This is a genomic window from Halalkalicoccus subterraneus (assembly GCF_003697815.1).
Taxonomy (GTDB): Archaea; Halobacteriota; Halobacteria; order Halobacteriales; family Halalkalicoccaceae; genus Halalkalicoccus; species Halalkalicoccus subterraneus.
In genome coordinates this window covers 1-46,360 of sequence record NZ_RDQG01000038.1, presented here as the reverse complement: position 1 = coordinate 46,360, position 46,360 = coordinate 1, and the positions used below count along the sequence as shown (strand labels likewise).

At 66.5% G+C, this 46,360-nt stretch carries 47 protein-coding genes and 2 pseudogenes; 30 read left to right on the top strand and 19 right to left on the bottom strand.

Features of this window, described 5'->3' with window-relative positions; translation table 11 throughout:
• From EAO80_RS10625 to EAO80_RS10615, 3 genes and pseudogenes are all read left to right on the top strand, one after another.
• A pseudogene (locus EAO80_RS10625) lies at window positions 1-187 on the top strand (hypothetical protein); the annotation flags it as partial.
• Complete coding sequence (locus tag EAO80_RS10620; protein ID WP_122089871.1) at window positions 188-1,132, top strand: ArsA family ATPase; 945 nt, start codon at window positions 188-190, stop codon at window positions 1,130-1,132.
• A gap of 138 nt (window positions 1,133-1,270) precedes the next feature.
• Window positions 1,271-3,100 carry a carbon starvation CstA family protein gene (locus tag EAO80_RS10615; protein WP_122089870.1) on the top strand — a complete coding sequence of 610 codons (1,830 nt, stop codon included), beginning with the start codon at window positions 1,271-1,273 and terminating at the stop codon, window positions 3,098-3,100.
• A 68-nt stretch (window positions 3,101-3,168) separates the two neighbouring features.
• Here EAO80_RS10615 and EAO80_RS20635 read toward each other — a convergent pair whose 3' ends face one another.
• The 3 genes from EAO80_RS20635 to EAO80_RS10605 form a co-directional block, all read right to left on the bottom strand.
• The gene (locus EAO80_RS20635; protein ID WP_281273034.1) at window positions 3,169-3,294 is read right to left on the bottom strand and encodes a hypothetical protein; all 126 of its coding nucleotides are present in this window, start codon (window positions 3,292-3,294) and stop codon (window positions 3,169-3,171) included.
• A gap of 88 nt (window positions 3,295-3,382) precedes the next feature.
• Window positions 3,383-3,961: a hypothetical protein gene (locus tag EAO80_RS10610; RefSeq protein WP_122089869.1), complete on the bottom strand. Its 579-nt coding sequence runs from the start codon at window positions 3,959-3,961 to the stop codon at window positions 3,383-3,385.
• Complete coding sequence (locus EAO80_RS10605; RefSeq protein WP_122089868.1) at window positions 3,958-4,335, bottom strand: cupin domain-containing protein; 378 nt, start codon at window positions 4,333-4,335, stop codon at window positions 3,958-3,960. Before EAO80_RS10605 ends, EAO80_RS10610 begins: the two co-directional genes overlap by 4 nt.
• 74 nt (window positions 4,336-4,409) lie before the next feature.
• Here EAO80_RS10605 and EAO80_RS10600 point away from each other — a divergent pair, with 74 nt between their 5' ends.
• The 3 genes and pseudogenes from EAO80_RS10600 to EAO80_RS10590 all read left to right on the top strand — a co-directional run bounded on the left by EAO80_RS10600 (window position 4,410) and on the right by EAO80_RS10590 (window position 6,695).
• The gene (locus EAO80_RS10600) at window positions 4,410-4,613 is read left to right on the top strand and encodes a hypothetical protein (protein WP_122089867.1); all 204 of its coding nucleotides are present in this window, start codon (window positions 4,410-4,412) and stop codon (window positions 4,611-4,613) included.
• 47 nt (window positions 4,614-4,660) lie between these two features.
• A pseudogene (locus tag EAO80_RS10595) lies at window positions 4,661-5,317 on the top strand (DUF5828 family protein); the annotation flags it as partial.
• A 184-nt stretch (window positions 5,318-5,501) separates the two neighbouring features.
• Window positions 5,502-6,695 (top strand): inorganic phosphate transporter, encoded by a 1,194-nt coding sequence (locus tag EAO80_RS10590; RefSeq protein WP_122089865.1) that lies wholly within the window; start codon window positions 5,502-5,504, stop codon window positions 6,693-6,695.
• Window positions 6,696-6,702: 7 nt separating this feature from the next.
• On the opposite strand, the gene EAO80_RS10585 is transcribed toward EAO80_RS10590, so the two are convergent.
• Window positions 6,703-8,055 (bottom strand): hemolysin family protein, encoded by a 1,353-nt coding sequence (locus EAO80_RS10585; protein ID WP_122089864.1) that lies wholly within the window; start codon window positions 8,053-8,055, stop codon window positions 6,703-6,705.
• Window positions 8,056-8,141: 86 nt separating this feature from the next.
• Between EAO80_RS10585 and EAO80_RS10580 the strand changes: the two genes are divergently transcribed.
• From EAO80_RS10580 to EAO80_RS10570, 3 genes are read left to right on the top strand one after another with little or no spacing between them, the layout of a single operon-like run.
• Entirely contained in the window at window positions 8,142-8,414 is a 273-nt protein-coding gene (locus EAO80_RS10580; RefSeq protein WP_122089863.1) for a glutaredoxin family protein, read from the top strand.
• Window positions 8,414-8,920, top strand: coding sequence for a redoxin domain-containing protein (locus tag EAO80_RS10575; protein ID WP_122089862.1), 507 nt, complete (start codon window positions 8,414-8,416; stop codon window positions 8,918-8,920). The genes EAO80_RS10580 and EAO80_RS10575 overlap by 1 nt, the downstream gene beginning before the upstream one ends.
• A 23-nt stretch (window positions 8,921-8,943) precedes the next feature.
• A complete protein-coding gene (locus EAO80_RS10570; RefSeq protein WP_122089861.1) occupies window positions 8,944-9,522 on the top strand; it encodes an L-threonylcarbamoyladenylate synthase in 579 nt (192 codons plus the stop codon).
• Here EAO80_RS10570 and EAO80_RS10565 read toward each other — a convergent pair.
• Both EAO80_RS10565 and EAO80_RS10560 read right to left on the bottom strand, forming a co-directional pair.
• A complete protein-coding gene (locus EAO80_RS10565) occupies window positions 9,508-10,161 on the bottom strand; it encodes a CRISPR-associated protein Cas4 (protein ID WP_122089860.1) in 654 nt (217 codons plus the stop codon). The two genes, EAO80_RS10570 and EAO80_RS10565, sit on opposite strands and share 15 nt — an antisense overlap.
• Window positions 10,162-10,194: 33 nt before the next feature.
• Window positions 10,195-10,788 carry a hypothetical protein gene (locus EAO80_RS10560; protein ID WP_122089859.1) on the bottom strand — a complete coding sequence of 198 codons (594 nt, stop codon included), beginning with the start codon at window positions 10,786-10,788 and terminating at the stop codon, window positions 10,195-10,197.
• Between the two features lie 110 nt (window positions 10,789-10,898).
• On the opposite strand from EAO80_RS10560, the gene EAO80_RS10555 reads away from it, so the two are divergent.
• From EAO80_RS10555 to EAO80_RS10545, 3 genes are read left to right on the top strand one after another with little or no spacing between them, the layout of a single operon-like run.
• On the top strand, window positions 10,899-11,477 hold the full coding sequence (locus tag EAO80_RS10555; protein ID WP_122089858.1) for a biotin transporter BioY: 579 nt from the start codon (window positions 10,899-10,901) through the stop codon (window positions 11,475-11,477).
• The gene (locus EAO80_RS10550; protein WP_122089857.1) at window positions 11,474-12,169 is read left to right on the top strand and encodes an energy-coupling factor ABC transporter ATP-binding protein; all 696 of its coding nucleotides are present in this window, start codon (window positions 11,474-11,476) and stop codon (window positions 12,167-12,169) included. The genes EAO80_RS10555 and EAO80_RS10550 overlap by 4 nt, the downstream gene beginning before the upstream one ends.
• Complete coding sequence (locus tag EAO80_RS10545; protein WP_122089856.1) at window positions 12,163-12,861, top strand: energy-coupling factor transporter transmembrane component T family protein; 699 nt, start codon at window positions 12,163-12,165, stop codon at window positions 12,859-12,861. Before EAO80_RS10550 ends, EAO80_RS10545 begins: the two co-directional genes overlap by 7 nt.
• On the opposite strand, the gene EAO80_RS10540 is transcribed toward EAO80_RS10545, so the two are convergent.
• From EAO80_RS10540 to EAO80_RS10530, 3 genes are read right to left on the bottom strand one after another with little or no spacing between them, the layout of a single operon-like run.
• Window positions 12,858-13,067 carry a PRC-barrel domain-containing protein gene (locus tag EAO80_RS10540; protein WP_122089855.1) on the bottom strand — a complete coding sequence of 70 codons (210 nt, stop codon included), beginning with the start codon at window positions 13,065-13,067 and terminating at the stop codon, window positions 12,858-12,860. The two genes, EAO80_RS10545 and EAO80_RS10540, sit on opposite strands and share 4 nt — an antisense overlap.
• 55 nt (window positions 13,068-13,122) lie before the next feature.
• Window positions 13,123-16,389: a formate dehydrogenase subunit alpha gene (gene fdhF, locus EAO80_RS10535; RefSeq protein ID WP_122089854.1), complete on the bottom strand. Its 3,267-nt coding sequence runs from the start codon at window positions 16,387-16,389 to the stop codon at window positions 13,123-13,125.
• Window positions 16,386-17,948: an NADH-ubiquinone oxidoreductase-F iron-sulfur binding region domain-containing protein gene (locus EAO80_RS10530; protein ID WP_122089853.1), complete on the bottom strand. Its 1,563-nt coding sequence runs from the start codon at window positions 17,946-17,948 to the stop codon at window positions 16,386-16,388. Before EAO80_RS10530 ends, fdhF begins: the two co-directional genes overlap by 4 nt.
• A gap of 326 nt (window positions 17,949-18,274) precedes the next feature.
• On the opposite strand from EAO80_RS10530, the gene EAO80_RS10525 reads away from it, so the two are divergent.
• Window positions 18,275-20,416 (top strand): heterodisulfide reductase-related iron-sulfur binding cluster, encoded by a 2,142-nt coding sequence (locus EAO80_RS10525; RefSeq protein WP_122089852.1) that lies wholly within the window; start codon window positions 18,275-18,277, stop codon window positions 20,414-20,416.
• Here EAO80_RS10525 and EAO80_RS10520 read toward each other — a convergent pair.
• Window positions 20,413-20,850, bottom strand: coding sequence for a TIGR00725 family protein (locus EAO80_RS10520; protein WP_122089851.1), 438 nt, complete (start codon window positions 20,848-20,850; stop codon window positions 20,413-20,415). The two genes, EAO80_RS10525 and EAO80_RS10520, sit on opposite strands and share 4 nt — an antisense overlap.
• 70 nt (window positions 20,851-20,920) lie before the next feature.
• Between EAO80_RS10520 and hemB the strand changes: the two genes are divergently transcribed.
• From hemB to EAO80_RS20350, 9 genes are all read left to right on the top strand, one after another.
• Window positions 20,921-21,907, top strand: coding sequence for a porphobilinogen synthase (gene hemB / locus EAO80_RS10515; protein WP_122089850.1), 987 nt, complete (start codon window positions 20,921-20,923; stop codon window positions 21,905-21,907).
• A 334-nt stretch (window positions 21,908-22,241) separates the two neighbouring features.
• The gene (locus EAO80_RS10510) at window positions 22,242-23,894 is read left to right on the top strand and encodes an ammonium transporter (protein ID WP_122089849.1); all 1,653 of its coding nucleotides are present in this window, start codon (window positions 22,242-22,244) and stop codon (window positions 23,892-23,894) included.
• Window positions 23,895-24,015: 121 nt separating this feature from the next.
• Window positions 24,016-25,005 (top strand): substrate-binding domain-containing protein, encoded by a 990-nt coding sequence (locus EAO80_RS10505; protein WP_122089848.1) that lies wholly within the window; start codon window positions 24,016-24,018, stop codon window positions 25,003-25,005.
• On the top strand, window positions 25,005-25,712 hold the full coding sequence (locus EAO80_RS10500) for an ABC transporter permease (RefSeq protein WP_122089847.1): 708 nt from the start codon (window positions 25,005-25,007) through the stop codon (window positions 25,710-25,712). The genes EAO80_RS10505 and EAO80_RS10500 overlap by 1 nt, the downstream gene beginning before the upstream one ends.
• Window positions 25,709-26,482, top strand: a complete 774-nt coding sequence (locus EAO80_RS10495) for an amino acid ABC transporter ATP-binding protein (RefSeq protein ID WP_122089846.1) — start codon at window positions 25,709-25,711, stop codon at window positions 26,480-26,482. Before EAO80_RS10500 ends, EAO80_RS10495 begins: the two co-directional genes overlap by 4 nt.
• A gap of 98 nt (window positions 26,483-26,580) precedes the next feature.
• Window positions 26,581-29,100, top strand: a complete 2,520-nt coding sequence (locus tag EAO80_RS10490) for a glycoside hydrolase family 3 N-terminal domain-containing protein (protein WP_122089845.1) — start codon at window positions 26,581-26,583, stop codon at window positions 29,098-29,100.
• 53 nt (window positions 29,101-29,153) lie between these two features.
• The gene (locus EAO80_RS10485; protein WP_122089844.1) at window positions 29,154-29,861 is read left to right on the top strand and encodes a TOBE domain-containing protein; all 708 of its coding nucleotides are present in this window, start codon (window positions 29,154-29,156) and stop codon (window positions 29,859-29,861) included.
• A 25-nt stretch (window positions 29,862-29,886) separates the two neighbouring features.
• The gene (gene hemL, locus EAO80_RS10480) at window positions 29,887-31,227 is read left to right on the top strand and encodes a glutamate-1-semialdehyde 2,1-aminomutase (protein ID WP_122089843.1); all 1,341 of its coding nucleotides are present in this window, start codon (window positions 29,887-29,889) and stop codon (window positions 31,225-31,227) included.
• The gene (locus EAO80_RS20350) at window positions 31,228-32,334 is read left to right on the top strand and encodes a hypothetical protein (RefSeq protein WP_245998575.1); all 1,107 of its coding nucleotides are present in this window, start codon (window positions 31,228-31,230) and stop codon (window positions 32,332-32,334) included. It abuts the gene before it with no gap.
• Between the two features lie 39 nt (window positions 32,335-32,373).
• Here the strand turns inward: EAO80_RS20350 and EAO80_RS10465 are convergent, their stop codons facing one another.
• Complete coding sequence (locus tag EAO80_RS10465; RefSeq protein ID WP_122089842.1) at window positions 32,374-33,060, bottom strand: helix-turn-helix domain-containing protein; 687 nt, start codon at window positions 33,058-33,060, stop codon at window positions 32,374-32,376.
• Between the two features lie 135 nt (window positions 33,061-33,195).
• On the opposite strand from EAO80_RS10465, the gene hemC reads away from it, so the two are divergent.
• The 3 genes from hemC to EAO80_RS10450 are packed head-to-tail and all read left to right on the top strand — an operon-like array spanning window position 33,196 to window position 35,845.
• The gene (gene hemC / locus EAO80_RS10460; RefSeq protein WP_122089873.1) at window positions 33,196-34,338 is read left to right on the top strand and encodes a hydroxymethylbilane synthase; all 1,143 of its coding nucleotides are present in this window, start codon (window positions 33,196-33,198) and stop codon (window positions 34,336-34,338) included.
• A complete protein-coding gene (gene cobA, locus EAO80_RS10455) occupies window positions 34,335-35,099 on the top strand; it encodes a uroporphyrinogen-III C-methyltransferase (RefSeq protein WP_122089841.1) in 765 nt (254 codons plus the stop codon). The genes hemC and cobA overlap by 4 nt, the downstream gene beginning before the upstream one ends.
• Window positions 35,096-35,845 (top strand): uroporphyrinogen-III synthase, encoded by a 750-nt coding sequence (locus EAO80_RS10450; RefSeq protein ID WP_122089840.1) that lies wholly within the window; start codon window positions 35,096-35,098, stop codon window positions 35,843-35,845. The genes cobA and EAO80_RS10450 overlap by 4 nt, the downstream gene beginning before the upstream one ends.
• Here EAO80_RS10450 and EAO80_RS10445 read toward each other — a convergent pair.
• Window positions 35,833-36,849, bottom strand: a complete 1,017-nt coding sequence (locus EAO80_RS10445) for a S66 family peptidase (RefSeq protein WP_122089839.1) — start codon at window positions 36,847-36,849, stop codon at window positions 35,833-35,835. The two genes, EAO80_RS10450 and EAO80_RS10445, sit on opposite strands and share 13 nt — an antisense overlap.
• Window positions 36,850-36,888: 39 nt before the next feature.
• The gene (locus tag EAO80_RS10440) at window positions 36,889-37,215 is read right to left on the bottom strand and encodes a hypothetical protein (RefSeq protein WP_122089838.1); all 327 of its coding nucleotides are present in this window, start codon (window positions 37,213-37,215) and stop codon (window positions 36,889-36,891) included.
• Between the two features lie 82 nt (window positions 37,216-37,297).
• Here EAO80_RS10440 and EAO80_RS10435 point away from each other — a divergent pair, with 82 nt between their 5' ends.
• Window positions 37,298-38,707 carry a DHHA1 domain-containing protein gene (locus tag EAO80_RS10435; protein ID WP_122089837.1) on the top strand — a complete coding sequence of 470 codons (1,410 nt, stop codon included), beginning with the start codon at window positions 37,298-37,300 and terminating at the stop codon, window positions 38,705-38,707.
• 31 nt (window positions 38,708-38,738) lie between these two features.
• Complete coding sequence (locus EAO80_RS10430; protein ID WP_122089872.1) at window positions 38,739-39,095, top strand: DUF7475 family protein; 357 nt, start codon at window positions 38,739-38,741, stop codon at window positions 39,093-39,095.
• Between the two features lies 1 nt (window position 39,096).
• Here EAO80_RS10430 and EAO80_RS10425 read toward each other — a convergent pair whose 3' ends face one another.
• Complete coding sequence (locus EAO80_RS10425) at window positions 39,097-39,756, bottom strand: helix-turn-helix domain-containing protein (RefSeq protein ID WP_122089836.1); 660 nt, start codon at window positions 39,754-39,756, stop codon at window positions 39,097-39,099.
• Window positions 39,757-40,188: 432 nt separating this feature from the next.
• Between EAO80_RS10425 and EAO80_RS10420 the strand changes: the two genes are divergently transcribed.
• Together EAO80_RS10420 and EAO80_RS10415 are read left to right on the top strand one after the other, a co-directional pair.
• Window positions 40,189-40,512, top strand: coding sequence for a DUF5783 family protein (locus EAO80_RS10420; RefSeq protein WP_122089835.1), 324 nt, complete (start codon window positions 40,189-40,191; stop codon window positions 40,510-40,512).
• Window positions 40,513-40,555: 43 nt separating this feature from the next.
• Window positions 40,556-40,918, top strand: a complete 363-nt coding sequence (locus EAO80_RS10415; protein WP_122089834.1) for a NifU family protein — start codon at window positions 40,556-40,558, stop codon at window positions 40,916-40,918.
• Here the strand turns inward: EAO80_RS10415 and EAO80_RS10410 are convergent.
• The 4 genes from EAO80_RS10410 to EAO80_RS10395 form a co-directional block, all read right to left on the bottom strand.
• Window positions 40,915-41,805 carry a ketopantoate reductase family protein gene (locus EAO80_RS10410; RefSeq protein ID WP_122089833.1) on the bottom strand — a complete coding sequence of 297 codons (891 nt, stop codon included), beginning with the start codon at window positions 41,803-41,805 and terminating at the stop codon, window positions 40,915-40,917. The two genes, EAO80_RS10415 and EAO80_RS10410, sit on opposite strands and share 4 nt — an antisense overlap.
• Window positions 41,806-41,808: 3 nt before the next feature.
• Window positions 41,809-42,138 (bottom strand): DUF7130 family rubredoxin-like protein, encoded by a 330-nt coding sequence (locus EAO80_RS10405; protein ID WP_122089832.1) that lies wholly within the window; start codon window positions 42,136-42,138, stop codon window positions 41,809-41,811.
• Between the two features lie 79 nt (window positions 42,139-42,217).
• Window positions 42,218-42,541, bottom strand: coding sequence for a DUF7130 family rubredoxin-like protein (locus EAO80_RS10400; RefSeq protein ID WP_122089831.1), 324 nt, complete (start codon window positions 42,539-42,541; stop codon window positions 42,218-42,220).
• Between the two features lie 38 nt (window positions 42,542-42,579).
• Window positions 42,580-43,803, bottom strand: a complete 1,224-nt coding sequence (locus tag EAO80_RS10395) for a cytochrome P450 (RefSeq protein WP_122089830.1) — start codon at window positions 43,801-43,803, stop codon at window positions 42,580-42,582.
• A gap of 91 nt (window positions 43,804-43,894) precedes the next feature.
• Here EAO80_RS10395 and EAO80_RS10390 point away from each other — a divergent pair, with 91 nt between their 5' ends.
• The gene (locus EAO80_RS10390) at window positions 43,895-44,110 is read left to right on the top strand and encodes a hypothetical protein (protein ID WP_122089829.1); all 216 of its coding nucleotides are present in this window, start codon (window positions 43,895-43,897) and stop codon (window positions 44,108-44,110) included.
• Window positions 44,111-44,123: 13 nt separating this feature from the next.
• On the opposite strand, the gene polC is transcribed toward EAO80_RS10390, so the two are convergent.
• On the bottom strand, window positions 44,124-46,360 hold a 2,237-nt coding region (polC, locus tag EAO80_RS10385; RefSeq protein WP_122089828.1), incomplete at its 5' end, for a DNA polymerase II large subunit.

Sequence of the window (46,360 nt, the reverse complement as noted above, 5' to 3'; positions counted from 1 at the left end):
GGCCGAGGACTTGGAGGACGAGTTCATGCTCGCGTGTTTCCCCGACGCCTTCGGCATCCCCTCGCCGGTCTCGTACTACACCGCCGAGTTGCTGCCCCACCTCACCGACGAGTACGAGGCCTGGCAGCGGCGGATGTGGGATCGCGACTCGCTCATCGAGCGTAAGGGCCAGCAGTACCACTTCTAGATGGCCGAGTACGTCTTCTTCGGCGGAAAAGGGGGCGTCGGAAAGACCACCGTCGCCAGCGCCTACGCGCTCAAATGCGCACGGGCGGGCCTCGAAACGCTCGTCGTCTCGACGGACCCGGCCCACAGCACGGGGGATGTCTTCGATCAGGAGTTCGGGGACGACCCCCGCCCCGTGGAGGGGATCGAGAACCTGCAGGCGCTAGAGATCGACCCCGAGAGCGAAGTGCAAGAACACCTCCAGGAGACCAAACGCGCGCTGGGCGAGCAGCTCAGCCCCTCGATGGCCGGGGAGATCGACCTCCAGATCGAGATGGCCCATCGAACCCCCGGAGCGTACGAGGCGGCACTTCTGGACCGGTTCATCGACGTGATGCGCGAGGCCGACTGTGATCGCGTGGTCTTCGACACCTCGCCGACGGGCTCGACGCTGCGATTGCTCTCGCTTCCGGATCTCTTGGAGAAGTGGATCGACCGGCTCGCCCACAAGCGCGAGAAGAGCATTGACTACTTCGAGATGGCGGCCATCGGCGAGCAGGAGCCCCGCCGAGTCCGCGAGGGCGATCCGATCCTCGCGCGACTGCAGGGACGAAAGGAGCGCTTCGCGTTCGCGGGCGAGGCGCTTCGCGAGAGCGCGTTCTACCTGGTCTGTACGCCCGACGAGCTCTCGGTGCGCGAGACCGAGCGCTCGCTTTCGACCCACCGCGAGTACGGCCTCTCGGTCGCAGGGGTCGTGATCAACAAGCGAACGCCCGAACCGGAGGCCCACGAGGAGGGCCGCGGCGCGCGCTTCCTCCGCGAGAAGGTCGCGACCGAGCGCGAGCGGGTCGACGAGATGCACGACTCCTTCGACGCGCCGATCGTCGGCGAGATCGAGACGCGGGTGCGGGAGGTCAAGGGCGACCTACTGGAGGAGGTCGCCGCGGAACTCGCCGTCGAGATCTGAGACGGGTGAATTGATCATCGTAACAGGACGCGCACGTACTCTATTTCGAACAATCGACATGGAGACGCGAACGATTGATCGCTGAAAGAATGGGGTATGCTTATATCAATCCTGAACGATTCGGCGATAGAGCTACGCATGGCAGGAGTTATCTGGATCGTCGCGATCGTACTGGTGACGTTCACGGTCGCGTATATCGGTTATGGGCGATATCTCTCGCAATTCATCGGCCTTGACGACACCCGCGAGACGCCCGCACACAAGTATCAAGACGGCCAAGAGTACGTCCCGGCGACGAAACCCGTCCTGCTGGGACATCACTATTCGAGTATCGCGGGCGGGGCGCCGATCGTCGGCCCGATCACGGCGGCGCTGACGTGGGGCTGGTTGCCCGCGGTGTTGTGGGTCGCCATCGGCAACCCGCTGATGGGTGCGGTCCACGACTTCACCTCGCTGTCGGCGAGCCTGCGCCACGACGGCAAGTCCATCGGCTACATCATCGGCGAGTACGTCGGCGAACGGGGCAAGGACATGCTGCTGTGGTTTGCCTTTCTGCTCATCATCCTCGTGGTCGCGGTGTTCGCGCTGGTCATCGGCGTCGTCTTCGACGCCTACCCGCAGGCCGCGACCGCGAGCGTCATCTACGTCGGGCTGGCGGTGCTGTTCGGGATCTGGCTCTACCAACTGGGGCTCCCCTTCTCCGTCGGGACGCTGATCTTCGTCGCGGGCGTCTTCGCCTCGGTCTGGGTGGGCATCCAGTACCCCGTCGCACTCGTGCCGGGCGACTACCCCGCGGGAACGACCGTCCTCTTCGGTGGGTTCCCGATCGCCCTGCTCGAAAGCCAGAACATCGCCGCGTGGGTCGTCACGATGCTCGTGTATGGCGGCGCGGCGAGCGTCCTCCCGGTATGGATGCTGCTGCAGCCCCGTGATTACCTCTCGTCGTTCCTGCTGTATACGGGCGTGGGCGGCTCGGTGCTCGCGGTGATCGCCGGGACGTTCGTGACGTCGACCGCGGAGCCCCTAGAGATCCAGATCGGCGCATGGTACGGCTTCTTCGCACAGGGCAGCCCGCTCGCGGAGTTCCTCCCGGCGATGATGCCGCTGTTTCCCCTGTTGTTCATCACCATCGCCTGCGGGACGATCAGCGGCTTTCACTCGCTCGTCTCCTCGGGGACGACGGCGAAACAGCTCAACAAGGAAAGCGACGCCAAACTGATCGGCTATGGTGGAATGCTCGCCGAGGGGCTGCTGGCGGCGGTCGCACTGTGTGCGGTCTCGCTGATCGCCATTCCGGCCAGCTCCGGCGGAATCGGGCTGGCACTGCCGAACTTCGCGGAGGGTGGCGGGATCATCCTGACCGGCCTCGGCGTCCCGCTTTTGACCGGCGAGGTGTTCATGGCACTCGTGCTCGCGAGCTTCCTGCTGACGAGCATGGACACCGCCGTGCGCCTGGGGCGATACATGATGGAGGAGATTGTCGGCACTCCCGAGACGACCGTCGAGAGCGTCGCCGCGAACAAGTACGTCAACACGAGCGTGATCGCGATCGTCGCCTTCTTCCTGCTCGGCTCCGGCCGATGGGAGGACCTCTGGACGCTCTTCGGCGGCGCGAACCAGCTGCTGGCTGCGCTGGCGCTCCTGACGGGGACGATCTGGCTCGCGAATTGGGACCAGTCCAAACAGCTGCTCAGCACCGGCGTCCCGACGGCAGTGATGGCGGTCATCACCTTCGCCGGCCTCGTGTGGGTCGGCGGCTACCAGATCATCGGCGGGCGACTGTTGGGCATCACCGCCGAGGCCGAGACCACGCTGTTGGGACAGGTCTCGGCGGTCGCGCAGGTGCTCATCATCATCACCCTGCTCGGGCTCGCGCTGTCGCTGTTCAGGATCGGCTACGGGAACGTCCAGTCGGCCCGACGGGGCGGCGAAACCGTCGCGGCCGACGGCGGGACCGAAGACGACTGACCGGACTCACGGAGTACAGTCACTTCGAGAGAAGGGTGTGAGACGAACGTTCCGAGCCGACTCAAACCCTATTCACGATCGATACGCAACCCACCCACGAACTGCTGGACCGTGTACGCGAGAGCGAACAGCACGAACGCGAACAGCGCGATCACTCCGAGCTCCTGTCCACCGGGGAGTTGTAGCAGCCACATAAGAGGTAGTATATATGATATATAATAGCCGTTCCGGCCGGTCGGGTCGATCCCCGGGCGGCCACCGGGGGTCGAACGCAGTCGAGCGCTATCGCAACCGGCTCGCGAGTCGTCCCAGCAGTCCCGATCGCTCGCGTTCGACCGGCTCCCACAGCGAGAACGCCGCCGCCACGTCGGCGTTCTCGCTCGCGACGAGGTCCTCCTCATCGGGGCACGCGACGACGAGGTTGATCTCGTAGTGGCCGTGGTAGCCGAGCTTCAACAGGGTGCGATCCGAGAACCCGGCGACGTACTCGCGGGCCGCTTCGTCGAGATCGGCGGCCACGAGCGCGAAGGTGAAGTCGGTGCTGAAGTGCTCGTCGGAGGGGGTGATCCACTCGTCGGCCAGTTCGTGACCCAGCCCGACGAGGCGTTCGAGGTCCTCCTCCCGGACCGTTTCGGCCCGACGGGCCAATAGGTGCTCGGTCGAGTCGTGACGCGCAAACGAGATCGAGGGGTGAAGGAACTGCTTCTGGTTGCGCACCGAGAGCTCTCCGTGGAGGTCGAAGCGCTCGCCCCGGACCCGGAAGTCCTTTTCGAGGTCGTAGTTGGTCGCGATCCGGTCCGCGACCCGGTCGAGGTACGGGTCCTCCCAGTCGGGGACTTCGCGGTCGGGTTCGGCGCTCATCGCTCGGGTTCGTAGGGGTGGGCGTCGTCCTCGACCGGCGGCGCGCCGATTGCGAGGACGCGAACGGTCGCCGTCGCGTCGTCGGGGTTGTGCGCCCGGTGGGGGCTGTCGGGGTCGGCGACGAAGACCTCCCCGGCGTCGACCGAGTACTCGCGCTCGGGGGTCTCGACGACCAACTTGCCCTCGAGGACGTAGAACGCCTCCTCCTGTTCGTCGTGGTAGTGATAAACGAGCGGCAACTGTTCGCCGGGGTCGGCCTCGTAGACGTTGATCGCGAGTTCCGAGAGTCCGACGGCGTCGCCGACCGCCCGGTGGACACACGGCCTGTCCGGCGTCGGGTCGATCGCATCGGGATCGAGAACCTGATAGCCCATACCGGGCGCAGGACCGCGACCGGTAAAAACCATGAGGAAAGTATAACCGGCATGAGCCACTACGGGGAGCCGAGATGAGCGGAAAGAACACCGAAGCGTGTGGCCGGTGTAGCGTCACCAGTGTCGTCGATCTGACCGACGGGCGCGATCCCTACGGGGGAGACCGGATCGAGGTCGAGGAAACCGAGGTCCGCCGCCTCTCGATGCACCACGTCGCCGCGAGCCGCGCGAAAGCGTGGTTCGATTCGGTCGGCGAACGACTGGTCTACGGCCGATAGCCGCGCAAGGTGAAGAGCTATATATTCAGAACGAGTTACATAATATAATGGAAGAGACAATCGCCGGTTTCAAACGTCGCGGTCGGTGGGCCGACGTCGTCGAGCACGGCGAGCGGATCAGTCGGGCCCTGCGCGAGTCGGGCGTTTCGGGCCCGGCATTCGAGGAGTGGAACGAGTGGCGGCCCAAATCCCACGAGCGGATCGACACGGACGTCAGCGAGAAGACCGCCGCGCAGGCCAGCGTCGGCGAGGGCGAGGGCGAGAAGGAAGGCAAAGAGCCCGACGAGGACCTCCAGTCGGCGGGCAAACGCCTCACGGAGTCCTACGAGAGCCTCGAGGCCGACGACACCGAGGGTGCGATCGACAAGTGGGGAGAATCGGTCGGGTACGTCGCACGGGCGGCCGATTCGGCGAGTCGGAAGGCGCTTCGGGCCGTCGAGGACACCGTCTACAAGAAGGTGATGACCCAGCTCGCGCCGTACTACTTCGACAACGAACTCGTGAGCGCGAACCTCCAGCGCACCACCCGCGGCGAGGTGCCCGAGTTCGTCTTCGAGGTCAACATCAACGACGACGGGAAAAAGGCGGAGGTCTCGGAGCGCCTCGCGGAGTACGAGGAGGAGATCGACCGCTGGCACGTCGGGAGCGAGAAGGAGGTCACGACGGTTCAGGCCGCAGAGGGCGTCGAACCGACCGACGCCGAGATCGAGGCGTCGACAGCCGACCCCGAGGACGTCGAGAGCCCTGCCGACGAGCTGATCGAGCACATCAACGGGGCCGAACTGGTCGAGGGCCACGAGACCACCGAGCGCGAGCGCGAGACGGCGAGTGCCGTCGCCGAGCAGTCGAACGACAGGACTTAATGCCGGAGCCCGCGACTGGCGGTTGATGGTCGATGCCGCAACCCTTCTCACCGTTCTCATCGCCGCGCTTGCGAGTCTGTTCATGGCGTGGGCGATCGGCGCCGGCTCCAGTGGCTCGACGCCGTTTGCCCCCGCGGTCGGGGCGAACGCCATCTCGGTCATGCGGGCGGGCTTTTTCGTTGGGATCCTCGGGTTTCTCGGGGCCGTCCTCCAGGGCGCGAACGTCTCCGAGGCGGTCGGCCGCGAGCTGATCTCGGGAGTCACGCTCAGCGGCGAGGCCGCGGCGGTCGGTTTGCTCACCGCCGCGACCCTCGTCGCGATCGGCGTCTTCACCGGCTACCCGATCGCCACCGCGTTCACCGTCACGGGGGCGATCGTCGGCGTCGGGCTGGCGCTCGGCGGCGATCCCGCCTGGGCGAAGTACACGGAGATCGGCACGCTCTGGGTGCTGACGCCCTTCGTCGGCGGCGGGATCGCGTACGGGACCGCCAGGGTACTGCGCGCCGAGGACGTCCCCGAACGCTATACGGTGCCCATACTCGCCGGGGTCGTCGGGCTCATCCTCGCGAACATCGAGTTCGCGCTGCTCGGCCCGCCGGACGTGGGCCAGTCGGTCGCCGAAACCGTCTCGATCGCGCTCGGGTCGCCGGCGGTCGCCGGAATCGAGGTCGGCGTCGGCGGCGTTACCCTCCTCGCCGCGATCGCCTGCGGGCTCCTGTTGTATCGGGACATCCGGGGCGACGCCGCCGGGGCACAGCGACGGTTCCTGCTCGTACTCGGTGGGCTCGTCGCCTTCTCGGCTGGCGGCAGTCAGGTCGGCCTCGCGATCGGCCCGCTGCTTCCCCTGCTCGACCCGTTCGACCTCTCGCTGACCGCGATCCTCGTCGGCGGCGGGATCGGGCTACTCGCGGGGTCCTGGACCGGCGCACCACGCATGATCAAGGCGATCGCACAGGACTACTCCTCGCTCGGGCCGCGACGGTCGATCGCCGCGCTGATCCCCTCCTTTGCGATCGCACAGGCGGCCGTGCTGTTCGGCATCCCCGTCTCCTTCAACGAGATCATCGTCAGCGCGGTCATCGGAGCGGGCTACGCGGCGGGCGGGGGTGGCGTAAGCAAGGCAAAGATGGGCTATACCGTCCTGGCGTGGATCGGATCGCTCGTGCTCTCCATCGTGCTCGCCTACGGCATCCTCTGGGCTGCGTTGGCGGTGCTGTAAGTCCCCGTCACTCGATCTCCTGATCGATCTCCTCCGGGTCCTCGGGGGGCTCGACCGCCCCTTTCTCGACGCGGGCTTTCATGATCCGGGTGTTCTCGACGGTCTCGACCGTGATCTCGATGTCACCGTAGGCGATCGACTCGCCCTCCTCGACCAGGCGGCCGGCCCGGTTGAAGACGAACCCCGCGATGGTCTCGAACTCCTCGCCTTCGGGGAGGTCGATCTCCAACGCCTCGTTGACCTCGTCGATGTTGACCTCGCCGCGGACGACGACGGTGGTCTCGTTGACGTGTTCGACGGGTTCGTCCTCGCCGCCTTCGAGGATCTCGCCGACGACCTCCTCGACCAGGTCCTCCATCGTCACCAGCCCCTCGGTGGTGCCGAACTCGTCGATGACGATCACCATCTTCAGGCGATCCTCGCGCATCTCCGCCAGCAGCTCGTCGACGTTCTTCGACTCGGGGACGTGAAGCGTCGGCGTCGTCAGGTCCGCGAGCGCGATGTCTGGATCGCCGTAGTTGTGCTCGCGCACCAGATCCCGGATGGTGGCGATACCGATGACGTTGTCGAGGTTGCCGTCGTAGACCGGGAGGCGCTCGTGGCCGCTCTGGACGGCGGTCTGGATCGCCTCCTCGATCGTGGCGTCGGCCGACACCGCGGTCATGTCGAGGCGGGGCGTCATTACCTCCTTCGCGATGGTATCGGTAAACCGGAAGATCCGCTGGAGCATGTCGTGTTCGTCCTCCTCGATGACGCCCTCGCGCTCGCCGGTTTCGAGCATGTCCTGGATCTCCGAGCGGGTGACGTAGGGCTCTTCGATCGCTCCGCCCTGACTCCCGGTCAGGCGGTTGATCTGCCGGGTGAGGTAATCGAACACGACGATGAGCGGGTACATCACGTACTCGGCGACCTTCAGCGGGCGGGCGACCCGACGGGACCACGTCTCAGTGTGCTCGACGGCATACGACTTGGGGCCGCTCTCGCCGAACAGCAACACGAGGGCGGTGATGCCGAACGTCGAGAGAACCGCAGCGATCGCGCCACCGAAATAGAGACTGAGAAGGCTCGTCGAGATCGCGGTCATGGCGATGTTGACGAGGTTGTTGCCGACGAGGATCGTCACCAACAGCCGATGGGGATCCTCCTTGAGTGCCGCGACCATCTCCGCGCCCGGAAGCCCTTCCTCGGCCATCGCGTCGACGCGGTGTTCGGCGAGCGAGAACATCGCGATCTCCGAAGAGGAGAAAAACGCCGAGAGCGCGATGAGTACAACGATCGCGAGGCTGCCGATGACGGTTATCATCGTCGTCGTGAGTTCGAATCCGAAGAGGTCCGTTTGAGCGAGAATCGAGAGATCCATTCAGTACCCGTTCTTCAAACGCGGCGGGATTAAGCGTTTCTCCGCCGCGGGAAAGCGTTTAGGCCGAACGCCCACGTAGTGACTCCATGGCCGACAGACCAGAGATCACGCTCTACCGGCTGCAGGCGTGTCCGTACTGCGAACGGGTCGTCCGACGGCTCGACGAACTCGGACTCGAGTATCACTCGCGGTTCATCGAACCGCTGCATTCGGAACGGAACGCGGTCAAGCGCGAAAGCGGCGTCCGGACAGTACCGGTGATCGTCGACGAGCGAACCGGCGTGAGGATGGCCGAGAGCGCAAACGTCGTCGAGTACCTCGACCGGACCTACGGCGACGGTAACGGAGGTGAAGCCTGATGGTCGAGTTCGACGTCGTCGAGCTCGAACCGTCCGACCACCCCGAAGTGGGGGAGACGGCGCCCGATTTCACCCGGCCGCTGGTGGGCCGCGAGTACTGGGAGGACGCCTCGCTCTCCGAGCTCGCCTCGGATGAGCCCCTGGTGCTCGTCTTTACCCCGATGGACGGGGCGTTCCCGGCGACGTACGTCTGGAACGAGATCCGCGACCGCGAGTGGGGAGATTCCATACGGGTAGTCGGACTCTCGATCTCGACGCCCTACGAGCACAAGACGCTCATCGAGGAGCGCGACATCGATCACGCGCTGTTCAGTGATCCGAACAACGGCGTCGCCCGCGAGTACGGCATCGACCACGCCCTCGACGGGATGGCCGGGATCACCGAGCCCCGCCCCGCGGTGTTCGTCCTCGACGACGAGCGCACCGTCGAGTACGCCTGGGTCGCAAACGAGTGGCCCGACTTCCCCGACTACGACGCGGTCGAGGACGCGATCGAATCGCTATAGGACCGGGCGGCCGAACGGGCGGTATGGAAATCGACCGTGCGGTTCGCGCGATCCACGACGGCGGGCTCGTCGTCTACCCCACCGAGACGGTCTACGGGCTCGGAGCCGATGCACTGGATCCGGCGGCCGTCGAGCGGGTCTACGAGGCGAAGGGACGAAACAGGTCGAAACCGCTGTCGATGGCCGTTCCCGAGGTCGAGAGCGCCGCCCAGTACACGCACCTCACCGAGCGCGAGCGGCGGTTCATCGAGGAGTTCCTGCCGGGACCCGTGACCGCGATCGTTGCGGCCGGTCCCGACGTGCCCGAGGAGCTCACGGCGGGGCGGGATCGGGTCGGGATCCGGATCCCGGATCACGAACTCGCCCTGGCGCTTCTCGACGAGGCTGCCCCGATCACCGCCACGAGTGCGAACGTCAGCGGACGGCCGAGCGTCCGGCGAGCCGACGCGCTCGATCCGGAGATCCGCGAGGCCGCCACACAGGTGCTCGACGGGGGCGAGACGGGCGGCACCGAGAGCACCGTCGTCGATGTCGAACGCGGCGTGATCCATCGGCGCGGAACGCTCGCCGAGGAGATCGAGGGCTGGTTAGAGGCCCAGTAACGAGCGAAGCGAGCGCGTGCGCGTCCCGCAGCGCTCGCGGTACTCACAGGCGTCACATTTGGCGCTGTTTGTCAGGCGTGAGGGCGGCCCGTCCATCCGCTCGACGGCACCGATCGCCGCCCGATAGCCGGCCTTGCGGCGGGTGGTGAGCGAGAGCTCGCGAACCGTACCGTAGGCGGGGTACTCGACGAACGCCGTTTCGACCAGCTCCTCGCGCTCCCACGAAAGGGCCTTCGCCAGCGCGACCGCGCGCACCGAATGGGGCTCCCAGACGCCCCGTTCGGGCGGGGCGCCCGGGGAGACGTACGACGGTGCGAGGGGAGATTCGAGGACCTTGCTCGCGATCCCGCGACACTCCCGTCCCGTGAGCAGGACCTCCCTGTGGGGCGGGTCGGCGAGCTCGTCCCACCGTTCGATGCGCTCGCGGGTCCGGTCGAGCGTTGCGCGGTACTGTTCGGGCGGGAGTTCGATCGGCCGTTCGGCGAGCATCGCGTCGTCGGCATCGAGCAGGTCGTCGTACTCGAAGGCCAGTTCGCGGCGGTCGGCGACCGATGGGGGTATCTCGCAGTCGTCGTCGCGGCGGTAGTAGAGCTGCCGGGGGCAGTAGGCGGCGGTCGAGAGGTCGCTTACGGCGTGCACGGAGCCGCTGGACCCGTCACCCGATAAAAACCCTCACATCGAGAGGTCGTTTTCCATCCCCTCGGTGGCCTCCTTGAGGCCGTCCTCGCGGGTCTCGCCGGCGAGCTGCGAGGAGAGTTCGCCGTCGGTGACGATCTCCTCGAACTCGTCGCGAAACCGGTCGTTGGCGGTTCGGGCCTCGTCCTGAGTTTCGGTCACACAGATCGCCCGTTCGATCGTCGCCTCGTCGGTGTCAAGCTCCTCGGAGAGGTCGACGTCCTCCTCCTCGGCTCGCAGCCGGCGGAACTCCCGCAGCTCGAACGGGAACTCGGTGTCGCTCTCGCGAAGCAGGTGCAGGTCCATCCGAGCCCGGACGACCGATCCCTCGTCGGCATCGAGTTCCTCGGCGAGGGCCGCGTCCGACTCCTCGTCGAAGAACCCCCGCACGAGGCGCCGATACTCCCCGTGATTCCAGTCGGTCTCGAACGCGTAGCGCTCCTCCATCCGGTCGATGACGTCGTCGAGGCGCTCGTCTTCGGGCTGTTCGTCGGTCAGGGATCCGGGGGTCTCCTCCTGGGTCTCGGTGACGGTCCCGTCGTCGGTGACATCGAGGAAGAGATCGCGCAGTTCCTCCGTTTTCTCGTCCATCGTACCGCCTCTCTCGGACGACCAGCGTATAAAGCCTGTCGGCGGCGCGTGCAGGCTCGTCAACCGAAGATTGAAATCGGTTGACGGAGATACTCGGACGTGATGGGTCCATGAGTACGGGAACGGAGTCGGTCGATCTGGTCGGGGACGAAACCGTGAACAACGTCGCGCGGGCGGCGCTGTTCGCCGCGTTGACCGGCGCCTTTGCGTACGTCTCGTTTCCCTATCCGCTCTCGCCCGCGCCGGTGACCCTGCAGGTGCTCGGAGTGTTCCTCGCGGGCGTCCTCTTGGGGCCGGTCTGGGGCGGGGCGGCGATGGTGCTGTATCTCACGGCGGGGGCGGTCGGCGCGCCCGTCTTCTCGGGCGGCGAGGCCGGTATCGGATCGCTCGTCGGGCCGACGGCGGGCTACCTCTGGTCGTACCCGCTCGCGACGGGTGCGGTCGGCGCGCTCGTCCACGGACGGACCGTAGGCCCCCTCGACCGGGTCAGTGTCGGGCGCCTGCTCGGAGCCTGCACGGTCGGCGTCTGCGTGATCTACGCGGTCGGCGTCACCGGGTTGATGGCGGTGCTCGGGCTCTCACTGCCCAACGCAGTGGTGACGGGCGCGGTCGTGTTCCTGCCCGCCGAGGCACTGAAGCTGGCCGCCGCCGTCGGAATCGTTCGCAGCGACCGCCTGACCGCCGCATGATCGAGACGCGCGAACTGGTCCACGAGTACGACGGGGTGCGGGCACTCGACGGGGTCTCGTTGACCGTCGCGGACGGCGAGTTTCTGGTACTCGCGGGATCCAACGGCTCGGGTAAGAGCACGCTGATCCGCCACTGGAACGGACTGTTGGAACCCGGTTCCGGGGCGGTACTGGTCGACGGGACGGAGGTACAGGAGGACCTCGTGGCCGCGCGTACCAGGGTAGGAATGGTCTTCCAGAACCCGCGGGACGGCTTCGTCGCCGCGACCGTCGGTGCGGACGTCGCGTTCGGCCCCGAGAACCTCGGATTGGCTCGAAGCGAAATCGACCGCCGGGTCGAGGAGGCACTGGCGGCGGTGAACCTCGGCGGGCGGGGCGACGAGCGGATCGAGGCGCTCTCGGGGGGCGAGCAGGAACGGCTGGCGATCGCGGGCGCGCTGGCGATGGAGCCCGCCCATCTCGTGCTCGACGAACCGTTTACCGGCCTCGACGAACCCGCGAGGGTGGCGGTTCTCGATCACCTCGACGCCCTCCGGCGGGCGGGCACGGGCGTGGTCGTCGTCACCCACGACCTGCGTGACGTCCTCGACCTCGCCGACCGGTTGGTCGTCCTCGCCGACGGACAGGTCGTCCGCGACGGGGAGCCCGAATCGGTTGCACTCTCGGGACTCGGCGTGCGCCCACCGTGTTGAGCTACGTCCCCGAGGACTCGCTGGCTCACCGGCTCGATCCTCGGACGAAGCTCGCCGTCCAGATCGGGTTCGTCGCCGCTGCCTTCGCTCACACCACACCGGCGGGACTCGCCGTCCTGACCGTCCTCGCACTCTGTGTGCTCGCGATCGCGCGCCTCTCGGCGCTTCGGGCGCTCTACGCCTACCGCTTCGCCCTGCCCGTCCTGCTGGTCGGCCCGCTAATCGAGGGCGTGACGCTCTCGGGGTTCGCTTTCGATAGAGCGTTCGGGACGGGACTCGCGAGCTATCGCGTACTGCTGATCCTGCTGGTTTCGGCGGCCTACGTCCGCTCGACGCCCGTCAGGGAATCGCGCGCGGCGATCCAGTGGGCAGTGCCTGGGAAGCCGGGAGCCTTCCTCGGGATGGGTACGGCCGTCGTCTTCCGGCTGCTGCCGCTACTGATCGCGGATCTGAAGCGCGTCCGCGAGGCGATGGCCGTCCGGCTGGCGGGCGAGCGGCCCGTCCACGAGCGGATGGCGCTGCTGGCGGTCACAGGTGTAAACCGGGCGCTGTCGCGAGCCGAGAGTGTCTCGCTGGCGCTTCGTGCGCGGTGTTTCGCGTGGAACCCCACCCTCCCGCGGCTCGCGTTCTCGCGTGCGGATCTGCCCGCACTGGCGCTCGCGGCCGGGCTCGGGCTCGCGGCGCTCTACTAGGTGCTTTCGACGAGGACGATCGTCTCGCCGGCCACCTCGTCGATGTCGCCGGCGTGGACCTCCTGTTGGCGCTCCTTTTCCATCTCCGTCCCGGTGAAGTTCACGTAGAACTGCTCGCCCTCGACGTCGGAGACGGTACCGACCTGCTGACCGTCGTGGGTCTCGACGTCCTTCCCGATCAGGTCGTCAGTGAGTTCGTTTACCATGGTCGAGGTCCGACGACGAAAAGGATAGTTCTGGTGCGTGCGATGGCCGGTCGGCTCAGTCGTCGGCAGGTTCGCCCGCCGCGCCGGGCGTGCCGAGCGGCTCGCGCTCGGGGTCGGCCCCCATCGAGGTGACTTTGACGCTCGCCATCTTGTAGTCCGGGATCCGGCTGATGGGGTCGAGCTCCTCCTGGGTCAGCTCGTTGACCGCCCCCGTTGCGAAGTGCATCGGGATGAACACCTTGCCCGGGGCGGTGCGTTCGGTGACTTTGGCCTTGACGACGATCGATCCCCGGTTCGACTCGACCTCGACGTACTCCCCGTCGGCGACGCCGACCGTGCCGGCGGTCTGGGGGTGGATCTCGGCGAAGCTCTCGCCGACGTGGCCCATCAGGCCCTCGTCGCGCCGGGTGAGCTGGCCGGTATGCCAGTGATACAGCACCCGCCCGGAGGTCAGCGCGATCGGGAACTCCTCGTTGGGGAGCTCCGTGGGATCGCCCAGATCGGCAGGGACGAAGCGGGCCTTGCCGTCCTCGAAGTTGAACTCCTCGGTGTAGAGGTTCGCCGTCCCGGGGTGGTCCTCGTCGGGACAGGGCCACTGCAGGCCCTCCCCGCGCTCTTCGAGGCGTTCGTGTGTGATCCCGCCGTAGATCGGCACCAGCTCGTTGATCTCGTCCATGATCTGCGTGGGGTTCTCGTAGCCCCAGTCGAAGCCCAGCCGTTCGGCGAGCTTCTGGACGATCTCCCAGTCGGCGTGGGCCTTCCCCGGCGGGTCGGCGACCGGTCGAACCATCTGGACCCGGCGCTCGGTGTTGGTGACCGTCCCGTATTTCTCGGTGATCGCCGCCGCCGGCAACACCACGTCGGCGTACTGGGCGGTCTCGGTCATGAAGAGGTCCTGAACCGCGAGGAAGTCGAGCTCCTCCAAGCTCTCGCGGGCGTTCGTGAGGTCGGGCTCGGAGATCGCGGGGTTCTCCCCGACGACGTACATCCCCCGGAGGTTGCCAGCGTCGACCTCGTCGAACATCTCGGTCACGCGCAGGCCGGGCTCGTCGGGCGGTCGGACGCCCCATTCGTCCTCGAACTTCGCGAGGACGTCGTCATCCGAAAGCTCCTGGTAGCCCGGCAGGTTGTCCGGGATCGGACCCATGTCCCCGCCCCCGCCCTGGACGTTGTTCTGGCCGCGGAACGGCGAGAGGCCGGCGTTTTCCTTGCCCAGATGCCCCGTCGCGAGCGCCAGATCGGCGAGCGCCAGCACCGTCTGCGTTCCGTACGTATGCTGGGAGATGCCCATCGCCCAACCGAACACGCAGGTGTCGGCCTCGGCGATCGTCTCGGCGGCGTTCTTCAACTCCTCCGGCGAGACGTTCGTCAGCTCCTCGACCTTCTCGGGGGTGAACTCCTCGACTTTCTCCTCGACGGCCTCGAAGTTCCGGGTGCGCTCTGCGATGAACTCGTCGTCCTGAAGGTCGTTCTCGATGATATACCGTAGCATCCCGTTGATCCACGCGATGTCGTGGCCGCCCTCGGTGCGGGTGTACTGGTCTGCGTGCTCCGCGAGCTCGATCTTCCGGGGGTCGAAGACGAACATGTCCGCACCGTCGCGGGCGTTCTGTTTGATCCGGGTCGCGAGCACGGGGTGGCTCTCGGTGGTGTTGGCGCCCGTGATCAGGTAGCAGTCGGTGTTGCCGATGTCCTCGATCCGGTTGGTCATCGCGCCGTAGCCGACGGTCTGTTTCAGCGCCGCGACCGTCGAGGAGTGACACAGCCGCGTGCAGTTGTCGACGTTCTTGGTGCCCAGGACCTGCCGGGCGAACTTCTGGATCGCGAAGTTCTCCTCGTTGGTCGTCTTCGAGGACGAAAGCACCGAGACGGTATCGGGGCCGTGTTCGTCCTGGACGTCCGAAAGACCCTCGGCGACCCGGTCGAGCGCCTCGCCCCAACTGGCCTCGCGGAACTCGCCGTCCTCCTTGACGAGGGGCTGATCCAGGCGCTCGTCGCTGTTGACGTAGTCGTAGCCGAACTTCCCCTTCACGCACGTCGAGAAGTCGTTCGCGGGCGTCGCCTCCGGTTCGGCGGGCCGGGCGGCGAGCACCTCGTCGTCCTTCCCGTAGAGCTCGAACCGACAGCCCACCGCGCAGTACCCACAGGTGGTTTCCGCCTTGTCCATCCGCGAGAGGCGGGCCTTGCCGACCGACTTCCCGATGTCGAACAGCGCGCCCTCGGGCATCGAGTTGGCCGCGGTGAACTCCGCGGCGTGCTCGACGTCCGCCATCGCCCCGTCGACGACGTCGTGGGCGCGCTTGCCGGCGGACTCGCGGGCGTCGGCGGCCTCGCGCTTCGCGCGGGCCATCATCGTCGCGACGCCGGACTTCCCTTCGAGTTCGTCGTCGGGCCGGCGGCCCCGGAGCTCGCGGTTGGGCGCCTCGGCGGTCTCGATGGTCTCTGCGGGCTCGCGCTCGATGACCGTCCCGATGGAGTTCTTCTGGGTGAACCCCGGCAGCGGCAGCGTCGTTTGATCGACCAACCCCTTCTCGGTGAGCGATCCGGTCGGACAGACCGTCGCGCAGTGGCCACACGAGACACAGGTCGAGTCGTCCATCGTCTCGGCCTCGCTCTGGAAGCCGATCCGGGTGTCGGGGCCCGTCCCCTCGATCCGCAGGACGCCCTCGACCTGCACGTCGTTGCAGGCCTCGACACAGCGGTTACAGAGGATACACTTGTTGCGGTCGATCTGGATGAACGAGGAGGTGTCGTCGATCGGCTCGTAGGCGTCGCGCTCGTCGAAAACGCCATACCGAGGGTGCTCGACGTCGTTCTCGATCGAGGCGTCCTGCAGTTCACACCGGCCGTTCTGCGAGCAGGTCGTACACCGGAGGTTGTGGTTCGAGAGCAGCAGATCGAGGTTCACGTCACGGGCCTCACTCGCGTCGCCGGTGTCCGTTCTGACAGTCATCCCGTCCTCGACGGGGTGGCTACAGGCGGGGACGAGCCCCTCCTGTTCCGTTTCGACCACGCAGGTGCGACACTCGCTTCGCGGGCCGACCTCGAAGCGCCCGTGATCGCCCGCGTCGCCCTCGTCGCCCCGGTCGTAGTAACAGACCGCGGGGACGGTGCCGTCCGTCTCGACCGCTTCGAGGGCGTCGAGCAGCGTTGCACCCTTCTGAACGGCGACGGACTGGCCGTCGACCGTGAGGTGAGCCATCCCCTCCTCGTAGTCGATGGTCGGGTCGTTCGCCGTCCCGGTCCGGAAGTCCTCGGTCAGCGGCGTGTTCGGTTGCGGGTCCTCGATCTCGGGAACGCGTGGCGTGGGGTTAGTACTCATGATTCGACTGTGGATCCGGGGCGGCTAGCTGGCTGGTCGTCCGTACACTCGCCGGCGAGACACTGCCCACGAGCGTGGGCGGCGAACTCCGTCTCGAAGGCGTCCATCGCGGTCGTTACGGGCCGGGAGGCGGCCCGGCCGAAGTAGCAGGTGCTCGTCCGGCGCATCACCCGTGAGAGCTCGCGAATCGAACCGGTGTCGTACTCGCCGTCGTAGATCGCCCGGAGCAGTTCGACGAGCTGTTTCGAGCCCTCGCGACAGGGGACACAGCGCCCGCAGTTCGCCTCACGGGCGAAGCTCGCGCGCTTGCCCGCGAGTGCGACGGTACAGTGCGACCCGTCGAACAGCTCGATAACGCCGTTGGTCCCGAGGTTCGACGAGCGAAGCGCCGGCGCGCTCATCGGGGTCTCGAGCGAGCGGGTGAACCCGCCGAAGCGCCCGCCGACGCAGGCGATCTTGAACCCCTCCCTGGGGACGGCTCCGAGCGCCGTCTCCAGCGAACTCCCGGTCGACAGCTCGACGGTCGCGCGCTCCTCGCCCGCGACGGTCACGATCCGGGTGCCGGGGTCGGCGTCGTCGGGTTCGAAGTCGTCGGGTTCGAGCAACGCCGTCCGGAGCTGAGCCAGCGTCCGGGGGGTGTGGATCGCCGTCGGGCGCCCGAACAGCCCGTGTTCCTCGGGGCCGGGCGGGGTCCGGCGGGCCTCGATCCGGTCGGCGCCTTCGAGCGATTCGAGCGCCATCGTCCGCTCGCCGGCCCGGTACTCGTCGGGGCCGGCGGCGACCTGGATCTCGACGTCCGTTCCCTCGGCGAGGGCGTCGCCCGCCGTCTCGCAGCGTTCGAACGCGAGGTCGTCGGCCTCGTTGGCGTAGACGACGACGTCCTCGGCGCCGACCGCGGCCGCGACCGCGAGCGCCCCGTCGAGGACGGCGACCGACGCGCCCTCGAGCAGGAGCCGGTCGGCGGCGGCGGGATCGGCCTCGTTGCCGTTGACGACGACCACCGGCTCGCCGTCGGCCTCCCGGACTGCGTCCCAGGCGGGGGCGATCGGCTCGTCGTGGCATCCGTCGCCCCGGCCACGACCGAGCAGGCCGAGCGCTGCGACGTCCTCACACAGTCCGTCGGGGTCCTCGCGGGCGTCCTCGGCGATCAGCCGGCCGTAGTCCTCGGGGAACGCGGGGGCGAGCCACCCACAGGGTCCGAGCGCCTCGCGCCGGCCGACCGCGAGCGGTCCCGTCTCCGGGGTCGGCAGTCGTCGGATGTCGGGGTCGTGCTCGACGACGTGGCGGGCGTCCTCGGTCGGGAACTCGCCGTCCTCCATGCGTTCGACCAAACCGCGCACCTCGGTCGGCGAGCAATCGACGTAGAAGCCGGTTCGGCCCCCGTCGGTCGCAAGCACCACGGGCGCGAGCGCCGTATGGCCGAGCGACCCTACCTCGACGACCGGAACCGACGATGCGACCTCGCGCGCGGATTCGAGGACGTCCGCGTGGCGGGCACCGTCGGCGCTACAAACCCTGACAACCCTCGTCTCGTCACTCGTTCCCCTCTCCATCGTCATGCGGTAGCAGTCGTGACAGAGACGAAAAAGGGCATGGACTGCAGGAGCAACCCCGCGCTCAGAACGGGGGTTCGAGCCGGCGCTCGTTGGCCGGTCGGACGGCGACGACGAGCGCCAGCGCAAGCGCGGCGAGGAGACCGATGAGCCGAACCAGTCGATGCATGGATCCGCCTTTGCCGGCGCGGTCCATAGCCGTTCGGGCGACGCTCCAGCACACACTGGAGAAGGAAACCGACACGGTGGCTCTCGGCTGCTGATGCCGACGCCCGTCGCGGCTCATCCGTTCAGTGGCAAGGTTTATGCGCCCACTACGCCGGTGAACGATCATGCAGGTCCTCCAGACCGGCGGGGAGATCACCCGCGAGACGTTCTGGCAGATCGGCCCTCTCGGAAAGGGGATGTTCTACTTCCTCTCCGCGGTGGCACTTCTGGTCTTCGGCTACGGCGTCTACGCGCGCTTCGCCCGCTACACCGGTGGCGACGCCGACCCCCGCGACCGCCTCGACAATCTCGGATCGCGGGTCGTGACCGCCGCGCGGATCGTCGGCTCGAACGAGAAGCAGTTCGACCGCGACCTCTACGGCGGGCTGATGCACACCTTCGTCATGTGGGGCTTTCTCGTTCTCCTGATCGGGACGACCATTCTCTTCATCGACATGGACTTCTACCGACCCCTCACCGGCGAGTCGTTCTGGGTCGGGGAGTTCTATCTGGCCTACGCGCTCGTCCTCGACGCCTTCGGGCTGCTGTTCGTCGTCGGCCTCGGCATGGCGATGTACCGGCGATATGTCGTCCGCAACGAGCGCCTGTGGGGGAAACACACCAGTCTGGAGGACGACGCGTTCGTCTGGACGCTCTTTCTCCTCGGCGTCGGCGGCTTTCTCGTTCAGGGTATCGGGATGGTCGGCCAGGAGATCCGTGCCGAGGAGACCGTGAGCTTCGTCGGCGTCTTCACTGCCGGTTTGCTCGAAGCGGGCGGGCTCACCCCCGCGGGCGCGGCCGCCGTCTATCCGTGGGTCTGGTGGCACCACTCGCTCCTCGCGCTGGCCTTCGTCGCGTGGGTTCCGTACGCCAAGCCCTTCCACATGCTTTCGTCCTTTGCGAACGTCGTGGCCCGCGACGAAAAGGCGGGGAGGGTCCTGCCGAACGTTCCGGCGGACCTCGACGCCACCAACGCGGAATCCATCGACGATTTTACCTGGAAGGAACTGCTCGACCAGGACGCCTGCACCAAGTGCGGGCGCTGTTCGTCGGTCTGTCCCGCGAAGGCATCCGGACGGCCGCTCGACCCGCGCGACGTGATTTTGGATCTCAAGGGCTATCGGGAGAGTCTCGACGCCGGAAGCGAGGACAGACCCATCATCGCGGACGGCGGAGCCTCGGTGATCGACGCCGAGACGATGGAGTCCTGTATGGCCTGCATGGCCTGCATGGACGCCTGTCCCGTCGAGATCGAGCACCTCAGTTCGTTCACCAGAATGAACCGCCAGCTCACCGACCAGGGCGACGTCGATTCCAACGTACAGAGCGTCTTCCAGGACGTAATGCAGAAGGGCAACACGTTCGGGGAACCCCAGCGCAAACGGGCAAAGTGGACCGAGGAGTTGGAGTTCGACATCGCGGACGCCCGCGAGGAGGACGTCGAATACCTCTGGTACGTCGGGGACTACCCGAGCTTCGACGACCGAAACAAGCGGGTCGCACGTTCGCTCGCAAAACTGTTCGAGCAGGCCGACGTCTCCTTTGGCATCCTCTTCGACGACGAGAAATATGACGGTAACGACGTGCGCCGGGTCGGCGAGGAGTTCCTCTATCTCGAACTCGCCGGCCACCACGTCGAGACGTTCGAAGAGTGTGCGTTCGAGAAGATCGTCTGTACGGATCCACACTCGTACAACACGATGAAGAACGAGTACCCCGAGATCGATTTCGAAGAATTCGCCGACGACCCGATGATGCCCTTCGAGTACGAGGAGCGGTGGAACGCCGAGGGGGAGATCGAGGTGCTGCACTGGACCCAAGCGGTGGAAGACCTCGTCCGCGAAGGACGGCTCGGACTCTCGGGGACGGAACTCAACTACACGGTCACGTACCACGACCCCTGCCACCTCGGGAGATATAACGACGAGTACGAGGCTCCACGCGAACTCGTGCAGGCGACTGGGTGTGACCTCCACGAGATGCCGCGCAACCGGGCGGATTCGTTCTGTTGTGGCGGCGGCGGGGGCGGCCTCTGGATGGAGTTCGACGAGGACCCCAAACCCAGCGAGGAACGCCTCCGGGAGGCCTTGGAGGACACCGAAGCCGGAGGAGCAGTCGAGAAGTTCGTCGTCGCCTGCCCGATGTGCACCACGATGTTCGAGGACGGGCGGAAGACCGGCGGGTTCGAGGAGGAACTCGAGGTCGTCGACGTGGCCGAACTGCTGATCGAGGCCGTCGAGTCGAAGCGGGAGGTCGCGGCGGACTAAGCGTCCTCGACGTACTTCACGGCAGCCTCGGGCGAGGCGACGGCCTGAACGCCCGCGACGTCGTGGGTTCCGAGTCCGGCGACGGACCGGCCGAAATCGAGGGCATGAGCGATCTCCGAGAGCGTCCCATAGGAGCCGTCGATGGCTATTACACCCTCGCCGTTCAGCGCCACGAGGACGTTTCGGGCGTTGCCGATCCCGGTGACGATCGGTACGTCGACGTAGTCGTTGGCCTCGTTCGGGTCGGTGCTGGGCAGGATGCCGATGGTGTCTCCCCCCTCTTCTTTCGCGCCGCGGCAGGCCGCCTCCATGACGCCGGTTCGACCGCCACAGACCAGCGTGTGCCCGCGCTCGCCGAGCAGTTCGCCCACCCGACGGGCGACCGTAGTGTCCTCGTCGCCGATCGTCCCGCCGCCGATGACGCTGATTCGCATATAGGGGGATCATCGGGCATGATCAAAGACCTCCCGACACGCCTTTGGCCGCGACGCACCCAGATCGGACATGGACATCACGAAGCGTCCGCGCCGCCTGCGAAGCGACGGCGTGCGCCCGCTGGTCAGCGAGACGTCGCTCTCTCCCAGCGATCTGATCGCGCCGGTCTTCGTCGACGCCACGACCGACGAGCGCGTCCCCATCGAGTCGATGCCCGGCCACGAGCGCGTGCCCGTCGAGGGGATCACGGAGCGGGTCCGGGAGGTCCGGGAGACCGGCGTCGAGGCCGTGATGCTCTTTGGAATCCCGGAGGAAAAGGACGATCGAGGGACTCGGGCGTGGGCCGACGAGGGCGTCGTCCAGCGTGCCCTCCGAAAGATCTCCGAGGAGACCGACGCCTACGTCATCGCCGATCTCTGTTTCTGTGAGTACACCAGTCACGGGCACTGTGGAATCATCGAGGAGGGAGCGGAGGAAGACCCCCACATGACCGTCGACAACGACGCGACCCTCGAACTGATCGAGCGCACGGCGCTCTCGCAGGCGGAGGCGGGCGCGGACATGATCGCGCCCAGCGGGATGATGGACGGCATGGTCGCAACCATTCGTGACGCGCTGGATCGCGATGACTTCACCGAGGTGCCGATCATGAGCTACGCCGTCAAATACGAGTCGGCCTTCTACGGGCCCTTCAGAGATGCCGCCGACGGCGCGCCCAGTTTCGGGAATCGCAGACACTACCAGATGGACCCCGCCAACAGACGCGAAGCGATTCGGGAGGCCCGCCTCGACGCCGAACAGGGCGCCGACGCCCTGATGGTCAAGCCCGCGCTGCCCTATCTCGACATCGTTCGGGACGTCCGGGAGACCACCGAGCTGCCGGTGGCCGCTTACAACGTCAGCGGGGAGTACGCGATGCTCCACGCCGCGAGCGAGCAGGGATGGCTCGACCTGGAGGAGGTGGCACACGAGTCGCTGCTCTCGATCAAGCGCGCGGGTGCGGATCTGATCCTGACGTATTTTGCCGAGCAGGTCGCTCGTGATCTGCCCGGCTGACCGTCAGCTGTGATCCGCCGTGGGCCACCACCTCGGACTCGAGCGCATCCGGCTCGCGTTGCCGCCCGACGACGGTTCGAAACAGCCTCCACGGCCGGTTGACGTACGTTCGGTTTCGCGGCAGTATTTGTCGTTCCCTTGCCTCGAAGAACGTCCTTATATTGCTATTATCTCATTGAGTATCTGACGTTCGTCTACTACACCCGTTGAAAATCCATGTATCACAATGCTAACATCTATATGTCTCTACTTCCATCCATTCATTCGTGATCGAAAACACATCCATGGCCGAAATCGGTTCGAACAGTAACGAACGTCCAGACGAGGTGGGCGAATGCAGGTAGATCCGTCGGTGCTCGCGGAGGGCGTCAACATGATGTGGGTACTCGTGGTAACGTTCCTCATCTTCTTCATGCATGCCGGCTTCGCGATGCTGGAGGCCGGACAGGTGCGCTCGAAGAACGTCGCGAACCAGCTGACGAAGAACCTGCTGACCTGGGCGGTCGGCGTCGTGATGTTCTTCTTCGTCGGGGCGGCGATCAGCACGATCGTCGGCGCGATCACCAGCGGCGGCTCGTTTACGCTCGCCGACGCCTACGCCGGCACGATCGGCGGCGACTCGACGGCGTGGGTCGACTGGTTGTTCGGCGCGGTCTTCGCGATGACCGCGGCGACGATCGTTTCGGGAGCCGTCGCGGGTCGCGCGAAACTCCGCGCGTACGTCACCTACACCGTCGCGCTCGCGGCCGTGATCTATCCCGTCGTGACCGGCCTGACGTGGGCCGGCGGCTACCTCTCAGTGCTCGGGTTCCACGACTTCGCGGGCGGCATGATCGTCCACGCGGTCGGCGGGATCGCCGGGCTGACGGCCGCCTGGATCCTCGGCCCGCGGATGGACCGCTACAACGCCGACGGCACCGTCAACGTCATCCCCGGTCACTCGATGACGTTCGCGGTGCTTGGCACTCTGGTACTGGCCTTCGGCTGGTACGGTTTCAACGTCGGCACCGCCGCGACCGTCTTCACCGCCGAGGGCGGCGAACTCGCACTCGGTGCCTTCGAGTACGTCGGGCGGGTCGCGCTCGCGACGACGCTCGGAATGGCGTTCGGCGCCATCGGAGCGGGCGCGATCTCGCTGGGTCTCACCGGGAAAGTCGACACGCTTTACGTCGCGAACGGCCTGCTCGCGGGCCTGGTCGCCGTGACCGGCATCGCGGACATCGTCACCTGGTGGGGCGCGGCGCTGGTCGCGTTCATCGCCGGCGTGCAGCTCCCGCTCGTGTTCCGGTTCGTCGAGCGGACCCTGAAGATCGACGACGTCTGTGCGGTCTTCCCCGTCCACGGTTCCGCGGGCATCATCGGCATGCTCGCGATCCCGTTCGTCGCGATCCCCGGCGAAGCACCTTCGGTGTTCGCGCAGGTCGCCGGCGTCGTCGTGATCACGGCTTGGACGGTCGGCGCGACCGCACTGATCTGGGGTGCGCTCAAGGCGCTCGGTCAGGCACGCGTTACGCCCGGCCACGAACGTGACGGCCTCGACGTCAGCGAGCACGGCGTCGACACCTACCCCGAGTTCGGCGGCCCCGACGTCGCCACCGACGGCGGCCCCGAGATCGTCCGAACTGACGGCGGCGTCTCCGACTCGGGAATCAAGATGATCACCGCGATCATCCGCCCCGACCGGCTCGGTGATGTCAAACGCGAACTCGCGAACGTCGGCGCACCCTCGCTGACGGTCACCAACGTCTCGGGACGCGGCAGCCAGCCCGCGAAGAAGGGCCAATGGCGTGGCGAGGAGTACACCGTCGACCTCCACCAGAAGGTGAAAGTCGAGTGTGTCATCGCGGATATTCCGATTGACGAGGTCGTCGACGCGATCCGCGAGGGCGCCAACACCGGCGAGCCCGGTGACGGCAAGATCTTCGTCATGCCCGTCGAGGACGCCCTGCAGGTGCGTACCGGCAACCGCGGTCCTGACGCGGTCTGAGCGGCAGGTAATCGGCTGCGGTTTCTTTTTCGACGCGAACGGTTTTCTCGTCGCGTTTCGTAACTATTCGTCGTTATCTCCATGAGCAAACGCTAAGTAGCTCCGCGCCAGCGTTGTTCCTATGGCGATACAACGGCGCGATTTCCTGACGCTGGCCGGCGGGGGAGCGGCCGCCGGACTGGCGGGCTGTACGGGGTTGTTTTCGGGCGGGGAGAATGGCAGCGGCAACGAGAGCAACAGCAGTTCCGGCGGCTCGATCACCGGGCAGGAACTGGTGCTCGCGACGACGACCAGCACCTACGACACCGGTCTCTTGGACGAAGTCAACGCCGCCTTCGAGGAGAACTTCGGCACGCCGGTCCAGGCGATCTCCCAAGGGACGGGTCAGGCCCTCGAAACCGCACGGGCCGGCGACTGTGACGTCGTGATGGTCCACGCCCGGAGCCAGGAGGACGAGTTCATGCAGAACGGCTATGGGATCAACCGCCGGGACCTGATGTTCAACGACTTCGTGATCGTTGGGCCGAGCGACGACCCCGCCGGGATCGGGGGTAGCGAGGACGCGCTCGGAGCGTTTCAGGCGATCGCCGAGAACGAGTCGCTGTTCGCCTCCCGCGGCGACGATTCGGGAACCAACACGGCCGAGTTGCAGATCTGGGAGGAAGCGGGCGTCGAACCCGGCGGCGAGTGGTACCTCGAAACCGGTCAGGGAATGGGCGATACGCTCAACCAGGCGAGCCAGCAGGGCGGGTACACCCTCTCGGATCGGGGGACGTTCATCTCCCAGCAGGACGAAGTGGAACTGGAGATCCTCGTCCAGGGGCCCGTCGAGGGCGGCCCGGAGATCCTCGCGAACCCCTACGGGGTGCTCGCGATCAACCCCGCGGTCCACGAGGACGTCAACTACCAGCTCGCGATGTCCTACATCGGCTTTCTGACGAGCCAGGAGGGCCAACAGGTCATCGAGGAGTACGAACTTGACGGCGAGCAGCTGTTCTTCCCGCAGGCGCTCTCGGAGGACCCGAACTTCCAGCAGTACGTCCCCGAGGACTGGCAGCCCGACGGCGAGAACGGAGGTAACGCCACCGAGGACAACGCCACGGACGAGTGATGGCCCTCGAGACGGCACTGGCGGTCCTGGACGGGATGCCCTTCGAGAGCAACTACGTCAAGAGCATCGTTCGCGTTTCCCTGTACGTGAGCGTGACCGCCGTCGTGCTCTCGACGCTCGTGAGCCTGCCCGTCGCGCTTTTCGTGGGGTTCAAGGACTTCCCCGGAAAGGGGCTCGTGACTGCGATCATCAACACGGGAATGGGCTTTCCGAGCGTCGTCGTCGGGCTCGTCGTGCTGTTTGCGGTGTCGAACCAGGGGCCGTTGGGCTTTCTGGACCTCGTGTTCACCCCACAGGCGATGATCATGTCCCAGTTCGTGTTGGCCGCGCCGGTGATCACCGGTGTGAGCCTCGCGGCGGTTACGGGGATCGATCAGTCGGTTCGGGACGCCGCCTACGCGATGGGTGGCACCCGACTCGACGTCGCGCTCGTCGTGATCAAGGAGGCGCGCTTCGGGATCGCGACCGCGATCCTCGCGGGGTTCGGTCGGGCGATCAGTGAGGTGGGCTCGGTGTTGATCGTCGGGGGCAACATCGCCTACGCCGACGGTGAGGCCTACACCCGCAACATCACGACGGCGATCACACTGGAGGCCCGGCAGGGCCGCTACGAGACCGCGATGTTCCTCGGGGCGATCCTCGTCTCGATCGTCTTGCTGGTCAACGCGATCGTCGGGCGCCTCGGTGGGGGTGGGCGGACGCGATGACCGACGTCCTGTCGGTCGATGGACTCCGGCACGCCTACGACGAGCCGGTGTTCGATGACGTCTCGCTGTCCGTCGACAGCGGCGAAGTCCTCGCGATCATCGGTCCCTCCGGCGTCGGAAAGTCGACCCTGCTTCGCCTGCTCGCGCTGTTCGAGCGTCCCGACGAGGGGACGGTCAGCTACGAGGAGACCGACGTCTGGCAAGCCTCGGAGAACCGGCGGCTGGCGCTGCGGCGAAACGTCGGGATGGTGTTTCAGGAGGCCAGCCTGTTCGATTCTCCGGTGTTGCGAAACGCCGAATACGGGCTGCGGGTTCGCCAGTCCTGGCCGGAACGACTCAAACGGAGTGCTGCGGATCTCGTCGGGCGGGAGAACGGGACGAGCGAGACGGCGCGGGAGGCACTCTCGGTTGTCGGACTCGATGGGAAGGAAGACCAGAACGCCCGGTCGTTGTCGGGCGGGGAAGCCCAGCGGGTCGCCTTCGCCCGCGCGCTCGCGTACGATCCCGACGTGCTGTTGCTCGACGAGCCGACCTCGGATCTCGATCCGCGCAACACGGCAGTGTTGGAAGAGGCGATCGGGAAGGCGAGCGAACGGGGGATCGGCGTCGTCATCGCGACCCACGACATGCACCAGGCCGAGCGGATCGCGGACCGCGTCGCGGTCCTGCTGGGCCGGGCGGTCATCGAGATCGGTTCCGCGGACCGGGTCTTCGAGAACCCCCGTGACGATCGCGTGCGGAAGTTCGTCGACGGCGAGTTGATCTACTGAGGCGGCTACATTCCCCACCGATGCGTCCGACGGTCCATCGTTCCGGTAAGAATGGTATTAAATACCATTATGGATAAGTCAAGGGTAGTTGGTTGAAAATGACTGACACACGAAAGTCACGTGGGGAGGAGAGGAGCGAGTCGACCGGTCCGTCGCGGCGGACGTTTCTCGCGGCCGGGGCGACCTCGGTTCTGGGGCTCGGCCTCGGATCGGTCGGTATCGCGGGCGCGGAACCGAGCGCGGATGAAGACATCGGGGCGCTGATCGAGGAGATGACCCTCGCGGAGAAGGTGAGTCGAACCCACGGCGCCGAGGACGGACCGGAAGGGATCGCCGGCTACCTGCAGGGAATCGAGCGCCTCGACGTATCGGGGATGGGGATGGCCGACGGTCCACCGGGTGCGTCGCTCGGCGAGCCGACGACCGACTTCCCCCACCCCGTCGCGTCGGCCGCGACGTTCGAGCCCGACCTGGTCTTGGAACAGGGGGCAGCGATCGCACGCGAGACCAAGGACGGTGGCGTCTCGGTTCACCTCGCCCCCTCGATGGACGTCTTCCGTCAGCCGCTTCACAGCCGCGCCGGGGAGACCTACGGCGAAGATCCACACCTAGCTGCGGCGATGGCCGCGGCCTACACCGGCGCCGTCCAGTCCGAGGGCGTGATCGCGACGCTGAAACACTTCGTCGCGTACAACCAGACGCGGGGAACCGGCGGCGTCGAGGACTACTTCTCGACCTCCGAACACGACGTCAGCGTCGGCGAGCGGGCGCTTCGGGAGATCTACTATCCACCGTTCAAGGCGGCCGTCACGGAGGGTGATGCCGGTGCGGTCATGCCCGCGTACAACCGCGTCAACGGCACGTTCTGCAGCGAGAACCGGAAACTGCTGCGCGACGTGCTGAAGGGCGAGTGGGGCTTCGACGGGTTCGTCGTCTCCGACTGGGGCGGGACCCACAGCACCGTCGACGCCGCGGAAAACGGGCTCGATATCGAGATGCCCGCCGCGGAGTACTTCGGCGAGGCACTCGAAGAAGCGGTCGAAGACGGCGAACTCGACGAGTCGGTCGTCGACGGGATGGTCGAGCGGGGGCTGCGCTCCCAGGAGGCGATCGGCGCGCTCTCGGGAGAGCGACTCGGCCACGACCCGGTACGCGGGACCGACGACCACTTCGACCTCGCACACCGGATCGCCAAGGAGGGGACCGTTCTCCTAGAAAACGACGGCGTGCTCCCGCTCGACGACACGGAGATCGACGAGGTCGCGCTGATCGGCTGGGAGCCCGAGACGTTCGTCAACAGCGTCGGGGGAAGCGACGCGGTCGATCCCATCAGGGACGTCGGCCCCGTCGAGGGAATCGAGAGCGTCGCCGACGTGTCGGTGACGACCGCCTCGCCGGACGAGTCGGAGCCGCTGGCGCCCGATGACGGCTTCACCTACGCATACTACGAGAGCGATGACCGCTCGGGTTCGCCGAGCGAAACGGGGACGGTGTCCGAGATCGCTTTCGAGGGCGAGGCCGTCTCGGTCGAGTGGGAAGGACGGATCAGCCCCGAGGAGTCGGGGGCCTTCGAGTTCGTTCTCACGAGTCAGGGCGAGAGCACCCTCTTCGTCAACGGCGAGGCGGTCGTCGAGAACCTCGGCGGCGGCTTCGCCGGGCCGAAGACCGAGCGGGTCGCAACCGAGCTGTCGGCTGGCGAGGAGTACACGGTCCGCGTCGAGACAGACGGCGGCGCGCCCGTGACGGTCGAGTGGACCCGCCCGAGCGCGATCGAGACCGTCGCCGAGGTCGCCGCTGGCGCCGACGTGGCGATCGTCCTCGCGAAGACCGATACGAGCTACGGCGACGACCGCAAGCGCTTCGACCTGCCGGGCAACCAGAACGCCGTCATCGACGCCGTCTCGGAGGCCACCGACGAAACGGTCGTCCTCCTGAACACCGAGTCGCCGGTCGCGATGCCCTGGCTCGACTCGGTATCGGCACTGATGCAACTGTGGTTCCCCGGTCAGGAGGGAGGCCGGGCGGTGGCGGACCTGCTCTTCGGCCACGCGAACCCCTCCGGGAAGACGCCGGTGACGTTCGCCGCGGCGGTCGAGGACTACCTGCCCGGCGCGGTCGCGACCCTCCCGAACGAGGCCGAGGCCTACCCCGGCGTCGACGGGACGGTGTACTACGACGAGGGCGTCTTCGTCGGCTACCGGGACTTCGACGAGCGCGGGGTCGAACCGCTGTTCCCGTTCGGCCACGGCGAGTCGTACACCGACTTCGAATACTCGGACCTGCGGGTCGACCCCGGTCGTCTCCCGCGAAACGGGCAGGTGAACGCCGTTCTCCACGTCGAGAACACCGGCGATCGGGCGGGAAAGGAGGTCGTCCAAGCGTACGTCCGCGACGAGGAAGCGAGCGTCGAGCGTCCACCGAAGGAGCTCACGGCCTTCGAGAAGGTCACGCTGGAGCCCGGCCAACGGTGTGCCGTCACGCTTTGTATCGACGCCGACGATCTGGGTTATTACGACGACGAATCCGAGTGCTGGGTGACCGAACCCGGCGCGTTCGAACTGCTCGTGGGGAGTTCCTCGCGGGACGTCCGCCTCTCGGAGCGCTTCGAGGTCCGATAGCGCACTACTGATCGCTGGATTGATCCCCCCGTCCGTCGGAGATAGCGTATCCCATGGACGAGGACCGGGACGTCCGCAGCGCGGTCGAAACGGGGTTGGCCGTCGACGAGGAGGTCGTCACCGACCGCGACGTCGAGTTGCTCCGTGCGATCGCCGAGCACGGCTCGATCCACGCGGCTACAGGCGAGTTGGAACGCTCCTACGCGCACGCCCAGCGCCGGGTCGTCGAACTGGAGGCGGCGCTCGGCCCGCTGGTCGAACGCCAACGGGGCGGGTCGGGCGGCGGTGGGAGTTCGCTCACCGACGGGGCACGCGAGTTGCTCGAACGGTTCGACCGCCTCGAAACCGCCGCGGAGGGGCTGACGGCCGTCGAGGAGACGGTGCTTTCGGGTCGGGTGATCGAGCGCGAGGGCGAACTCGGCGTCGTGGAGTGCGATCCGGGGGAGGTTCGCGCGCTCGTTCCCCCGGAGGGCGAGGCAGTCGCGGTGGCGATCCGCTCGGACGCGATCACGCTGACGCCGCCCGAGGAGGCGCCCGCGCCCGACGAGACGAGTGCTCGGAACCGATTCGAGGGCACTGTAGAACGCGTCGAGAGCGGCGAATCGGTCGCCCACGTCCGAGTCGGGGTCGGGGACGGAACGGTGCTGGTCGCGCTCGTGACCCGTGCGAGCGTCGAGCGACTCGGCCTCGAACCCGGCCGGGCGGTCGTCGTCTCGTTCAAGGCGACGGCGACGCGCGCGACGCCGACCCGTCCCGATTAAGTAGCCCGAAACCCGGAATTGGGGTATGACCCTCGAGAACTCCCGCGAGCTGTACGACAGGGCGCTGTCGGTCCTTCCCGGAGGAGTGAACTCGCCAGTGAGAGCCTCGATCCAGCCGTACCCCTTCTTCGTCGAGCGCGGCGACGGCGGGCACGTCATCGACGCCGACGGCAACCGGTATATCGACTGGGTGATGGGGCTCGGGCCGCTGCTTTTGGGCCACGACCTGCCCCAGTCGGTCGAATCCGCGATCCAGAAACAGGCCAGCGCCGGCCCGATGTACGGCGCGCCCACCGAGATCGAGGTCGAGCTCGCGGAGTTCGTCGCCCGTCACGTTCCGAGCGTCGAGAAGGTCCGCTTCGTCAATTCGGGTACTGAGGCCACCGTCTCGGCCGTGCGACTCGCACGGGGCTACACGGGGAGGGAGAAGATCGTCGTCATGCAAGGGGGCTATCACGGTGCCCAGGAGTCGACGCTGGTCGAGGGCGATTCCGATGATCCGTCCCCGAGTTCGAAGGGCGTTCCCCAGTCCTTTGCCGAGCACACGATCCCGGTGCCGTTCAACGACACCGAAGCCGTAGAGCGCGTCTTCGAGGAGCGCGGCGAGGAGATCGCGGGCGTGCTCGTCGAGCCGATCCTCGCGAACAAGGGAATCGTCACTCCAGTGGACGGCTACCACGAGACACTCAGAAAACTCACCCGCGAGCACGGCTCGCTGTTGATCTTCGACGAGGTCATCACCGGCTTTCGCGTCGGCGGGCTCGCCTGCGCACAGGGGAAGTTCGACGTCACCCCCGATGTAACGACCTTCGGCAAGATCGTCGGGGGAGGCTTTCCGGTCGGCGCGATCGGCGGCCGGGCGGAGGTCATCGAGTCGTTCACCCCGTCGGGCGACGTCTTCCAGGCCGGCACGTTCTCGGGGCACCCGGTGACGATGGCGGCGGGGCTGGAAACGCTGAAGTACGCCGCCGAAAACGGCGTCTACGACCACGTGAACGCGCTCGGCGAGCAGTTACGGTCGGGCCTGACCGACATCTGTGCCGAGCAGGCCCCCGAGTACACCGTCGCGGGGACCGACAGCGTCTTCAAGGTCCTCTTCACGCGCGATACACCCGTCGAAGGCGAGGGCCAGTGTGAGAGCGGCTGTGAACAGCGCACCGACTGTGCGCGCTACACGCACTGTCCGAAGACGGGCGCGGACGTCGGAAAGACGGAAATCGAGCGCTGGAACCGCCTGCTTCGGCCCGCGATGTTCGATCAGGGGGTATTCCTCAGTCAGAACGGGTTCGAGTCGCAGTTCGTGAGCGATTCGCATACCGAGGAGGACGTCGAGGAGACCCTCGAAGCGTACAAACACGCCCTGTAGATGGAGCGAGGATCGTGGTATCGCCTGCTCGAAACCCTGCTGTTCGCCCTTCCGCCCGTGATCGGCGTCGGGATCATCGGTCTGCTGCAGGACCATCCCGACCCCCTCGTCGGACGAACCATCCTCGTGGTGGCGAGCGTCGGCGGGCTGGCGATCCGGATCGGGGTCCCGATCTGCCTGTTTTTCGACGGCCGTCACCTTCGCAAGCGCGGATCGTGGCGCGTGAACTACCAGCTGTACGCACTCGCGGCGCTGGTGGTCTCCGCACCGCTGGTCGGGATCGTCTACCTCTATCGGCGACACGAACGGGTCGCGGTCGCGCCGGGCTGGGACGGGTGGTGGGTCCTCGTCGCCGCCTCGCTCAGTGGATCGTTGTCGGGGATCCCCGTGGCTCTGATCGCGTACGTGCTGGCGTTGCCCGCGTCGGTGGTCGCGATCCCGGCGACCTTCGGGGCGCTCGCACTGGCGGTGTTTCCCGTCGCGATCTACCGGGACGCGCGGTACGTCCACACGACGACCACCGGCTGGCGACCAAACCCCGGACTCTACCTCGGGCTCGCGTTTCTCAGCCTGCTCGTTCCCCCCGTCCAGCCGCCGCTTGCGGCCTACTATCTCCTGCGGCGTTCGACGGTTCTGCGGTACTCGTGGCGGATCACTGATAAACTGGTTGCCGGTGCAAGCGCCGTCACGAAACGCGGGCCGAGTGTATCTCCTGTCGCGATGGCACACACGTTCACCGAGGACGACGAAGGCAAGAGCGTCGTCAACGACCAGGGCGAGGACGTCGGCATCATCGCTGATGTCGAGCACGGTACCGCCTACGTCGACCCCGATCCCGGGTTGACGAACAAAATCAAGTCGAAACTCGGCTGGGACGACCGCGACGAGGACACCTATCCGCTGCAGGAAGAAGCCGTCGAGTCGGTCACCGGCGGCGAAGTACGCCTCGCATCGGCCGGCACGGCCGGAACGGGCGCCGGCGTCGGTACCGGCAGCTCGACGGACGACACCGGCATCACCGACGACGATGGTCTGTTGGACGACAACGACGATACCGTCGGCAACGACGATGACGGGTTGCTCGACGACGACGATACGCGCCGGTAGACTCGCCGCCCCTGAGCGAGGTACGGGAGACCGTCCGGCTCAGGACCCATCGCGATCGATTTCTTCGAACCCGGAGGGCTCACGACCAGCGATCAGCCCGGACTCGATGAGGTTTCGGTGGCCCCGACGCAATCGCTCCGAGAGCGCCTGGTGTGAGACGTCGAGTCGCTCGGCGAACTCCCCGAGCGTGAGCTCGCGCGGGATCTCGTAGTAGCCGCGTTCGACCCCCTCGATCAGCGTTCGGTGCTGGCGGGCCGTCAGCCCGTAGCGTCTGTGGCGCTGTCCTTCGAGCTCGTAGATGCTGGTGATCTCGAACTCGATGTCGGCCGCTCGGCAGTGATCGTGGACCGTCGACAACGCGTCGTGATCGGGAAAGAGCAGGCGGAGCTGCCAGTGGTCGTCGCTCCCGGTCGCCGAGAGGACCGTCGAGTCAGCCTCGAGGACGGCGTGAACCAGAAGGCGAGTCGATCCCACCCAGTCCATCCGATAGAGGCGCTCGGTCTCAAGCGTCGAGACACACTCGAACTCCCCGACGGACGAGTCGTCCCCCAGAGCGGCCTCGAAGCGCTCGAACTCGCTCGTCCGGACCCAGACGAACGGCACGAGCGCCCGCTCGCCGTGGGCGGCGACGCGCTCGACTTCGAGTTCGGCGTCGGGGACGGCGGCGAGCGTCTCGCACAGCGCGAACTCCGTCGTCGGCACCGAGAGCTCCGCGATCGTTCCCATGTCTCGTTCAAAACGGCTGACGGGATAAGGGTGGGTAAATGTCGGATGAGGTGTGTTTCGTGGCGAGGTCGGGGAGGACAAGCCGGCGGTGACGATAACCGGCAGTATATGTGCGTCGGGGGCCGAAACGCCGGTATGACCACGCCATCGGACCCGATTCGGCTGGCGACGCGCGGATCGGACCTCGCGCTCGCCCAGGCCGAGACGGTAAAGCGAGCGCTCTCGGGGCGTCGCCGGGAGGTCGAGCTCGTCACCGTCGAGACGACTGGCGACCGGATCAGCGACGAACTCATCCACCGCCTCGGCAAGACCGGGGCGTTCGTACGCAGCCTCGACGAGAAGGTACTGGAGGGAGAGGTAGAGGGCGCGATCCACTCGATGAAGGACATGCCGACCGAGGAGTCGGAACTGGTGGTCGCCGCCGTCCCCAAACGCGGAACGCCCGGCGACCGACTGGTGACCCCAGAGGGGACGACCCTCGAGGAGCTTCCGGAGGGCGCGACGGTCGGCACCGGCAGCCTCCGACGGGGCGCCCAGTTGCTCGCACAGCGCCCGGACCTGACCGTCGAACCCCTGCGAGGCAACGTCGATACCCGGGTCGAAAAGCTGCTCTCGAAGTCGCTCAACGAGGAGTACGACCGGCGGGTCGCCGCCGACGAGGAACGAAAGGCCAACACGGACGAGGACTTCGAGCCGGCGTTCGACCAACGGCCCGAGGAGTGGGTCGAGGGGCTCTCCGAGCGCGAGCGCCGGGCGTTCGAGCGAAGCGAGCCGTTCGACGCGATCGTGCTCGCCGCGGCCGGGCTCGAACGCTCGGGGCTGGATCGGGAGATACCCACGAGAGAGCTTCCCGTGGAGTCGTTCGTCCCCGCGGCGGGCCAGGGCGCCCTCGCGGTGGCGATGGCGGATACCGACCTCGCCCGTGAGGTCAACGACGCGCTCGACCACCCGCGGAGCCGTGTCGAGACGACCGTCGAGCGCACGGTCCTCGCGACGCTCGGCGGCGGCTGTGTCGCCCCGATCGGGATCCACGCGGTGATCCAGGGTGAGTACGTCCGCACGCGTGTGCAGGTACTCGCCAGAGGGGGCGAGCCGACCATCTCGGTAACTCGCGACCTCCCGGTCGAACGACACGCGGAGGCCGCCCGCGAGCTCGCCGAGGAGCTCGCAGATCGGGGCGCCCGCGAGCTGATCGAGGAGGCAAAGCGCGAAGCGAGCGAGGAGGAGGTCGATCCGGAACGAACCGAGGAGGACGGAACCGGGGAGAACGGGAAATGACCGGCACCGTTCATCTGGTGGGGAGCGGGCCGGGCGACCCCGAACTGCTGACGGTGAAGGCAAAGCGGTTGATCGAAGACGCGGACGTCGTGCTCCACGACAAGCTTCCAGGCCCGGAGATCATCGAGTCGATCCCGGAGGAGAAACGCGAGGACGTGGGCAAGCGCGCGGGCGGCGAGCGAACCGGTCAGGAAGCGATCAACGAGCGACTGCTCGAACTCGCCCGCGCGGGCAAGACGGTCGTTCGGCTGAAGGGCGGCGACCCGTTCGTCTTCGGGCGTGGGGGCGAGGAACTGGCGTACCTCCGCGAGCGCGGAATCGAGGTCGAGGTCGTCCCCGGGATCACCTCGCCCATCGCCGCCCCCGCCGTCTTCGGGATCCCGGTCACCCACCGCGATCACGCTTCCAGTGTTTCGTTCGTCACGGGTCACGAGGACCCAACCAAGGACGAATCGGCGGTCGACTGGGAGGCGCTCGCCGCGACGGGCGGAACCATCGTCGTGCTGATGGGCGTCGGCAAACTGCCGGAGTACACCCGCGCGCTGCGTGAGGCCGGCATGGACCCCGAGACGCCGGTCGCGCTGGTCGAGCGCGGGACCTGGCCCGACGGGCGGGCGGTCGCGGGCACCCTCGAGACGATCGTTTCGGTGCGCGACGAGGAAGGCATCGAGCCGCCCGCGGTGACGGTGATAGGCGGGGTCGCGGGGCTGTACGCGGACGGAGTGGACGGTTCGATGGAGAACTCGGGGGGAGACGGATGAGCCAGGAGACACGGATCGCCGTCTTCCGGCCGGACGACGAGCGCCTCGCTGAAGCCGTCGACCTCCTTGAATCGCTCGGTGCCGATCCGATAGCCGACCCGATGCTCGCGGTCGAGCCCACGGGCGCGACCCCACGGGAAGACACCGATTACACGGTCCTGACGAGCAAGACAGGCGTCGAGTTGGCGGCCGATGCGGGCTGGCGCCCGTCGGACTCGGGAGCCGTCTGTGCGATCGGCGACAGAACGGCCAGAGCGCTTCGGGAGGCGGGCTACGAGGTCGACCTGATCCCCGAGGAGTTCTCCTCCGCGGGGCTCGTCCACGCACTCGAAAGCGAGGTCGCCGGCTCACGCGTCGAGGTCGCCCGCTCGGATCACGGCAGTTCCGTCCTCACCGACGGGCTGAACGACGCGGGCGCGTACGTCCATGAGACGGTGCTTTACAGGCTGATCCGCCCGCCGGAATCGGGCGTCTCGGCCGAGCGGGCCGCCGCCGGCGAGTTGGAGGGCGCGCTGTTTACCTCCTCGCTGACCGTCGAGCACTTCCTCGCTGCCGCGGCCGAGCGGGGGCTGCGCGAGGAGGCGATTACGGGCCTTTCTACTGCGGTCGTCGGCGCGATCGGGGGACCGACCCGCGAGACGGCCGAACGGGCGGGGGTGGATGTGGACGTCGTTCCCGACGCGGCGAGCTTCGAGGAACTGGCCTGCGACGTCGTCGAGCGGGCCGCCCCGAGCTATCGCGGCTGAGGGAACCGGATCGCCCGCCCGGCCGGGTCGATCGTCATAGGGGCGCCCAGCGGGAGGGGAAGGTCGGGTGCGGGGTGACCGAAATCGAGGTCGAAGACGATCGGCAGGTCGGCGTACTCGTCGACGGTGTTCGCAATGGTACGCCGTTGGCGGCTGCGATATTTATCCCGTTCGTCGCCCCCAGGCGTTTCTGGCTTGCCGACGACGAGCGCCTCACAGGCCTCGAGCATCCCCCGTTCGCCCAGCGCCATGAAGAACCGCTCGACGACCGCGGGCTCGGGGGTCTCCCCGGAGGTCTCGACCGCGAGGATCCGCCCCTCGCAGCTCTCGCGAGTGAAGTAGGGCGTGTCGGTCAGCAGCTGGGATTCGAGCATCGCGAGACAGCCCCCGACCACGGGTGCGGTGAGGACTTTCTCGGTCGCGTTGTGCCAGCGCCAGCCCCCGCTTTCGAACCAGGTGCGGGGCAGGTCGCTCGCGAGGTCGTAGTACTCGTCGGTCCACTCCCCAGTGGGCTCGAGCGAGCCGAAGGGCGTCTCGAACAGCGCGCGCTCGACGTACTCGCGGGTGGTCGGATGCATCCGCGGGTCGGCGACCAAATCGGGGAACAGCTGGGCGCCATAAAACGAAACGAGTCCGAGGGAGTCGAGAAACAGGTGCAGGTGAGTGTTGTCGCTCGCGCCGAAAAACCGCGTGGGGTTCTCACGAAGCCGGTCGGGATCCAGATACGGGAGCATCTGGAGTTCGCAGTTGCCCCCGAACGCGGCGATCACTCCCCGAATATCCTCGCGCTCGAACGCGCGATGGACGTCCTCGGCGCGCCCTTCGGGGTTCGCCCGGAGCCACTCGGTGGTGCGGGTCGCAGTGTCGAACAGTTCGACGTCGAGGTCGAACGAGCGAAGCCGCTCGATACCCCGTGAGAGCGCGCCGTTCGGGGCGGCGTGTGAGGGTGCGATCACGGCGACGGTGTCGCCGCGGGAGAGCGGTGGCGGGTAGGTGGCGTTCATACCGACGCCACGGCAGGCGGGCGTTTTTCGGTTTCGCCTTCATGCGAGCTCGCGGCCCTTCGTTCCCAGCGTGAACAGGCCAACAACTGCGAACAGGACGCCGACGAGGGCGCTTTCGGTAACGTACATCGAAACCCCGAACGCCGTCAGCCCGAGCGCGAACGCGACCTGAAAGCGCGGATCGAGCAGACCCGTGACGAGGACGCCAACCGCGAGGACGAGCGTGACGTAGACGCCGACCAATCCCGGCAGTGCGGCGACGGGACCCGCTTCCCGGACCGTCAGAACCGTCGAGACGAGCGAAACCGCGAGCAGGCCCACGACCAGCAGTTTCGTGAGGAGCGTCACCGTCGAATCCGAGAGCATACGTGCGGGTAGGCGGGATCGGAGGTTAACGTCGGCGCTTCACTCCGGAAGTTTATACCCGACGACGGGCCAAGGGTGTGCAATGACCGGCCCGGTCCCCGAACTCGACGAGCGAGCGAGCGCCTGCGCGGAGCGGATCGCCGCGTCCGAGGAGGTGTTGCTCGCCTCGCACATCGACGCCGACGGGCTGACGAGCGCAGGGATCGCCGCAAGCGCGCTCGAAAGAGCGGGGATCGCCTTCGAGACGACGTTCGCGAAACAGCTCGACGCCGACGAACTGGAGACGATTGCCACCCACCGCTCCGAGACGGTCCTCTTTACCGACTTCGGAAGCGGGCAGCTCGATCTCATCGCCGAGCACGAGAATCGAGGTGATTTCACCCCCGTGATCTGCGATCACCACCAGCCCGCCGACGCCGACACCGAGTTCCACTGTAACCCCTTGTTAGAGGGATTGAACGGCGCCTCGGAGCTCTCGGGGGCCGGAACCGCGTATCTCCTCGCACGCGCACTCGAAGATGACACCGACAATCGGGATCTCGCGGCGCTGGCGGTCGTCGGGGCGGTCGGCGACATGCAGTCGAGCGACGGCGGGCTCGTCGGGGCGAACGAGGCGATCGTCGAAGAAGGCGTCGAGGCGGGCGTCCTCGAAGCGAACACCGACCTCGCGCTCTACGGAACCCAGACCCGGCCGCTCCCCAAACTACTGGAGTACACGAGCGACATCGGGATTCCGGGGATTTCGGGCGATGCCAACGGAACTCTCAGGTTCCTCGACGACCTCGACCTCGATCTGCGCGAGGACCGCGAGTGGCGCTGCTGGGCGGATCTCGACGGGGACGAGCGAAAAACGGTCGTAAGCGCGCTGATCCGTCGAGCGGTCGCAAGCGGCGTCCCGGCCGAGAAGATCGACGGGCTGACCGGGACGACCTACACGCTCGTCGGGGAGAAGTCCGGCACCGAGCTTCGCGATGCGAGCGAGTTCTCGACCGTGTTGAACGCGACCGCGCGCTACGAGCGGGCGGACGTGGGCCTCGCGATCTGTCTCGGGGATCGCAAGGAGGCGCTCGATGCCGCCCGAACGCTACTGGGAAGCCACCGCCGGAACCTCTCGGAGGGGCTCCAGTGGGTGAACGAAACCGGCGTCGAAAGCGAAAGACACCTCCAGTGGTTCGACGCCGGGGACCGGATCCCTGATACGATCGTCGGGATCGTCGCGGGGATGGCGCTCGGGTCGGACGGCATCAGCAGGGAAAAACCGATCGTCGCCTTCGCCGAGAAGGACGAGGAACACATGAAGGTCTCGACACGGGGAACACACGCCCTCGTTCGCCGGGGGCTCGACCTTTCGGCGGTAGTCGGTACGGCCGCGGGCGCGGTCGGCGGCGACGGGGGCGGCCACGACGTCGCCGCCGGAGCGACGGTGCCGAAAGACGAAATCGAAGCGTTCGTCGCCCACGCGGATCGGCTCGTCGGCGAGCAGTTGGCGTGAGAACGAAGTACGTGCCAACTATACGATGGATATGGTACGATTCGACACGAATCCGTTGACATCGGTTCACTGGATCGCGATCGCATTGGCGGCGCTGAGCGGTGCGATCCACCTCCTGCTGGGAGTGATCGTGCCCGCCCTCGCGCTACGGGCGAGCTTCCTGGTCGCCGGTGTCGGCTTCTTCGTCGGGATCGGGCTCGTACTCGCGGAGTACCGCCGGCCGCTGGTCTACCTGCTGGGGATCCCGTTTACCGCGGGACAGATCGTCCTCTGGTACGTCATCGTGGGGCCGACGCTCGGAACGGTCGGGGTACTCGACGCGGTCGACAAACTCGCACAAGTGGTTTTGGTCGCGCTACTGGTCGTGCTGTACACGCGCGGGCGGTGAGCTACTCGTCCTCGCTGCCGATGATGACCGTGTTCTTCAGGACGCTCTTCTGGCCGCGTCGGAGGCGCTCGGAGAGCGCCTGGTGACTGATTCCGATCTCCGTCGCGAGGTCGGTGAGCGTGATCTCCCGGGGAACGTCGAAGTAGCCGTGTTCGTACGCTATTTCGAGGGTGTCTTGCTGTTCGTCCGTGAGGCCGAACCGGCCCTCGCGGCCGTCGTCGAGCTGGTAGATGCTCCGGATGTCTATCGTGAGTCCCGCGTCCTGACAGTAGTCGTAGGTTCGTGACAGCGCGTCGCGTTCGGCGAAAAGCACCCGGAGCTGCCAGCCCGATTCGTCGCCGAACGCGGCGAGGATCGAGCCCTGTTCCTCGACGAGGATCTGAATCAGCGTCTCGATGTGATCGACCCATTCCATCCGATAGAGCCACTCGCCGTCGAGTTCCGAGACGAGTTCGAGGTTCTCGACCGACTCGTCGCGATCGAGGGCCGCTTTGATCCGATCGCCGTCGTTGCCGGTGATCCAGACGAACGGCATGACGTGATCGGCGTCCTGGGCGACGAACCGCTCGACTTCGCACTCTATCTCGTCGAGTTCCGAAAACGTCCGTGAGAGGGCGAACTCCTCGAGAGGGAGTTCGAGTTCCACGATCGTAGCACTCATACGGTGGGGTACGTGGGGACGGGTAATACGCCCGTTGGATCGTCGCGCGACGATCGAGATTGTATATCTCGGTATAGAGTTTAATATCGATAGAAGGTGCGAACGGCGACTGTTCGAGCGGCGGTCTGTTCCGGTGGAAGGTGTAGTCCACGCTAATCGGCGGATCGATCGGTTCCGCGCTCCTGGAGGTATCCGAGCCGCTGGCGTCACTGGTGACCGATCAACGGTTTCGGTAACTCTCCTCGTGGAGTTGCTGACAAGACTGGATCGCTCGGTAGCGTCCGCGATGGTCGAATCACGGGACGCCAGGTCGGTCCAGTGCACGAGAGCGGCGAACCAACGATCCCACCAACTGATAAATCACGCTGGACGATATAGAACCAGAAATATCGACACCGTCCCGTTTTTACTCGCGCCGTTCGAGTGGTCGGTATGGCCGACTTCGACCCCGAGAAGTTCGAGGACAAGTACGTCCACTACTTCAACGAGCTCCAGCGATCGTACAAGAACGCCTTCGAGCAGATGAACGAGCGCTACGACTCCGAGCTGGTCCACGCGATCGACCAGCAGGTGTTGAACGAGAGCGAACCGCAGTACGACGAGGTGCACGGCGAGTTCTCAGTGGCTCTTCCAGAGGACCCCTACGGCCGAATACAGGGCGTGATCGTCGAGCACGATCGGTTCGACGAGATCCTCGAGGTCTACGTCGAGCGGATCGAGGCGGAGCTTCACCGGGTGCTCGGGGTCGAGCGCTGAGACAGTCCAAAGGTCTAAGAACGGTCGCGTCGTATGCGTGAATATGAGCACCGAAACGCAGGAAGCTGACGACCTCGAAGAGCGCATCAGTAACTTCCTGCGGCGCAACTTCCCGCAGATCCAGATGCACGGTGGCAGCGCCGCCATCCAGAACCTCGACCGCGAGAGCGGCGAGGTGACGATCCAGCTCGGCGGGGCCTGCAGCGGCTGTGGGATCTCGCCGATGACGATCCAGGCGATCAAGAGCCGGATGGTCAAGGAGATCCCCGAGATCAACAAGGTCAACGCCGAAACCGGCATGGGCGGCGACGGCGGGATGGGCGGCAGTGGCGGCATGAGCCCCTCGTTCCCCGGCGAAACCACCGACGACGAGTCGTCGGACGAAGGCCCGCAGGCGCCGTTCTAACGCAACTCGCGCGAGTTCTCCAACGTTTTCACCAGACCGACCAGCAGCGCGTTCGTCGGGACCGGCTCGACGGCGCGCTCGACGACGTAGCCGTTGATCGCGTCGATCTCGGTCCGACGGCCGCGCTCGATGTCCTGAGCCATCGAGGAGGTGTTCTCGCTAGTGGCCCGCACGACCCGGTGGAGGGCGCTAGTAGCCGCCTCGTCGGGCAAATCGACGCCGGTTTCGCGGGCGACGCGGGCGGTCTCACGTGCGGCCTCACGGGCGATCGGCCGCGCCGGTTCGCCGAGAACGGCGCCGTTTTCCGTCCCGGTGAGCGCCGTTACGGGGTTGACCCCGGCGTTAACGGCGCATTTCTCCCAGAGGCGCCGGGGCATGTCGGCGGCGACCGTCGTCTCGACGGTCGCCTCGGTGAACGCCTCACCGACTTCCGCCGCGAGGACGCTCCCGCCGCCATCGGGCGGGCCAAGGGCCACCCTCCCGATCCCGGTACATTCGACCTCGCCCGGCCCCATCAGTCGGGCGCCATAGCTCGCGGTACCGGCGAGCACGTGACAGTCGAGTTCGCGTTCGAGGCGCTGTTCGTTTCCCAACCCGTTCTGTAACGAGCAGACGGCCCCGAACTCGCCGGTAGAAAGAGTTCGGGCGGCCTCGTCGGTGTCGTAGCTCTTGACGGTAACCAATGCGAGATCTGCTTCGAGGCCGATCCCGTCGGTTGTTGCATCCGGAGAGACGTGGGTCTCGATCGTACCCGAAATCTGCAAGCCGTCCCGCCGGATCGCGGAAACATGGGGGTCGCGACCGACCAGCGTGACGCGGTGTTCGCGCGCGAGCAGTCCCCCGAGAAGGCTCCCCAAACTCCCCGCACCGAAGACGACGACCTCCATCCCTCAGTCTTCGGTCCAGTACATCAACGCCTCGCGCGGTTCGCCACAGTTGGGACACTCCTCGGGCAGTCCCTCGTCGATGCGGCCCATCTCGCCACACTCCATGCAGCGCCACATCAGGTTCGCCTCCCCGAACTCCCCGCCGGATCGGGCGTGCTCGACGCTCATCGCCTCGTAGCCCTCGCGCATCGTCACGTAGAAGCCCGCGTTGTCGAAGCCGCGAATGCTGCCCAGCCGGTTGCCGTCCTCGTCGAAGACGGGCTGGCCCATATCGAGGCGTTCGATCTCGTCGTCGTCCACGTCGTCCGGGATCTCCCCGCTATCTCCGACCATGAAGGGAGTTCGACGGCCGTCCATAAAACGCTACGGTGGCGACAGGGCGAGGACTCGTCGCGGGTTCCCGTCGGGATCGTCAGTCCTCGGTCCAGTACATCAGCGACTCCCTGGACTCGCCGCAGTTGGGACACTCCTCAGGCAGGCCCTCGTCGATGCGGCCCATCTCGCCACACTCCATACAGCGCCACATGAGTTCGGCCTCCCCGAACTCCCCGCCCGAACGGGCGTGTTCGGCACTCATGGCCTCGTATCCCTCGCGCATCGTAGTATAGAAGCCCGCGCTGTCGAACCCCCTGACCGTTCCCAGGCGGTTGCCGTCCCCGTCGAAGACCGGTTGGCCGAGGCCGATACGGGTGAGCTCCTCCTCGTCCACCTCGTCCGGTGTCTCCCCACTGCTCATGGGGATCCATTCGACCCTATAGGAGATAAAGACCCGCCTCAGACGGAGTATCGCAGCGGCAGCGACTCGACGCCGTAGATGAACGAGCTCCTGGTCGGTTCGAGTTCCGCGTCGGCGAACTCGACATGGGAGAGCCGGTCGAACAGCTCGGAAAGGGCGACCTCGGCCTCCAAGCGGGCAAGCGGCGCGCCCAGACAGTAGTGGGTGCCGTGGCCGAAGCCCAGATGTTGGTTGGGCGAGCGGTCGGGGATGAAGGAGTCGCCCTCGGAGAACTGCCGGTCGTCGCGGTTGGCCGAGCCCATCCAGACGATCACCCGCTCGCCCGAAGCGATGGTCTCGCCACCGACGGTCACGTCCTCGGTCGCGATGCGGGTCATCGCCTGCACCGGCGCGCGGTAGCGCAGCGTCTCCTCGATGGCCGACGTCGGCACCCTACCCGTGTCGGTGTAGGCGTCGAACAGGCCGTTGTTCCCGAAACACCGGACGGCGTTGGTGATCAGGTTCGTCGTCGTGATGTTACCCGCGACGAGCAGCAGTATACAGGTGCCCAGTACCTCCTCGCGGGGCAGGGGCTCGCCGTCGATCTCGGCGGTCGCGATCGTCGAAATCAGATCGTCCTGCGGGTTCTCGCGGCGTTCTTCGATAAGCTGGAGGAAATACATCCCCATCTCCTGTTGGACCGCCTGTTGGCGCTGTGCGAACTCCGCACCGCCCTCGTCGTCGCCCGCCGAGGAGACGATGGCGTCGGACCACTCCTTGAATCGATCGCGGTCCTCGACGGGCACGCCCAGCAGTTCGGCGATCACGACGACCGGTAGCGGATAAGCGAACTCGGAAACCAGATCGATCTCGCCCTCGCCTTCGAGGGCGTCGTCGAGGATCTCCCGTGTCAGCTCCCTGATCCGGGGTTCGAGCTCACGGATCGCCCGCGGACGAAACGAGTCCTCGACGACCCCCCGAAGCTCGTCGTGGCGCGGCGGGTCCTCGAAGAGCATCGTATCGAGGATCAGTCCCGCGCCCTCGCCCTCGGGTTCGACGAACTCGGTCGCCTTCGAGGGATCGACCGAGAAGGTCGCGTCGTCGTTCAGGATCCGTTTGACGTCGGCATACCGGAAGACGTCCCACGAGTTGCGGTCGGAATCGTAGCGAACGGGCGCGTTCTCGCGCATCTCGCGGTACCACCCGAACGGTTCGAGCCACGTCTCGCGCGTCGAGAGCGCCTCGGGAAACGCCTGCAACCCCTGCGGTTCGGCTGAACTCATAACTGTCAGTAGGATCGGGACACGCATCAACCTTCTGTGGGTCAGTAGAAGAGGCCGAAACATACAGTAGAATATAGGTTTAGTATCACTCATGAACTGGAACGTCAGCGCACCGCGAACGCGGCTCGAATGGGGGATCTTCGTGGGACTCTTGCTCGCGTTCTATGCGATCGTCACGTTCGTCACGACCGGGAACCTCGTCTCCTCGTTGGCGATGGCCGTCATTGCCGGCCTGCCGCTTGCGGGTGCCGTCGTCGTGGTCGTCGCCGCCTGGCGGATCGTAACAGGACAAGTCGGGAGCAATTGAACGGCCGGCTCGATCACATGAAGTCCGCGATCCCGCTCTGTTTGTTTTTGTCGTTCTCGAAGACGCTTTCGAGGGAGCGATCGAGGATCTTCAGGCGCTGTTTGGTGTATTCGCGACAGCCGTACTCCTCGGCGACGCGGGTCGCGGTGTCCATGTACTTGCTGACCGACCCCTCGTGGACGGTCAGGTTCACGTCCCCGCCGCAGTCCCGACATTCGCCCGAGAGGGGCATTCTGCGATACTTCTTCCCACAGGAGAGACAGCGCGTCTCCTGGCTGGAGAACGCTCTCAAGTTCCCGATCAGGTCGGGGAGGAAGTGGTACTCGATGACACGCTCCGCGACGTCTGTTTCGTCCACAGCGCGAAGTTTTCGCGCGAGTTCGAGCTGAGCGTCCATCTTCTCCATCATCGATCCCAGGGTTTTGTACGCCGAGAGGTCCGGTCCGAGCGCGATGTTCGAGGTGTCGTGGGTGTGGGCAAACCCGCGGTACTGGTCGTCGGTTCCGACCGACTCCTCCGCGAGCCTGATGTCGACCTCGCCGGGGTCGGCCATCTCGCGGGTCGCCTCGTAGAATTCGAGGGGGTAGCGCTCGACGACGTCCATGTTGTGGGCCTCGTCGTCGATCTCGGCGGGGTCGATCCGCGAGGACATCACGAGGGGGGCGTCCATCTGCCCGCCGCGTTTGTCCGGCAGGTACTCCTTCGAGAAGTTGAGCAGGCCGTCCATCAGCAACATCACACAGTCCTCATCGCCGTCACAGTTCCGGCGCTTCGAAGCGTGAAAGTACGGGTGGGCGTAGCCGACGGCGGCGCTCGTAAAGCCGATCACGCGGCCCACCACGGCAGCGCTGGTGTGGGGCGCCATCCCGAAAACGAGCTCGCCGACGAGTTCCTCGCGCTCTGAGACGTCGTAGAACGGTTCGAGGCCGTAGTAACGCTCGAGGAGGTCGTCGACGAAATCGGCCGTCTTGAGCAGGTGTTCGGCCGCGCCGTCCGAGAGGACGATGTCCTGAACCTTCAACTCGACCAACTGATCGGCGTGTTCAAGCGGGGCCCCCTCGATGTCCTCGTGATAGCCGAGTCGGTGGAACTCATCGACCGAAACGTCGAGTTCCTCGGGGCGGACGCTGCTGACGGGGAGGTCGGTCATGTCGTAGCGGATGGTGCCGTCCTTGAACGCCGAAACGCCGTGTTTCGCCCGGAGGACGCCCTTCTCCATCGGTTCGGGCGTCTTGTGTGACGACGTGAGTCCCTTGACTCCTTTCAGCGTCTCGAAGGAGCCCTCGCGCTCGCCGAGTGCGTCAAGCGCGTCGTGGTAGGCGTCGCCGATGTCGATCATCCGTCGGTCGACGCTCGTGCCCGCGACCTCACAGCGGGGACACTCGACCCGACCGGCCTCGTCGGGTTCGAGTTCCCTGTCGCAATCGGGACACTCGTAATGGGGGAACGTATTGGCCCCACAGCCGGGACAGTCCCCACGGAAAGTGTGGGTGCCACAGTCCTCGCACTCCCGACGGCCGACCCTCACCTCTATTTCGCCGGGTTTGTCCCGCATGTCGGGGGCGTACCGGGCGGCCTTCGCGACGTCGCGCTGGGGGCCGCCGGCCTCGCCGATCGGAAAGAGGGTATGGACCGCCGGACTGAGTTCGCGCTTCTCGGACTTCTCGGGCCGTCCCATCCGGTTGCCGATTCGGGTCGGGGCGCGTTCCCGCACGGCGAACGGTGCGACCTCCTCGACGGCCTTCATCGCGTTTTGTCCGCCGTCCCACGCGTGGGCCGCTTCGGAGAGCGAGTCCCACTCGCGGGTCAACTCTTCGGAGAAGCCCATCGTGGCGACGAGCGCGCGCCACTCGGGTATTGAAAGGGTCTCTGCGGTCTGGCGGTGTTCGACCAGCAGGGTTTCGAGTGCCTCTCGAACCACTTGTGTTCGAGTCAGTTCGAGTTCGCCCGCTGTGACCGTCCCCTCGTCGACGGCGTCGCCGAGCGCCTCGAACTGGGTAGTAGAAAGGTCGTGCCAGAGGTAGGTGTACTCGGGATGGAGCGGGGCGTCGTACTCGGTTGCCCAGTCGAGGGCCTCCTCGACGGCGGGTGATTCGAGGTCGATCCGTGGGGAATCGGCGAGCGCTTGAACGTTCACCTCGCTCTCTTCGAACTCCTGGATCCACCACTCGAAGGTATAGGACGCCGGCGCGAGCGGGTGGTTGTTCTCGACGAACTCCCCGAAGTTGACGAGGTACTCGCCGGCGTCGA

What these genes read in the sequence shown, in the direction of transcription:
- EAO80_RS10620 (WP_122089871.1), top strand. Translation starts at nt 188, where the DNA reads ATGGCCGAGTACGTCTTCTTCGGCGGAAAAGGGGGCGTCGGAAAGACC.
- EAO80_RS10615 (WP_122089870.1), top strand. Translation starts at nt 1,271, where the DNA reads ATGGCAGGAGTTATCTGGATCGTCGCGATCGTACTGGTGACGTTCACG.
- EAO80_RS20635 (WP_281273034.1), bottom strand. Translation starts at nt 3,294, where the DNA reads ATGTGGCTGCTACAACTCCCCGGTGGACAGGAGCTCGGAGTGATCGCG.
- EAO80_RS10610 (WP_122089869.1), bottom strand. Translation starts at nt 3,961, where the DNA reads ATGAGCGCCGAACCCGACCGCGAAGTCCCCGACTGGGAGGACCCGTAC.
- EAO80_RS10605 (WP_122089868.1), bottom strand. Translation starts at nt 4,335, where the DNA reads ATGGGCTATCAGGTTCTCGATCCCGATGCGATCGACCCGACGCCGGAC.
- EAO80_RS10600 (WP_122089867.1), top strand. Translation starts at nt 4,410, where the DNA reads ATGAGCGGAAAGAACACCGAAGCGTGTGGCCGGTGTAGCGTCACCAGT.
- EAO80_RS10590 (WP_122089865.1), top strand. Translation starts at nt 5,502, where the DNA reads ATGGTCGATGCCGCAACCCTTCTCACCGTTCTCATCGCCGCGCTTGCG.
- EAO80_RS10585 (WP_122089864.1), bottom strand. Translation starts at nt 8,055, where the DNA reads ATGGATCTCTCGATTCTCGCTCAAACGGACCTCTTCGGATTCGAACTC.
- EAO80_RS10580 (WP_122089863.1), top strand. Translation starts at nt 8,142, where the DNA reads ATGGCCGACAGACCAGAGATCACGCTCTACCGGCTGCAGGCGTGTCCG.
- EAO80_RS10575 (WP_122089862.1), top strand. Translation starts at nt 8,414, where the DNA reads ATGGTCGAGTTCGACGTCGTCGAGCTCGAACCGTCCGACCACCCCGAA.
- EAO80_RS10570 (WP_122089861.1), top strand. Translation starts at nt 8,944, where the DNA reads ATGGAAATCGACCGTGCGGTTCGCGCGATCCACGACGGCGGGCTCGTC.
- EAO80_RS10560 (WP_122089859.1), bottom strand. Translation starts at nt 10,788, where the DNA reads ATGGACGAGAAAACGGAGGAACTGCGCGATCTCTTCCTCGATGTCACC.
- EAO80_RS10555 (WP_122089858.1), top strand. Translation starts at nt 10,899, where the DNA reads ATGAGTACGGGAACGGAGTCGGTCGATCTGGTCGGGGACGAAACCGTG.
- EAO80_RS10550 (WP_122089857.1), top strand. Translation starts at nt 11,474, where the DNA reads ATGATCGAGACGCGCGAACTGGTCCACGAGTACGACGGGGTGCGGGCA.
- EAO80_RS10540 (WP_122089855.1), bottom strand. Translation starts at nt 13,067, where the DNA reads ATGGTAAACGAACTCACTGACGACCTGATCGGGAAGGACGTCGAGACC.
- fdhF (WP_122089854.1), bottom strand. Translation starts at nt 16,389, where the DNA reads ATGAGTACTAACCCCACGCCACGCGTTCCCGAGATCGAGGACCCGCAA.
- EAO80_RS10530 (WP_122089853.1), bottom strand. Translation starts at nt 17,948, where the DNA reads ATGACGATGGAGAGGGGAACGAGTGACGAGACGAGGGTTGTCAGGGTT.
- EAO80_RS10525 (WP_122089852.1), top strand. Translation starts at nt 18,275, where the DNA reads ATGCAGGTCCTCCAGACCGGCGGGGAGATCACCCGCGAGACGTTCTGG.
- EAO80_RS10520 (WP_122089851.1), bottom strand. Translation starts at nt 20,850, where the DNA reads ATGCGAATCAGCGTCATCGGCGGCGGGACGATCGGCGACGAGGACACT.
- hemB (WP_122089850.1), top strand. Translation starts at nt 20,921, where the DNA reads ATGGACATCACGAAGCGTCCGCGCCGCCTGCGAAGCGACGGCGTGCGC.
- EAO80_RS10510 (WP_122089849.1), top strand. Translation starts at nt 22,242, where the DNA reads ATGCAGGTAGATCCGTCGGTGCTCGCGGAGGGCGTCAACATGATGTGG.
- EAO80_RS10505 (WP_122089848.1), top strand. Translation starts at nt 24,016, where the DNA reads ATGGCGATACAACGGCGCGATTTCCTGACGCTGGCCGGCGGGGGAGCG.
- EAO80_RS10500 (WP_122089847.1), top strand. Translation starts at nt 25,005, where the DNA reads ATGGCCCTCGAGACGGCACTGGCGGTCCTGGACGGGATGCCCTTCGAG.
- EAO80_RS10495 (WP_122089846.1), top strand. Translation starts at nt 25,709, where the DNA reads ATGACCGACGTCCTGTCGGTCGATGGACTCCGGCACGCCTACGACGAG.
- EAO80_RS10490 (WP_122089845.1), top strand. Translation starts at nt 26,581, where the DNA reads ATGACTGACACACGAAAGTCACGTGGGGAGGAGAGGAGCGAGTCGACC.
- EAO80_RS10485 (WP_122089844.1), top strand. Translation starts at nt 29,154, where the DNA reads ATGGACGAGGACCGGGACGTCCGCAGCGCGGTCGAAACGGGGTTGGCC.
- hemL (WP_122089843.1), top strand. Translation starts at nt 29,887, where the DNA reads ATGACCCTCGAGAACTCCCGCGAGCTGTACGACAGGGCGCTGTCGGTC.
- EAO80_RS20350 (WP_245998575.1), top strand. Translation starts at nt 31,228, where the DNA reads ATGGAGCGAGGATCGTGGTATCGCCTGCTCGAAACCCTGCTGTTCGCC.
- EAO80_RS10465 (WP_122089842.1), bottom strand. Translation starts at nt 33,060, where the DNA reads ATGGGAACGATCGCGGAGCTCTCGGTGCCGACGACGGAGTTCGCGCTG.
- hemC (WP_122089873.1), top strand. Translation starts at nt 33,196, where the DNA reads ATGACCACGCCATCGGACCCGATTCGGCTGGCGACGCGCGGATCGGAC.
- cobA (WP_122089841.1), top strand. Translation starts at nt 34,335, where the DNA reads ATGACCGGCACCGTTCATCTGGTGGGGAGCGGGCCGGGCGACCCCGAA.
- EAO80_RS10450 (WP_122089840.1), top strand. Translation starts at nt 35,096, where the DNA reads ATGAGCCAGGAGACACGGATCGCCGTCTTCCGGCCGGACGACGAGCGC.
- EAO80_RS10445 (WP_122089839.1), bottom strand. Translation starts at nt 36,849, where the DNA reads ATGAACGCCACCTACCCGCCACCGCTCTCCCGCGGCGACACCGTCGCC.
- EAO80_RS10440 (WP_122089838.1), bottom strand. Translation starts at nt 37,215, where the DNA reads ATGCTCTCGGATTCGACGGTGACGCTCCTCACGAAACTGCTGGTCGTG.
- EAO80_RS10435 (WP_122089837.1), top strand. Translation starts at nt 37,298, where the DNA reads ATGACCGGCCCGGTCCCCGAACTCGACGAGCGAGCGAGCGCCTGCGCG.
- EAO80_RS10430 (WP_122089872.1), top strand. Translation starts at nt 38,739, where the DNA reads ATGGTACGATTCGACACGAATCCGTTGACATCGGTTCACTGGATCGCG.
- EAO80_RS10425 (WP_122089836.1), bottom strand. Translation starts at nt 39,756, where the DNA reads ATGAGTGCTACGATCGTGGAACTCGAACTCCCTCTCGAGGAGTTCGCC.
- EAO80_RS10420 (WP_122089835.1), top strand. Translation starts at nt 40,189, where the DNA reads ATGGCCGACTTCGACCCCGAGAAGTTCGAGGACAAGTACGTCCACTAC.
- EAO80_RS10415 (WP_122089834.1), top strand. Translation starts at nt 40,556, where the DNA reads ATGAGCACCGAAACGCAGGAAGCTGACGACCTCGAAGAGCGCATCAGT.
- EAO80_RS10410 (WP_122089833.1), bottom strand. Translation starts at nt 41,805, where the DNA reads ATGGAGGTCGTCGTCTTCGGTGCGGGGAGTTTGGGGAGCCTTCTCGGG.
- EAO80_RS10405 (WP_122089832.1), bottom strand. Translation starts at nt 42,138, where the DNA reads ATGGTCGGAGATAGCGGGGAGATCCCGGACGACGTGGACGACGACGAG.
- EAO80_RS10400 (WP_122089831.1), bottom strand. Translation starts at nt 42,541, where the DNA reads ATGAGCAGTGGGGAGACACCGGACGAGGTGGACGAGGAGGAGCTCACC.
- EAO80_RS10395 (WP_122089830.1), bottom strand. Translation starts at nt 43,803, where the DNA reads ATGAGTTCAGCCGAACCGCAGGGGTTGCAGGCGTTTCCCGAGGCGCTC.
- EAO80_RS10390 (WP_122089829.1), top strand. Translation starts at nt 43,895, where the DNA reads ATGAACTGGAACGTCAGCGCACCGCGAACGCGGCTCGAATGGGGGATC.